This is a genomic window from Micromonospora inositola, from assembly GCF_900090285.1.
In the GTDB taxonomy this organism is placed as follows: Bacteria; Actinomycetota; Actinomycetes; order Mycobacteriales; family Micromonosporaceae; genus Micromonospora; species Micromonospora inositola.
In genome coordinates this window covers 4,938,812-4,994,342 of record NZ_LT607754.1, presented here as the reverse complement: position 1 = coordinate 4,994,342, position 55,531 = coordinate 4,938,812, and the positions used below count along the sequence as shown (strand labels likewise).

General features: G+C 72.4%; 53 protein-coding genes and 3 pseudogenes (2 of these 56 cut by a window edge). 12 read left to right on the top strand and 44 right to left on the bottom strand.

The genetic code is table 11. The features are described 5' to 3' along the window. Both GA0070613_RS23775 and GA0070613_RS23770 read left to right on the top strand, forming a co-directional pair. Nucleotides 1–684: the 3' portion of a polysaccharide deacetylase family protein gene (locus GA0070613_RS23775; protein WP_269459009.1), read on the top strand. 102 nt of this gene lie to the left of the window's left edge; 684 of the gene's 786 nt are visible here — the last part of the coding sequence; the start codon falls outside the window, past its left edge; the stop codon is at nt 682–684. Between the two features lie 89 nt (nt 685–773). Next, on the top strand, nt 774–1,544 hold the full coding sequence (locus tag GA0070613_RS23770) for an SGNH/GDSL hydrolase family protein (RefSeq protein ID WP_089014319.1): 771 nt from the start codon (nt 774–776) through the stop codon (nt 1,542–1,544). 64 nt (nt 1,545–1,608) lie between these two features. Here GA0070613_RS23770 and GA0070613_RS23765 read toward each other — a convergent pair whose 3' ends face one another. The 3 genes and pseudogenes from GA0070613_RS23765 to GA0070613_RS33680 form a co-directional block, all read right to left on the bottom strand. Then, nucleotides 1,609–2,226 carry a mycothiol-dependent nitroreductase Rv2466c family protein gene (locus tag GA0070613_RS23765; RefSeq protein ID WP_089014318.1) on the bottom strand — a complete coding sequence of 206 codons (618 nt, stop codon included), beginning with the start codon at nt 2,224–2,226 and terminating at the stop codon, nt 1,609–1,611. 270 nt (nt 2,227–2,496) lie between these two features. Then, nucleotides 2,497–3,225, bottom strand: a pseudogene (locus GA0070613_RS33095) (M20/M25/M40 family metallo-hydrolase); the annotation flags it as partial. Nucleotides 3,226–3,309: 84 nt separating this feature from the next. Then, a pseudogene (locus GA0070613_RS33680) lies at nt 3,310–3,627 on the bottom strand (PA domain-containing protein); the annotation flags it as partial. Nucleotides 3,628–4,234: 607 nt separating this feature from the next. Here GA0070613_RS33680 and GA0070613_RS23755 point away from each other — a divergent pair. Further along, nucleotides 4,235–5,560, top strand: a complete 1,326-nt coding sequence (locus GA0070613_RS23755) for an LVIVD repeat-containing protein (protein ID WP_172875885.1) — start codon at nt 4,235–4,237, stop codon at nt 5,558–5,560. 57 nt (nt 5,561–5,617) lie between these two features. Here the strand turns inward: GA0070613_RS23755 and GA0070613_RS23750 are convergent, their stop codons facing one another. Further along, nucleotides 5,618–5,941, bottom strand: a complete 324-nt coding sequence (locus GA0070613_RS23750; RefSeq protein WP_089014315.1) for a hypothetical protein — start codon at nt 5,939–5,941, stop codon at nt 5,618–5,620. 607 nt (nt 5,942–6,548) lie between these two features. Between GA0070613_RS23750 and GA0070613_RS32825 the strand changes: the two genes are divergently transcribed. The 3 genes from GA0070613_RS32825 (at nt 6,549) to GA0070613_RS23740 (ending at nt 7,982) form a co-directional block, all read left to right on the top strand. Then, a complete protein-coding gene (locus GA0070613_RS32825) occupies nt 6,549–6,722 on the top strand; it encodes a hypothetical protein (RefSeq protein ID WP_172875884.1) in 174 nt (57 codons plus the stop codon). A gap of 209 nt (nt 6,723–6,931) precedes the next feature. Further along, nucleotides 6,932–7,540 carry a hypothetical protein gene (locus GA0070613_RS23745; protein ID WP_197698968.1) on the top strand — a complete coding sequence of 203 codons (609 nt, stop codon included), beginning with the start codon at nt 6,932–6,934 and terminating at the stop codon, nt 7,538–7,540. A 22-nt stretch (nt 7,541–7,562) separates the two neighbouring features. Next, nucleotides 7,563–7,982: a YchJ family protein gene (locus GA0070613_RS23740; protein ID WP_089016147.1), complete on the top strand. Its 420-nt coding sequence runs from the start codon at nt 7,563–7,565 to the stop codon at nt 7,980–7,982. Between the two features lie 37 nt (nt 7,983–8,019). Here the strand turns inward: GA0070613_RS23740 and GA0070613_RS23735 are convergent, their stop codons facing one another. The 8 genes from GA0070613_RS23735 to GA0070613_RS23700 form a co-directional block, all read right to left on the bottom strand. After that, entirely contained in the window at nt 8,020–8,565 is a 546-nt protein-coding gene (locus GA0070613_RS23735; protein ID WP_089014314.1) for a gluconokinase, read from the bottom strand. After that, the gene (manD, locus tag GA0070613_RS23730) at nt 8,555–9,784 is read right to left on the bottom strand and encodes a D-mannonate dehydratase ManD (protein WP_089014313.1); all 1,230 of its coding nucleotides are present in this window, start codon (nt 9,782–9,784) and stop codon (nt 8,555–8,557) included. Before manD ends, GA0070613_RS23735 begins: the two co-directional genes overlap by 11 nt. Before the next feature lie 23 nt (nt 9,785–9,807). Next, on the bottom strand, nt 9,808–10,761 hold the full coding sequence (locus GA0070613_RS23725; RefSeq protein ID WP_089014312.1) for a sugar kinase: 954 nt from the start codon (nt 10,759–10,761) through the stop codon (nt 9,808–9,810). Further along, complete coding sequence (locus GA0070613_RS23720) at nt 10,758–11,381, bottom strand: bifunctional 4-hydroxy-2-oxoglutarate aldolase/2-dehydro-3-deoxy-phosphogluconate aldolase (protein ID WP_231929416.1); 624 nt, start codon at nt 11,379–11,381, stop codon at nt 10,758–10,760. Before GA0070613_RS23720 ends, GA0070613_RS23725 begins: the two co-directional genes overlap by 4 nt. Before the next feature lie 2 nt (nt 11,382–11,383). After that, complete coding sequence (gene dgoD / locus GA0070613_RS23715) at nt 11,384–12,532, bottom strand: galactonate dehydratase (RefSeq protein ID WP_089014310.1); 1,149 nt, start codon at nt 12,530–12,532, stop codon at nt 11,384–11,386. A gap of 7 nt (nt 12,533–12,539) precedes the next feature. After that, nucleotides 12,540–13,355 carry a carbohydrate ABC transporter permease gene (locus tag GA0070613_RS23710; RefSeq protein ID WP_089014309.1) on the bottom strand — a complete coding sequence of 272 codons (816 nt, stop codon included), beginning with the start codon at nt 13,353–13,355 and terminating at the stop codon, nt 12,540–12,542. After that, complete coding sequence (locus tag GA0070613_RS23705; protein ID WP_231929415.1) at nt 13,352–14,299, bottom strand: carbohydrate ABC transporter permease; 948 nt, start codon at nt 14,297–14,299, stop codon at nt 13,352–13,354. Before GA0070613_RS23705 ends, GA0070613_RS23710 begins: the two co-directional genes overlap by 4 nt. Before the next feature lie 75 nt (nt 14,300–14,374). Then, the gene (locus GA0070613_RS23700; RefSeq protein ID WP_231929413.1) at nt 14,375–15,616 is read right to left on the bottom strand and encodes an ABC transporter substrate-binding protein; all 1,242 of its coding nucleotides are present in this window, start codon (nt 15,614–15,616) and stop codon (nt 14,375–14,377) included. Nucleotides 15,617–15,802: 186 nt separating this feature from the next. On the opposite strand from GA0070613_RS23700, the gene GA0070613_RS23695 reads away from it, so the two are divergent. Next, a complete protein-coding gene (locus GA0070613_RS23695) occupies nt 15,803–16,561 on the top strand; it encodes a FadR/GntR family transcriptional regulator (RefSeq protein WP_231929412.1) in 759 nt (252 codons plus the stop codon). A 184-nt stretch (nt 16,562–16,745) separates the two neighbouring features. Here the strand turns inward: GA0070613_RS23695 and GA0070613_RS23690 are convergent, their stop codons facing one another. Beyond that, on the bottom strand, nt 16,746–17,135 hold the full coding sequence (locus GA0070613_RS23690; protein ID WP_089014306.1) for a DUF2267 domain-containing protein: 390 nt from the start codon (nt 17,133–17,135) through the stop codon (nt 16,746–16,748). A gap of 137 nt (nt 17,136–17,272) precedes the next feature. Between GA0070613_RS23690 and ligD the strand changes: the two genes are divergently transcribed. Further along, nucleotides 17,273–18,226, top strand: a complete 954-nt coding sequence (gene ligD / locus GA0070613_RS23685; RefSeq protein ID WP_197698967.1) for a non-homologous end-joining DNA ligase — start codon at nt 17,273–17,275, stop codon at nt 18,224–18,226. Nucleotides 18,227–18,238: 12 nt separating this feature from the next. Here ligD and GA0070613_RS23680 read toward each other — a convergent pair whose 3' ends face one another. The 17 genes from GA0070613_RS23680 to GA0070613_RS23600 all read right to left on the bottom strand — a co-directional run bounded on the left by GA0070613_RS23680 (nt 18,239) and on the right by GA0070613_RS23600 (nt 36,581). Then, nucleotides 18,239–18,646: a DUF2267 domain-containing protein gene (locus GA0070613_RS23680; protein ID WP_231929411.1), complete on the bottom strand. Its 408-nt coding sequence runs from the start codon at nt 18,644–18,646 to the stop codon at nt 18,239–18,241. After that, nucleotides 18,643–20,586, bottom strand: a complete 1,944-nt coding sequence (locus GA0070613_RS23675; protein WP_231929866.1) for a transketolase — start codon at nt 20,584–20,586, stop codon at nt 18,643–18,645. Before GA0070613_RS23675 ends, GA0070613_RS23680 begins: the two co-directional genes overlap by 4 nt. 109 nt (nt 20,587–20,695) lie before the next feature. After that, the gene (locus GA0070613_RS23670) at nt 20,696–21,970 is read right to left on the bottom strand and encodes an MFS transporter (protein ID WP_089014304.1); all 1,275 of its coding nucleotides are present in this window, start codon (nt 21,968–21,970) and stop codon (nt 20,696–20,698) included. A gap of 337 nt (nt 21,971–22,307) precedes the next feature. Next, nucleotides 22,308–22,997: a hypothetical protein gene (locus GA0070613_RS23665; RefSeq protein WP_157746479.1), complete on the bottom strand. Its 690-nt coding sequence runs from the start codon at nt 22,995–22,997 to the stop codon at nt 22,308–22,310. A gap of 241 nt (nt 22,998–23,238) precedes the next feature. After that, entirely contained in the window at nt 23,239–24,294 is a 1,056-nt protein-coding gene (locus GA0070613_RS23660; RefSeq protein ID WP_157746478.1) for a hypothetical protein, read from the bottom strand. Between the two features lie 166 nt (nt 24,295–24,460). Beyond that, nucleotides 24,461–25,426 (bottom strand): mechanosensitive ion channel family protein, encoded by a 966-nt coding sequence (locus GA0070613_RS23655; protein ID WP_089014301.1) that lies wholly within the window; start codon nt 25,424–25,426, stop codon nt 24,461–24,463. A gap of 75 nt (nt 25,427–25,501) precedes the next feature. Further along, nucleotides 25,502–26,008 carry a hypothetical protein gene (locus GA0070613_RS23650; protein WP_089014300.1) on the bottom strand — a complete coding sequence of 169 codons (507 nt, stop codon included), beginning with the start codon at nt 26,006–26,008 and terminating at the stop codon, nt 25,502–25,504. Nucleotides 26,009–26,025: 17 nt separating this feature from the next. Then, entirely contained in the window at nt 26,026–26,805 is a 780-nt protein-coding gene (locus GA0070613_RS23645) for a hypothetical protein (protein ID WP_157746477.1), read from the bottom strand. Beyond that, a complete protein-coding gene (locus tag GA0070613_RS23640) occupies nt 26,802–28,043 on the bottom strand; it encodes an MlaD family protein (protein ID WP_157746476.1) in 1,242 nt (413 codons plus the stop codon). Before GA0070613_RS23640 ends, GA0070613_RS23645 begins: the two co-directional genes overlap by 4 nt. Continuing rightward, a complete protein-coding gene (locus tag GA0070613_RS23635; RefSeq protein ID WP_089014297.1) occupies nt 28,040–29,452 on the bottom strand; it encodes an MCE family protein in 1,413 nt (470 codons plus the stop codon). Before GA0070613_RS23635 ends, GA0070613_RS23640 begins: the two co-directional genes overlap by 4 nt. Beyond that, the gene (locus GA0070613_RS23630) at nt 29,449–30,693 is read right to left on the bottom strand and encodes an MCE family protein (protein WP_089014296.1); all 1,245 of its coding nucleotides are present in this window, start codon (nt 30,691–30,693) and stop codon (nt 29,449–29,451) included. The genes GA0070613_RS23635 and GA0070613_RS23630 overlap by 4 nt, the downstream gene beginning before the upstream one ends. After that, a complete protein-coding gene (locus tag GA0070613_RS23625; RefSeq protein WP_089014295.1) occupies nt 30,693–31,676 on the bottom strand; it encodes an MCE family protein in 984 nt (327 codons plus the stop codon). The genes GA0070613_RS23630 and GA0070613_RS23625 overlap by 1 nt, the downstream gene beginning before the upstream one ends. After that, nucleotides 31,673–32,707 carry an MCE family protein gene (locus GA0070613_RS23620; protein ID WP_089014294.1) on the bottom strand — a complete coding sequence of 345 codons (1,035 nt, stop codon included), beginning with the start codon at nt 32,705–32,707 and terminating at the stop codon, nt 31,673–31,675. Before GA0070613_RS23620 ends, GA0070613_RS23625 begins: the two co-directional genes overlap by 4 nt. Next, complete coding sequence (locus GA0070613_RS23615; protein ID WP_089014293.1) at nt 32,704–33,990, bottom strand: MCE family protein; 1,287 nt, start codon at nt 33,988–33,990, stop codon at nt 32,704–32,706. The genes GA0070613_RS23620 and GA0070613_RS23615 overlap by 4 nt, the downstream gene beginning before the upstream one ends. Nucleotides 33,991–33,992: 2 nt before the next feature. Beyond that, on the bottom strand, nt 33,993–34,796 hold the full coding sequence (locus GA0070613_RS23610) for an MlaE family ABC transporter permease (protein ID WP_089014292.1): 804 nt from the start codon (nt 34,794–34,796) through the stop codon (nt 33,993–33,995). A gap of 1 nt (nt 34,797) precedes the next feature. Next, on the bottom strand, nt 34,798–35,568 hold the full coding sequence (locus GA0070613_RS23605) for an MlaE family ABC transporter permease (protein ID WP_089014291.1): 771 nt from the start codon (nt 35,566–35,568) through the stop codon (nt 34,798–34,800). Then, complete coding sequence (locus GA0070613_RS23600) at nt 35,565–36,581, bottom strand: ABC transporter ATP-binding protein (RefSeq protein ID WP_089014290.1); 1,017 nt, start codon at nt 36,579–36,581, stop codon at nt 35,565–35,567. The genes GA0070613_RS23605 and GA0070613_RS23600 overlap by 4 nt, the downstream gene beginning before the upstream one ends. Nucleotides 36,582–36,754: 173 nt before the next feature. Here GA0070613_RS23600 and shbA point away from each other — a divergent pair, with 173 nt between their 5' ends. Both shbA and GA0070613_RS23590 read left to right on the top strand, forming a co-directional pair. Beyond that, nucleotides 36,755–37,324 carry an RNA polymerase sigma factor ShbA gene (shbA, locus tag GA0070613_RS23595; RefSeq protein ID WP_456299191.1) on the top strand — a complete coding sequence of 190 codons (570 nt, stop codon included), beginning with the start codon at nt 36,755–36,757 and terminating at the stop codon, nt 37,322–37,324. Then, nucleotides 37,321–38,181, top strand: a complete 861-nt coding sequence (locus tag GA0070613_RS23590; RefSeq protein WP_089014288.1) for an anti-sigma-D factor RsdA — start codon at nt 37,321–37,323, stop codon at nt 38,179–38,181. The genes shbA and GA0070613_RS23590 overlap by 4 nt, the downstream gene beginning before the upstream one ends. A 158-nt stretch (nt 38,182–38,339) precedes the next feature. On the opposite strand, the gene GA0070613_RS23585 is transcribed toward GA0070613_RS23590, so the two are convergent. The 5 genes and pseudogenes from GA0070613_RS23585 to GA0070613_RS23565 all read right to left on the bottom strand — a co-directional run bounded on the left by GA0070613_RS23585 (nt 38,340) and on the right by GA0070613_RS23565 (nt 43,246). After that, nucleotides 38,340–39,428, bottom strand: coding sequence for a hypothetical protein (locus GA0070613_RS23585; RefSeq protein ID WP_089014287.1), 1,089 nt, complete (start codon nt 39,426–39,428; stop codon nt 38,340–38,342). Then, a complete protein-coding gene (locus GA0070613_RS23580) occupies nt 39,425–39,772 on the bottom strand; it encodes a PadR family transcriptional regulator (RefSeq protein WP_089014286.1) in 348 nt (115 codons plus the stop codon). Before GA0070613_RS23580 ends, GA0070613_RS23585 begins: the two co-directional genes overlap by 4 nt. A 141-nt stretch (nt 39,773–39,913) precedes the next feature. Further along, nucleotides 39,914–40,753, bottom strand: a pseudogene (locus tag GA0070613_RS23575) (SPFH domain-containing protein); the annotation flags it as partial. 82 nt (nt 40,754–40,835) lie between these two features. After that, a complete protein-coding gene (locus GA0070613_RS23570; RefSeq protein WP_089014284.1) occupies nt 40,836–42,872 on the bottom strand; it encodes an amylo-alpha-1,6-glucosidase in 2,037 nt (678 codons plus the stop codon). Continuing rightward, entirely contained in the window at nt 42,869–43,246 is a 378-nt protein-coding gene (locus tag GA0070613_RS23565) for an SCP2 sterol-binding domain-containing protein (RefSeq protein WP_157746474.1), read from the bottom strand. The genes GA0070613_RS23570 and GA0070613_RS23565 overlap by 4 nt, the downstream gene beginning before the upstream one ends. A 192-nt stretch (nt 43,247–43,438) precedes the next feature. On the opposite strand from GA0070613_RS23565, the gene GA0070613_RS23560 reads away from it, so the two are divergent. After that, nucleotides 43,439–43,816: an SCP2 sterol-binding domain-containing protein gene (locus GA0070613_RS23560; RefSeq protein WP_157746473.1), complete on the top strand. Its 378-nt coding sequence runs from the start codon at nt 43,439–43,441 to the stop codon at nt 43,814–43,816. Then, nucleotides 43,813–45,843, top strand: coding sequence for an amylo-alpha-1,6-glucosidase (locus GA0070613_RS23555; protein WP_089014281.1), 2,031 nt, complete (start codon nt 43,813–43,815; stop codon nt 45,841–45,843). The genes GA0070613_RS23560 and GA0070613_RS23555 overlap by 4 nt, the downstream gene beginning before the upstream one ends. 12 nt (nt 45,844–45,855) lie before the next feature. Here GA0070613_RS23555 and GA0070613_RS23550 read toward each other — a convergent pair whose 3' ends face one another. The 9 genes in view from GA0070613_RS23550 to GA0070613_RS23510 are tightly spaced (at most 36 nt apart) and all read right to left on the bottom strand, a layout consistent with a single transcriptional unit that may run on beyond the window. Continuing rightward, nucleotides 45,856–46,677, bottom strand: coding sequence for an HpcH/HpaI aldolase/citrate lyase family protein (locus tag GA0070613_RS23550; RefSeq protein WP_089014280.1), 822 nt, complete (start codon nt 46,675–46,677; stop codon nt 45,856–45,858). Beyond that, nucleotides 46,677–47,864, bottom strand: coding sequence for a CaiB/BaiF CoA transferase family protein (locus tag GA0070613_RS23545; RefSeq protein WP_089014279.1), 1,188 nt, complete (start codon nt 47,862–47,864; stop codon nt 46,677–46,679). The genes GA0070613_RS23550 and GA0070613_RS23545 overlap by 1 nt, the downstream gene beginning before the upstream one ends. Continuing rightward, entirely contained in the window at nt 47,861–49,810 is a 1,950-nt protein-coding gene (locus GA0070613_RS33675) for an SUMF1/EgtB/PvdO family nonheme iron enzyme (protein WP_089014278.1), read from the bottom strand. Before GA0070613_RS33675 ends, GA0070613_RS23545 begins: the two co-directional genes overlap by 4 nt. Next, the gene (locus GA0070613_RS23535) at nt 49,807–50,745 is read right to left on the bottom strand and encodes a ribokinase (RefSeq protein ID WP_089014277.1); all 939 of its coding nucleotides are present in this window, start codon (nt 50,743–50,745) and stop codon (nt 49,807–49,809) included. The genes GA0070613_RS33675 and GA0070613_RS23535 overlap by 4 nt, the downstream gene beginning before the upstream one ends. Continuing rightward, the gene (locus tag GA0070613_RS23530) at nt 50,742–52,127 is read right to left on the bottom strand and encodes an ADP-ribosylglycohydrolase family protein (protein ID WP_089014276.1); all 1,386 of its coding nucleotides are present in this window, start codon (nt 52,125–52,127) and stop codon (nt 50,742–50,744) included. The genes GA0070613_RS23535 and GA0070613_RS23530 overlap by 4 nt, the downstream gene beginning before the upstream one ends. Then, nucleotides 52,124–53,257 carry an ADP-ribosylglycohydrolase family protein gene (locus GA0070613_RS23525; protein WP_089014275.1) on the bottom strand — a complete coding sequence of 378 codons (1,134 nt, stop codon included), beginning with the start codon at nt 53,255–53,257 and terminating at the stop codon, nt 52,124–52,126. Before GA0070613_RS23525 ends, GA0070613_RS23530 begins: the two co-directional genes overlap by 4 nt. Before the next feature lie 2 nt (nt 53,258–53,259). After that, on the bottom strand, nt 53,260–54,555 hold the full coding sequence (locus tag GA0070613_RS23520; RefSeq protein WP_089014274.1) for an ABC transporter substrate-binding protein: 1,296 nt from the start codon (nt 54,553–54,555) through the stop codon (nt 53,260–53,262). Nucleotides 54,556–54,591: 36 nt separating this feature from the next. After that, nucleotides 54,592–55,431, bottom strand: coding sequence for a carbohydrate ABC transporter permease (locus tag GA0070613_RS23515; RefSeq protein WP_089014273.1), 840 nt, complete (start codon nt 55,429–55,431; stop codon nt 54,592–54,594). A 1-nt stretch (nt 55,432) separates the two neighbouring features. Next, nucleotides 55,433–55,531, bottom strand: partial view of a carbohydrate ABC transporter permease gene (locus GA0070613_RS23510; RefSeq protein WP_089014272.1) — the 3' portion only. Its footprint extends 837 nt past the window's final position; only the last 99 of its 936 coding nucleotides appear in the window; its start codon lies beyond the right edge, outside the window; the stop codon is at nt 55,433–55,435.

Below are 55,531 nucleotides of genomic sequence, written 5' to 3'. Positions count from 1 at the left end.
CGGTCGGCGACGCCGGGCGGCGGCTCCGCATCGCCATTCCCGTCCCCTGCCAGGTCGACCGGAGCTGCCCCCGGCCACGCCTCCCTACCGGGGGAGATCAACAATGCTCCACGGGACCGGCCGGACGTGGCGCTGACCTTTCATGGCCAGGGGGATGCCACCCTGGCCCGCCAACTGCTGGCTGAGCTGGAACGTGGCGGCGCCCGGGTCACCGTCTTCGCCGTGGGAACCTGGCTCGCCGAGCAGCCCGCGATGGCCCGGCGGGTCCTCGACGCAGGTCATGACCTGGGCAACCACACCGAAAACCACCGCGACATCAGCCGGATGACCCCGACCGAGGCGTTCGGTGAGATCGACGCGTGCGCCCAGCGGATCAGAAAGCTCACCGGCGCGATCGGCGCCTGGTTCCGGCCGTCCCAGACCCAGCACGCCAACGCGCTGATCCGCGCCCAAGCCAATCGGGTGGGATACCCGACCTGTGTGTCCTACGACGTGGACTCGCTGGACTACACCGATCCCGGCTCGCCCGCGGTGGTGCGGACGACGCTGAGCCAGGTGCGGCCCGGTTCGATCGTCAGCCTGCATTTCGGCCACCGCGGCACGGTGGCCGCCATCGGACCGATCCTCGACGGGCTCCGCCAGCGAGGTCTGCACGCCGTGACGATGAAGGAACTGATGAGCTGATGCTCGTCGCGGGTGCCGAAGGAAGCGTGCCGTGTCCGTGCGGCTGGGTTGAAGAACTGCGCTCGAGGGGCGGCCCTAAGCTGGCGACCATGTTGTGGCAGCGGTACGTGGCGATCGGCGACAGCACCACCGAGGGGCTGGACGACCCGGACGACGCCGGCGGCTACCGGGGCTGGGCGGACCGGTTCGCCCTGGCGGTGGCCCGCGCACAGGGCGGCCTGGAGTACGCCAACCTGGCCATCCGCGGTCGGACCACCGGGCGGATCCGGGCCGAGCAGCTGCCGGTGGCGCTGGAGCTGGCGCCGGACCTGGCCACCGTGGTGGCCGGGATGAACGACGTGCTGCGGCCGTCGTTCGACGCCGACCGGATCGCCGAGGACGTCGGCGCGATGCAGCGGGCGCTGGTCGGCCAGGGCGGCACCGTGCTCACCTTCACCCTGCCCGACCCGGCGCCGGTGATGCCGCTGGCCCGGCCGCTGCGCGGCCGGGTGGTCGCGCTCAACGCGGCGGTCCGGGCGGTCACCACCGAGACCGGCGCCACCCTGCTGGACCTGGGGGCGCACCCGGTGGCCTCGGACCTGCGCCTGTGGAGCGACGACCGGCTGCACGCCAACAGCGCCGGGCACGAACGGATCGCCGCCGCGCTGGCACACACCGCCGGCCTGCCCGGGTACGACGACTCGTGGTCGCACCCGCTGCCGGTGGCCGTCCGCCGGCCCCGCCACGAGGTGGTTCGCGCCGAGCTGGCCTGGACCCGGCGGCACCTGCTGCCCTGGCTGGCCCGGCACCTGCGCGGCCGGTCCTCCGGGGACGACCGGGTGGCCAAGCGCCCGGTGCCGCTGCCGGTCGAGCTGCCCTGAGCCGTCGCGCCGGTTACGTCGCCGCCCCGGCTGAGCCCGGTCGCGCTCGTGCCAGGGTCAGGGTTCACCGCTCGATCGGCCGACGGGTACGCGCCCGCTTCAGCTCGAAGAACCCGTCGGTGCCGGAGACCAGCAGCACCCCGTCCCAGAGCCGGCCGGCCGCCTCGCCGCGCGGGATCGGGGCCACCACCGGCCCGAAGAAGGCGGTGCGCCGTCCGGCCTGGTCGGTGACGTGGATGGTGGGGGTGCCCAGGTCCTCGCCGACCGGCTCCAGGCCGACGTGGTGGCTGGCCAGCAGCGCCTCGTCGTGGTCGGTGGAGTCGGCCGCGTCGGCCAGCTCGACGGGGAGGCCGACCTCGGTCAACGCCGCGACGTACAGGTCCCGGTCCAGCACTGCCCGATCGTGATGGATCCGGTTGCCGAGCGCGGTGTACAGGTCGCGCAGCACCTCGTTGCCGAACTTCTGCTCGGCCGCCACCGCGACCCGGACCGGGCCCATACCGGGCTTCAGCCACTCCCGGTACCACTCTTCCAGCCCGTCGCGCCCCTCGTTGAGCACGGACAGGCTCATCACGTGGAACCGGACCCGCACGTCGCGGACCCGCTCCACCTCCAGCAGCCAGCGGGAGGCGTTCCAGGCCCACGGGCAGCGCGGGTCGAACCACATGTCGGCGGTCGTCATCGTCGTCTCGATCCTTTCCGGGGAGCGCGTCTGGCCCACGGTAGGCGGACGGATCGGCCCGGTCAGAGAGCCGATCCGCAGGGGATTCAGTGGGCCAATCTCCCGCCGGACGACCAGGCGACGACGGGCCGGGACTCCGGTCACGGAGCCCCGGCCCGTCGGCGGAACGTCGGGTCACATGGTCTGGTGCCCGTGCGCGTCTTCGCTGTTCCCGGCGGCGTGCGACTTGCCGGGGGCGCGGGGCGCGCCGTTGACGGTTGAGGTGTCGTAGGCGAACGTCATGACCGCGGTGGCGATGGCGTCGCTGTTGACGTCCAGGGCCGTGGTGCTCACGTTGCCGTACAGGTTGGCGAGCTGGCCGTAGACCGCCGCGTCGGCGCCGTCGGCGACCGGCGTACGGCTGTCGCAGGCCTGGTGGTAGCAGGGGTCGTACGCCTTCCCGGCCACGCCGCCGAAGAGCGCCGCCTCGGCAGCCGTCTTCACGCCCTCCGCGCCGGTGAAGAGCCCGCCGGCCGGGATCCCGATCCCAGCGGCGATGAACGGCCCGTAGTCCGACCGGCCGGTGAAGTCCGCCGGCACGGTGGGCAGGCCCCGGGAGGCGAAGAACGCCTCGAACACGTCCTCGATCTGCGCGGAGCCGGCCGGGCCGGGACCCGAACCCGAGGCCGCGGAGTCGTCACCGTCGTAGATGCCGTAGACGTAGTTCGGCGAGCCGACCATGTCGAAGTTCAGGTACAGGGCGATGTCGGCCCGCTGAGCCGGCGACAACGAGTTCACGTAGTGGTTGGAGCCGAGCAGGCCCCCCTCCTCCGCGCCCCACCAGGCGAACCGGACCGCGTTGTTCGGCTTCACCTTCGCCATCTGCAACGCGACCTCCAGGATCGCCGCGCTGCCGGTGCCGTTGTCGTTGAACCCCGGGCCGTCCGGCACCGAGTCCAGGTGCGCCCCGGCCATCACCACGTTGTCGGTGCGGCCCTCGCGGGACTGCGCGATCACGTTCTCCGTGTTGCGCACCTCGGAGGTGGCGTCGGCGGTGATCCGGACGGTCAGGCCGGCGGTCGACGCGAACTCGACCCCCTTGGCGAACGAGACCGACACGACCGGGATGCCCACCGGCCCGCCGAGCGTGCCGGCAAACAGCGAGAACCGGTCCGGGTTGGTCGCCGGCGTGCCGTTGCCCTGGTTCATGATGATCGCCCCGACCGCGCCGGCGGCCCTGGCGTTGGTCGCCTTCTGACCGAACGAGCACTCGCCGCGCTGCATGAGCGCGACCTTGCCGGTCAGGCTGAGCCCGGTGAAGTCCCCGGGCTGGCATCCCGAGCTGGAGGTGGCCGGATTGGCCAGGGCGAGGTCGACTGGTACAACGCCGCCCGTCACGTCCCCCGCCGCCGAGTAGTCCATGAGGTCGTAGTCGACCCCGTCGGCGTAGGTGGTCGGGTTCGGCGCCACCTGGGCGAAGGACGAGCCGAACTCCTCGTAGAACGGGAACTGGAAGGGCTGTCGGGTGACCTGGTAGCCCGCCTGCTCCAGCATCCCGGCCACGTAGTCGGCGCTGGCCGCGAAGCCGGGGGTGCCGGAGGCGCGGGTGCCGCCGTGGGCGTCGGCGATCGCCTGGAAGGCGTCGAGGTGCCGGAGCACGCCCTGCACCGTGACCGCCTTGGTGAGTTTGTCGACGGAGTTGTTGTTGGGATCGGCCTGAACGGGACCGACGAGGGTCATCGACCCGACGACGGCGCCGACGGCCGCGCCGGCGAGGGCCTTTCGGGGAGACACCACGATGTGCCGCACCTCCTTGGTGACGAGGGACCCCGGTGCACCGGCCTCGCACGCCAGTTCTCAGCAATGTAGACGCAGGCTGCGGGCATGGGAACCGTCCACCCGGGTTGAACAGCGGATAGCCATGTTGCTTTCCGCCATGGGTCTAGCGATACACGGAAATATTTGGCAGCGTGACGCCCACGTACGCGGACGTGACACAGCACGACACAGCCGATCTCAGGGGAAGTACATGCGCAGACCATCCCGGATCCGATCACTCGTCGTCGCGGGAGCGGCCCTCCTGCTCGCCACGATCTCCTCCCCCGCCCAGGCCCACGAGCCATGGGACGACGGGTCCGTTCCGCCGCCTCCGCCGAGCAGCCCCGCCGACGGCTACAGCCGCAACATGCACCTGCTCTCGACCGCCGAGCACACCGGCGGCGTCAACTCCGACCTCGCCTTCTCCGGCAACCTCGTCTTCGCCGGCCACTACGGCGGCTTCCGGATCATCGACATCGCCGAGCCGGGCACGCCGGTCGAGCTGGCCGACGTGCACTGCAACGGGCCTCAGGGCGACGTCTCGGTCTGGGGCGACCTGCTGTTCCTGTCCGTGGACACCCCGCAGAGCACGCCGGGCTGCGAGGGGTCCCGCAACGTCACCGCGTCCACCCCGGGCGCCTGGGAGGGCGTACGGGTCTTCGACGTCAGCGACCCGAGCGCGCCGCGGTTCCTCCAGGCGATCCGGACCGACTGCGGCTCGCACACCCACACGCTGGTACCCCGCGAGGAGGGCGGCACCTACATCTACGTAGCGTCGTACCCGCTGAGCGCCAGCAACATCGGCCCGGACTGCCAGGCCCCGTTCGAGCGGATCTCGGTGATCGACGTGCCGGGTGGCGACGCCATCGCCGGCCTCGCCGCGAAGGTCGTGGCCGAGCCCACGATCAAGGGAATCGACCACTTCTCCGGCGCGTCCGGCGACTTCTTCGCCTGCCACGACATTCAGGTGCTGACCCCGCGCAAGCTCGCCGCCGCGGCCTGCCTGTCGCAGGGGCAGCTCTGGGACATCAGCAACCCGCTGGCGCCGCGGGTGACCGCGAACATCGACACGGCGGACGTGGACATCTGGCACAGCGCGGCGTTCACCCACGACGGGAAGCACGTCACCTTCGGCGACGAGTACTTCGGACCGGCGAAGGAGCCGTTCGGGGCGATCTGGACGTACGCGGTCGACAACCCGAGCACGCCGCTCAGCCACCTGCGCATCCCGCGCGCCGAGCCGAGCACGTACCACAACTTCAACTACGTGCCGGTGGCCGGCCGCAACATCCTCGTCTCCTCCGCGTACGGCTCTGGGACCTCGGTGGTCGACCTGACCGACCCGAGCAACCCGAAGGAGATCGGCCACTACGACATGCGGTCCAACCAGTGGTCGACGTACTGGTACAACGGGCTGATCGTCGCCAACGACATCTCCCGGGGCGTCGACGTGCTCCGCTTCAGCGGGCCGGAGACGGCCGGCGCGCGGCACCTGCCGATGCTCAACCCGCAGACCCAGACCTTCCTGCTCAACTGAATCTCCTCCGCGGAGCGGGCGGCGCCGGTGGGTGCCCGCCCGCCCGTTTGTGGTGCGTCACCGGCGCGAGGCGCGGGCCGCTACGCCGGAAGTTTGGCTGCCGCCTGGAGGGAGACACCTGGCCCGCCGAGCGTGCCGATCGGCACGTGCCTGCCGGATCCGGCCCCGCACCGCGAGGTCGATGAAGATGTTGTCGAGAAAGATGTCCGCGAACCGGGTCAGGCCGTTGACGTGCAGCTCCGGGGCGAGCCAGACCCCCGGCAGGTCGGCCAGCTCGGTCCGGAGCGCGGCGGCGGCCCGGCTCGCCGCCTCGACCTGGCCGGCCTGCCCGACGAGCCGGTCCCGCTCGGCGGCGAGCCGGGACGCGCCGCGGATCCCCACCGGCGCCCAGCCGGTCGACGTCGCGGCGCGGGCGGGCGTGTTCCCGTCCGACCGCGGCGAGCAGCCGCTCGGCGTCGTCGATGCGCCGGCGCAGGTCCTCGGTACGCCAGCCGACCGCCTCGTACTCGCGGAGCGGGTCCACAGCCTCGGCGAGCCGTCGCTCCCTCCTCCTCTACGTCGCCATGGCACAAGCCCGGCGCAACGCCCGACCCGGGCCCCGGCCCGGCCTCCTGATCGTCGCGCGGCGGCGCCCGGCTGACGGGGCGTAGGCTGGGATCATCCCGGAATCGACGACATCCCACTCGCGAGGTGGCCGCCACGCCGGATCCACCCAGGGGACGTCATGTCCGTACCGCACCTCGCCCGGACCGCAGCCGCCGACCTGACCGACGCGTCCCCGCCCCTCGCGGAGCTTCCGGTGCCCCAACGCTCCCCGGCGGCTGCTGGGTGGCCCCCGGTCGACGGGGCCCGGCGGCGGAGTCGCCCGGCCCCGTCCTCGCCGTCGACTTGCCCGCGACTGCGCCGTGCCCTGCTCGCGGCTCCACGTCTCTGACCCGACCCCGGGCGACGCCCGGGACCTTCGCAACAGCCTCATGAGGGAGCAACGATGAAGATCGCCAGACACCGGATCATCGATGTGCTGCGGGCCCGCGGCCAGCACGTCCGGGCCGACTGGATCAGGCGGGAGCTGCCCGACGAGGTCGACGTCGTCAAGCACGCGGGCCTGCTCGCGACGCTGCACGTCGATCCGGCCGAACTGACCGAAACGCCGACGCCGTGAGGGCGACGCCGCCGGTTCCGCTCGCGTAGCGGGGCACCGCGCCTACCACGAACCGGGTGAGCGCGCCTCCGCCCGGGAGTTTGGGGGTCGGGGGCGGGGGAAGACAGCAGCCCGCCGAGTCGGGGCCGGTCCGACGCGGCTGGCCAGCGCCCTGCCCGTCGGCGGCACTGCCGACCGGGGTCGGGGCAGATCCCCGAGGAGGAGCGACGATGGCGGACGCGGCGAGGGGCACCCGGACGGCCACCAGGCCCACCGGCGCGCGAAAGGCGACCGGGGCCCGCAAGGCGCCGATGAACCGGAAAGCGGCGGCGAAGAAGGTCGCGACCGCCACGAAACGGGCCACCGGGGCGAGCGCGGCCAAGACCCCGGGCGAGAAGCCCACCCCGACGACGACCCGGGTGGCCCGGAAGAAGGCCGTCGCCGCGACGGCGGCGCCCGCCCGGCGGCCGACCGCCAAGGCGGCCGCCGCCAAGAAGGCACCGGCCAAGAAGGCCGCCGCGAAGAAGGCGCCCACGACGAAGGCCGCCGCGAAGAAGGCACCGGCCAAGAAGGCGCCAGCCAAGAAGACCATGGCGAAGAAGGCACCCGCCAAGAAGGCACCCGCGAAGAAGGCCACGGCGAAGAAGGCGCCGGCCACGAGGGTCCCGGCGAAGAAGGCGCCGGCCAAGAAGGCGACGGCGACGGCCCTGGCCCGGGCCACCGCGGAAACCCGGGCGCCGGCGAAGAAGACGACGACCATGGAGTCGTCCGGCAGGCGGAACACGGCCCGCCGGCCGAGCCGCGGGCCGGTTGGCGGGGCTGGTCGCCCGCCGCGCTGAGCCCCTCGGCGAGAATGAGCACGTGGCGAAACGCGGTGCCCGCCGAAGCGCGGCCGACCAGACGACCGGAGCCTGCCCGTGCGGTTCCGGGCTGCCCTACGCCGACTGCTGTGCGCCGGTGCACCGGGGCGAGTCGACGGCGGCGACCGCCGAGGCGCTGATGCGTTCCCGGTTCAGCGCCTTCGCCGTCGGCGACGTCGACTACCTGGTACGCAGTTGGCACTCCGCCACCCGGCCCGCGCGGCTGCGGCTCGACCCGGGGCAGCGCTGGACCAGGCTGGAGATTCTCGGCACCGACCGGGGCGGCCTGTTCGACTCCGAGGGCACGGTCGAGTTCCGGGCCCACTACCGGGAGGCGGGGCGTCCGGGCAGGCTGGACGAGCGCAGCCGCTTCGTCCGCGAGGACGGCCGCTGGGTCTACCTGGACGCCCTGCCCGGGTGAGGACCACCGGCCCGGACGGACGCCCGGGCCGGTGGCGCTATCGCCCGCTCACCGGGATCCCGGCGGGCAGCCCGAGCCGGGCGACGGCCGCGCCGGCCAGCTCGTCCGGCGCCAGCGCCACGTCCAGCACGACACCGGCCTCCTCCGGCGTCAGCGGCTCCAGGATCGCCCGCTGCGAGTCGAGCAGGCTGGCCGGCATGTAGTGGTCGGCGCGGCGGCTCATCCGGTCCCGGATGAGCTCCGCCGCCCCGGCCAGGTGGACGAACTCCACGTCCGGCGGACCCTGCCGCAGCACGTCCCGGTAGGACCGCTTCAGCGCCGAGCAGGCCAGCACGGTGGACACCCCCTCGGCGTGCCGGGCGGCCATCCACGCGGCGAGGTCGCGCAGCCACGGCCAGCGGTCGGCGTCGTCCAGCGGTACGCCGGAGCGCATCCGCGCCACGTTGGACTCGGAGTGGAACTCGTCCGCCTCGGCGAACCGGAGCCCGGTCAGCTCGCTGATCCCCCGGGCCACCGTCGTCTTGCCCGCCCCGGACACCCCCATCACCACGACGTGCCGGGTGAGCGGTCGGTCACCAGTCATGGACGGTGCCGTCCTGGAGCCGGTTGAACGGCAGGTACGCCGGCTGGTACGGGAACCGGGCCGCGGCCTCCTCGTCGAGTTCCACGCCGAGACCGGGCCGCTCCCCGGGGTGCAGGTAGCCGTCGGTGAAGTTGAACGACTGCCGGAAGACCTCGTTGGTCAGCGCGCCGTGCTGCATGTACTCCTGGATGCCGAAGTTGTGGATGGCCAGGTCGAGGTGGAGCGCGGCGGCCATGCCGACCGGTGAGATGTCGGTCGGGCCGTGGATGCCGGACTTGATCTGGTACTGGGCGGCGAAGTCGAGCAGCTTCCGCATCGCCGTGATGCCCCCGGTGTGGGTGACGGCGGACCGGACGTAGTCGATGAGCTGTTCGCGGATCAGCGTCTGGTAGTCCCAGACGGTGTTGAAGACCTCGCCGATGGCCAGCGGGGTGGTGGTGTGCTGGCGGACCAGGCGCAGCGCCTCCTGGTTCTCCGCCGGGGTGCAGTCCTCCAGCCAGAACAGGTCGTACGGCTCCAGGGCCTTGCCGAGCTTGGCCGCCTGGATCGGGGTCATCCGGTGGTGCCCGTCGTGCAGCAGCGGCAGCTCGGGGCCGAACTCGTTGCGGACGGCCTCGAAGACACCGGGGAGGTGGCGCAGGTAGGCCCGGGTGTCCCAGTCCTCCTCGGCGGGCAGCGGGGTGCGCTGCGCCGGCTCGTAGTCGTACCGCTTGCCGTCGACGCCGGGCTGGGCGGCGACGCCGTAGACGGCGTTGATGCCGGGCACCGACGTCTGCACCCGGATCGACCGGTAGCCGAGGTCGAGGTGCTGGCGGATGGAGTCGAACAGCTCCGGCAGGTCCCGCCCGGAGGCGTGGCCGTACGCCATGATCCCGGTCCGCGACGCGCCGCCGAGCAGCTGGTAGAGCGGCATCCCGGCGGCCTTGGCCTTGATGTCCCAGAGGGCGACGTCCACGGCCGCGATGGCGGCCATGGTGACCGGTCCCCGCCGCCAGTACGCCGAGCGGTAGAGGAACTGCCAGGTGTCCTCGACGCGGTGCGGGTCCCGCCCGATCAGCAGGGGCACGACGTGGTCCGCCAGGTAGGAGGCGACAGACAGTTCCCGCCCGTTGAGGGTGCCGTCGCCCAGCCCGGTGAGCCCCTCGTCGGTGGTGATCTTGAGGGTGACGAAGTTGCGGTCGGGGCTGGAGACGATGACGTCCGCTGCGACGATCTTCACGCGGGTGCCTTTCTCGGGGTGATTCAGCGAAGGGTGCTGCCGGGCTGGAGGTCGTCCAGCAGGGACAGTTCGTCGCGGCGCGGCAGGCCCTCCCAGTCGCCGTCTCCGGCGACGGCGAAGGCGCCGAGGGTGACGGCGCGGCGCAGCCGCCCGGCCAGGTCGAGGCCGTCCAGGTGACCGGAGAGGTAGCCGGCGGTGAAGGCGTCGCCGGCGCCCACGGTGTCCACCGCGGTGACGGGCAGCGCCGCCGCGTGCCGGACGCCCTCGCGGGTGTACGCGCGGGCGCCGTCGCCGCCGAGCTTGACCAGCACGGTCGTCACGCCCCGCGCCAGCAGCCCGGCCACCACGGTCTCCTCCGCCGCGCCCGGTTCGCCGACGAGGTCCAGCTCGTCGGCGGAGGCGACGACGACCGAGGCGTATCCGGCGAGGGGGGTCAGCACCGCGCCGGCGTCGTCACGGCTCCACAGCTTCGCCCGGTGGTTGACGTCGAGGCAGACCAGCGTCCCGGCGCGGGACGCCGTCTCGGCCGCCCAGCGGGTGGCCGCGCGGGCGCTGTCGGACAGCGCCGGGGTGATGCCGGTCAGGTGCAGCACGCGGGTGCCGGCGGCCAGGGCCGGGCGCAGGTCCTCGACGCCCAGGGCGGACCCGGCCGAACCGGCCCGGTGGTAGCGCACCCGGGTCAGGTCGGCGGTACGCCGTTCCAGGAACATCAGCCCGGCCGGGCGCTGCGGGTCCCGGGTGACGTGGTCGACGGCGACGCCCTCGGCGCGCAGTTGCCGCAGCACGTAGCCGCCGAGCTCGTCGTCGCTGACGCGGCCGGCCCAGGCCGCCCGGTGGCCGAGCCGGGCCAGCCCGATGGCCACGTTGGACTCGGCCCCGGCGAGGTGCATGGTCAGGGCCCCACCGGTGGCCAGCGGCCCGGCCGACCGCAGCGAGACGAGCGCCTCGCCGAAGGTGAGCAGGTCGACGGCGGTCATGACGTGGCGGCGACGTACGCCCGGGCCCGCTCCCGCAGCGCGTCCAGGTCACCGCCGGAGGCGGCGTCGCCGACCAGTGGGCCGCCGACGCCGACGGCGATCGCGCCGACGGAGAGGTAGCCGGGCAGCTCGGCGAGACCCACCCCGCCGACCGCGACGAACGGGATGTCCGGGAACGGGTCGCGCAGCGCCTTCAGGTACGCCGGCCCGCCCACCGACGCCGGGAAGAGCTTGACGACGGCGGCCCCCGCCCGGACGGCGGCGTACGCCTCCGTCGGGGTGAGCGCCCCGGCGGCGACCGGGAGGCCCCGGCGGACCGCCTCGGGGATGGAGTCGACGACGGCCGGGGTGACCACGAACTGGGCCCCGGCGGCGGCCACGTCGGCGACGGCGGCCGGGGTGAGCACCGTGCCGGCGCCGACCAGCGACCCGGCCGGGGCCGCCGCCCGGATCGCCGCGATGGCGTCGAGCGCGCCCGGCGTGGTCAGGGCCACCTCCACCACCCGTACGCCCTCGGCCAGCAGGGCGGTGCCGGTGGCGATGGCGGCGGCGGTGTCGGTGCCGCGGATGACCGCCAGCAGGCGGGTCGCGGCGAGTTCGGTGGTGAGGTCGAGGGGCATGGTCACCATTCCGCGTAGGAGCCGTCGAGGTGCCGGAACATCGGGCTGCGCCAGGCGTGACCGCGCTTGTCCGCCGCGCGGACCGCCGCCTCGTCGATCTCGATGCCCAGCCCGGGCGCGGTGAGCCGCTCGACGTACCCGTCGACGAAGGTCAGCGGGGTCTTGTCGAGGCAGTAGTCGAGCACCTCGGCGCCGAGGTTGTAGTGGATGCCGATGCTCTGCTCCTGGATCAGGTAGTTCGGCGTGGCGAAGCCGACCTGGAGGCAGGCCGCGAGGGCGATCGGCCCGAGCGGGCAGTGCGGGGCGAGCTGCACGTCGTACACCTCGGCGAGCGCGGCGATCTTGCGTACCTCGGTGATGCCGCCGGCGTGCGAGAGGTCCGGCTGCGCGACCGCGATGCCGGCCTGGAACACGGGCAGGAACTCCTGCCGGCTGTAGAGCCGCTCCCCCGTGGAGACCGGGGTGGTGGTCGACCGGACGAAGTCGCCGATCAGGTGGGAGTTCTCCGGGACGACCGGCTCCTCCAGGAACAGCGGTCGGTACGGCTCCAGCAGCGGCGCCACCCGGCGGGCGTTGGCCAGGGTGAACCGGCCGTGGAAGTCGACGGCCACGTCGCGGTCGTCGCCGAGCACCTCGCGGGCCGCGGCCACCCGGGCGATCACGCCGTCGAGCTCGGCCACCGAGGCGATCGGGCTCATCCGGCCGGAGGCGTTCATCTTGACCGCGGTCAACCCCGCCTCGACCTGGGCGGCGATGTGGTCGCGGACCTCGCTCGGCTCGTCGCCGCCGACCCAGCCGTACACCCGGATCCGGTCCCGGACCGGGCCGCCGAGCAGCTGGTGCACCGGCGCCCCGAAGTGCTTGCCGGCGATGTCCCACAACGCCTGGTCGAGGCCGGACACGGCGCTGGCCAGGATCGGGCCGCCCCGGTAGAACGAGCCCTTCGTCATGACCTGCCAGTGGTCCTCGATCCGCAGCGCGTCCCGGCCGACCAGCAGCTCGCCGAGCTGCTCGACGGCGGTCCGGACGGTCTCGGAGCGCCCCTCGCAGGTGGCCTCGCCCCAGCCGACGATCCCGGAGGAGGTCTCCACGCGGACGAAGAGCCACCGGGGTGCGACGAGGAAGGTCTCGATGCGTGCGATTGTCGTCATGGTGTTGTCAGCCCTTCGTCGCGCCGGCGGTGAGCCCGGAGACCACGTACTTCTGCACGAACAGGGCGATCAGCATGATCGGCAGGGTGACCACGGTGGCCGCGGCCATCAGCCCGCCCCAGTCGATGCTGGCGTAGCCGACGAAGTCGAAGATCGCCACGGGCAGCGTCTTGGTGTCGGCGCCGGAGAGCACCAGGGCGAACATGAAGTTGTTCCAGGAGAAGATGAAGGAGAGGATGCCGGCGGTGGCGATGCCCGGCACGGACAGCGGCAGGGTGATCCGGCGGAACGCGCCGATGTGGGTCAGCCCGTCGACCAGCGCCGCCTCCTCGAGCTCCTCCGGCAGGCCGTCGAAGTAGCCCATCATGATGTAGACGACCAGCGGCAGCGAGACGAACATGTGGCTGAGGATCAGCACGCCGAAGCCGCCGACCATCTTCAGGTTGGAGAAGACGTAGTACCAGGGCACCAGCAGCGAGACGCCGGGGATGACCCGGGCCATCAGCACCACCAGCGCGGACTTGCGCATGCTGAACCGGCTCATCGAGTACGCGGCCGGCACGCCGAGGATCAGCGACGCCACGGTCGCGGCGAAGGCCACCCAGAGGCTGTTGCCGATGAACTGGACGTAGTTCGCCTGCTTGAGCACCGTGGCGTAGTTGTCCATGGTGGGCGAGAAGACCAGCGCCTTGCCGGTGTCGTAGATGTCGACGTTGGTCTTGAACGAGGCGGCGATCATCCAGAGCAGCGGCGCCAGCAGCGACAGCACCACGACGGCGAGCGCCACCACCCGGAACACCCGGTACGCGGGACGGGGCTTCATCGCTGCGCCTCCTTGCGGCGGGCGGTCAGCGCCCACATCGACCCGATGATGATCAGGAAGAAGATGATGAGGACGGTCGAGGAGACGCCGTACTCGTTGTAGTCGAAACTGAGGCCGTAGGCGTACACGTTGAGGGTCTCCACCTCGTGGAACGACCCGCCGCCGCGCCCCTTGGTGGCGTAGAGGATGTCGAAGGTCTTCAGCGCGTCGATGCCGCGCAGCAGGATCGCCACGATCACCGTGGGCATCAGCAGCGGCAGGGTGACGTGCCGGAAGCGCTGCCAGGTGCTGGCGCCGTCGATCCGGGCCGCCTCCTGCGGCTCCTCCGACAGCGAGGTCAGCCCGGCGAGCAGGATCAGCACCACCATCGGCGTCCACTGCCAGACGTCGATGAAGATGGTGGTGGGCAGCGCCGAGTGCTGGCCGGCGAGCCACGGCTGCGGTCCGATGCCGACCCAGCCGAGCACCTGGTTGGCCAGGCCGATGTTCGGGTCGAAGATGAGCCGCCACATCATGCCGACGGCGACCGGGGTGGCGACCAGCGGCATCAGGATGGCCACCCGGACCCACTTCTGCCCCTTGAACGGCCGCCACAGCAGCAGCGCGATCGCCATCCCGAGGACCACCTCGAAGAGCAGCGCTACGACGGTGAACGCGGCGGTCCGCCCGACGGCGGGCCAGAACCGGTCGGTGTCCGACAGGACGTCGAGGTAGTTCTGGAAGCCGACGAACTCGCTCTCGGCGCGGACGGAACCCTCGGCGTCGGTGAGGCTGAGGTAGCCGGTCCAGGCCAGCGGGAAGACGATCAGCGCGGCGACGAAGGCCATCGCCGGCGCCGCGAAGAGCCACTTGCGATGCTCGTTGGCCCAGCGCGCCCAGCCGGGCGTGTCGGACATGGCCGGGGCGCCGCCGGGCGCTCGGGCGGGGGTGGTGACGGTTGCCATGGGATCTCCGGGGGTGGGCTGGCCGAAGGGGTACGCGGGTGGTGGGACCGGCCGGCCCCACCACCCGCGCGCGGCTTACTTGGCCTCGTCGTCCAGGAACTTCTGGAACGCGGTGTTCGCCGTGTCGGCCGCGGCCGCGGCATCCTTGCCGGCGATCGAGTCGACGATCGGCTGGCCGACGATCTCGCGGGCCTGGGCGACCTTCACGACCAGCGGCCGGTCGTGGCCCACGCCGTCCTTGGTGCTGGCGGCGATGGCCTCGACGAGGTCCTTCGGGTAGGTCGCGGTGCCCTCCGGGTTGGCCCAGACAGAGGAACGGGCGCTCGGCACGCCGGACTTCTGCTGGGCGAGCGTCTGCTGCTTGCCGGTGGCCCACTCGATGAACTTCCAGGCGTTGCTCTTGTTCTGCGAGCTGTCGTTGACGCCGAGCGCCCAGGAGGGGATGTTGTACGGCTTGGAGCCGGCCGGGCCGGCCGGGAACGGCGCGAAGCCCACATTGTCGGCGACCTTGGACTTCGCCGGGTCGGTGGCGTTCTTGTAGAGCGAGTCGGCCTCGGTGTAGAAGGCCGCCTTGCCCTGGGTGAAGATGGCCATCGCCTCGGGCCAGCTCATGTCGGTGCTGACGTTGGCGGGGCCGGAGTCCTTGATGAGCCCGCCGTAGTAGGCGTACGCCTGCTTGGCGGCGTCGCTGTTGACGGTGGCCTTGCCACTGCCGTCGACGAAGTCACCGCCGAAGCTGTAGAGGAAGCTGGAGAACTGGGTGACCGCCGGCGACTTGCCGGTCCGGGCCACGAAGCCCGCGGTGCCCGGGGTGGCAGCCTTGATCTTGGCGGCCGCGACCTTGAGCTCGTCGAGGGTCTTCGGCGGAGCGCTCAGGCCCGCCTTGGCGAGCAGGTCCTTACGGTAGTAGAGGACCTCCTGCTCGGTGATGATCGGGACGCCGACCGGCTTGCCCTGGTAGGAGGTTGCCTCCACCGGGCCGGCCTGGAAGTCGCTGAAGTCCCAGTCCTTGTTGGACTTCACCTGGTCCGACAGGTCGGCGAGGTACTTGTTCTTGGCGAACAGCTTCCCCTCCTGGAGGGGCCGGTACATCATCACGTCGATGTCGGACGAGCCGGCGTTCAGCTTCACGTTGTACTGGTCGGAGAGCTGGTCCTCGCCGAGTTGGGTGATCTCGACCTTGAGCCCGGTCTGCTTCTCGAACTCGGGCAGGGCCTGCTTGATGTTCTCCGTCCAGACGTGGTTCGCCAGGGTCACCCGGACGGTCTTGGACTCGCCGCTGTCGTCGCCACCGCCGCCGCAGGCGGACAGGCCCATGGCGACAACCACAGCCAGAGAAGTGCCGATTATCGATCGACGCCGCACGTCCATCTCTCCTTCTGTCGTGGCCGCCGCCCCGGGGGAAGAGCGCCACACCGTTGTAACGTCTGCTTAACGCCAGGATGCTAGGACTAATAAGCTGACTTATTCAAGAGCTGATCTCTAACTGATATGCTCCGACCCGTGGATCAGTCCTCTCCAGGGGTCGCACCCGCCCAGCACGCCCCTGCCGAGGCCGGGCTGCACGCCCGCGTGCTCGACCACCTCGGCACCGCCATCTGCGGCGGCGAGGTGGCCGCCGGCTCCGTCCTCAACATCGACGACCTGGTCGAGCGGTACGCCGTCTCCCGCTCGGTGATCCGCGAGGTCCTGCGGGTGCTCGCGTCCATGGGATTCATCGAGACCCGGCGCCGGGTCGGCGTGTTGATCCGACCGGCCGAGGCGTGGAACGTCTTCGACCCGCAGGTGATCCGCTGGCGGCTCGCCTCCGCGGGCCGGATGGGGCAGCTCCGCTCGATCACCGAGCTGCGGACCGCGATCGAGCCGCACGCCGCCTGGCTGGCCGCCGGCCGGGTCGACCACGACGAGGCCAGCGAGCTGGTCGGGCTCGCCGCCAAGATGTGGGCCGCCGGGAAAGCCGGCGACGAGGAGCGCTTCCTCAGCCTGGACATCGAGTTCCACCGGCGGGTGCTCGCCGCCTCCGGCAACGAGATGTTCGGAAAGCTCCAGGAACTGGTCGCCGAGGTGCTCACCGGCCGGCACCACTACAACCTGATGCCGCACTACCCCGACGAGCAGGCCCTGCAACTGCACGCCGACGTCGCCCAGGCGATCCAGCGGCGGGACGGCGAGCGGGCCCGGGAGGCCATGGTGCGGATCATGGAGCAGGCGTTCGACGAGATGAAGTCGATGTGGGACCAGACCGGCGAGCCCGGCCGCTGAGCTGACCTCCCCCACCCCGGGCGATCGAAGGCATCACCGAGGTCATCGAGGCCCGCGTCTGGGGCGGCATCCACACCCGCACAGCCGACATCGAGGGCGCAAAGATCGGGGCGCAGGTCACCGCATACGCGATCAAGAACTACTTCCGCCCGCGGCGATGACGCGCCGGGCGGGTACTTCCCGGTCAGGGCCCGCGCGGCACGGGCTGGGCCAGAGCCCCGATCTCCGCGGGCAGCTCCGACATCGCGTCCTCGAACTCCTTGTGTCCGACCACCCGGTGCAGGGTCTGCAGGACGGCCCGGCCGCCCCGCTCGGCGACGTCGTCCGCCACCCCCGCGCGCTCCGCGACCCGGCGCAGGAACTCGTCGTACCCGAACACCTGCGGTTCCTCCGGGCGGGCCCTGGCCAGGCACGGGCGTAGCTCGTGTGCGACGTGGTCGGCCAGGTCCGCCGCCTGGCCGCCGCTGATCCGCTCCGCGAGGGTGCGCAGGGTGGCCTCGGTCAGGGATTGGGCCGTCTCCGGCGGAACGCCCGCCCGGGCCGCCACTTTTTCGTAGAACTCCAGCTCAGCCATGCTCCGTCCTTCCCGTCCCGGAGACAACGTGGCTACCCGCAGCTAACGGCCGCAAACGAGCGGCCGTCCGAGCGGAATGACCGGAAACCGGCGTTTCCGGGCGCGGAAACGGCCATGATCGAGGTGTGGGTGCCAGGATGCCGGGGCTCGTGCCGCCGATGCTCGCCTCCAGCGGCGCGCTGCCCACCGGATCCGGGTGGGGATACGAGTTCAAGTGGGACGGCGTCCGCGCGATCGCCTACGTCGACGACGGGTTGCGGCTGCTCAGCCGCAACGACCGCGACGTCACCCGGGCGTATCCGGAGCTGGACGAGCTCGCACAGCTGCTGGCCGGGCGGCGGGCAGTGCTCGACGGAGAGATCGTGGCGCTCGACGCCAAGGGCCGGCCCAGCTTCTCCGCGCTGCAGCACCGGATGCACGTTCGCGCGCCGAGCGCCGCGCTGGTCGCCAGCACTCCGGTACGGCTGTACCTGTTCGACCTGCTGCACCTCGACGGGCGGGACCTCACCGCCCTGCCGTACGCCGAACGCCGCACGGCGCTGCAGGAGCTGGGGCTCAGCGGGCAGAGCATCGACACGCCGCCCCACTGGACCGGCGACGCCGGTCGGGACCTGTCCACCGCGGCCGCCGACCTCGGCCTCGAAGGGGTGGTGGCCAAGCAGCTCCGCTCGCCGTACGAGCCCGGCCGCCGCTCACCGGCCTGGGTCAAGGTGCCACTCAACGACACCGTCGAGGTCATCGTGGGCGGCTACAAACCCGGGGCCGGCCGGCGGGCCGGCACCATCGGCTCCCTGCTGCTCGGCATGTACGACGAGCAGGACAGGTTGACCTACATCGGACACGTCGGCACCGGCTTCACCCAGACCGTGCTGCGCGACCTGCAGCAACGCCTGGAGCCACGGAGCCGGCCGGACTCGCCGTTCGCCTCGCCGGTGCCGCGCGAGCACGCCCGCCACGCCGTCTGGGTGGACCCGGTCCTGGTCGGGGACGTCGCCTTCCGGTCCTGGACCCCCGATCGCCGGCTGCGCCACCCCTCCTGGAAGGGGCTGCGCAGCGACCGCGAGCCGGCCGAAATCCGGCTGCGAGCGTGACCCAGGCCGGGCCTACGTGCCGACCCGGCGTGTGTCGAGCCGGGTCGCCGCCGGCCCCGCCAGCTGCCAGAACTCCTTCGGCAACTGGGCGACGGAATCCTCGTACTCCTTCGCGCTGACCGCGTCCCGCAGCGTGTCCAGCACGGCGCACACCCCGTCGGTCGCCGTCTGGAGATCCACCGCGGCGCGTTGCTGCACCCGCTCGAAGAATTCGGCGAGCTCGAACGGTTCGGCATTCTCATCGGGCTTGCGTAGGTCTCCCCGCAGCTCCTGCGGAAGCTGCGCGGCGAGATCCCGTGCCTGGCCGCCACTGAGCCGCTCCGCCAACGTCGCGAGCGTGGCACGGGTGATCGGCTCGGCCAGCGTCGGTGACATCTTCGGTCGCGTCGCCACCGACTGGATGAACTCCGCGTACTTCACCTCGGACCCCCTCCTGCCGCGGATGCTGCGTCTACCCGCGCACCCGCGGGTGAAACGGCGCCCGCCGCGTCAGTGGCGGGGGCCTCCGCGGCGCGTGCCGCCGCGACGATGGCGCTCACCCCGATGCCGGCCTGGTCCATCAGCTGGATCGGGGTACCGGAGGTGGGTAGGCCGCGTACCGCCAGGTGCGTCACCCGCACCGGCTCGGCGAGGTCGGCCAGGGACTCGAGGACCGCCGACCCCACGCCACCCTCCGGGTAGTGGTCCTCGACCACCAGCAGCCGACCGCCGGTGGCCCGGACGGCGTCGACCAACCGGTCCCGGTCCAGCGGCTTGATCGAATACAGGTCGATGACCCGGGCCTTGATCCCCTCGCGCGCCAGCTCGTCGGCGGCGGCGAGGCAGTTGTGCACCGTCACCCCGGCGCCGATCAACGCGATGTCGTCGTCGCCGCCGCCGCGGAGCAGTTTGCTGCCACCGACCGGGAAGGCGTCCTCGTTGGCATAGAGCACCGGGTACTTGCCTCGGGTGGTGCGCAGGTAGTTGACGCCCTTCCGGTCGACCATCTGCGCGACGAGGGCTGCGCAGGACACGGCGTCGCTGGGATACAGCACCGTCGACCCCTGCACGGCACGCATGGCCGCCAGGTCCTCCAGCCCCATCTGCGAGGGACCGTCCGCCCCGATCTCCACCCCGGAGTGCGACCCGGACAGGGCGATGTCCGCCCGGGAGATGCCGGCCATCCGCACGAAGTCGTAGGCGCGGGAGAAGAACGCCGCAAAGGTCGCGGCGAAGGGCCGATAGCCGCGTACCTGCAGCCCGACCGCGGCGGCGACCAGTTGCTGTTCGGAGATGAACATCTCGAAGAACCGGTCCGGGTACGCCTCGCCGAACTTGTCGGCGCGGGTGGAGTCGCTGACCTCGCCGTCCAGGGCGACCACGTCCGGCCGCGAGCCCAGCGCGCGCAACGCGTCGCCGTACGCGTTCCGGGTGGCCACCTCGGCTCCCTTGTCGTACCGGGGCATGGTGGGCGGCTCCGCGGCGGGGGCGCTGGCGGGCGGGGCGGGCTCGGGCCGCGGCGCCGCGACGCGGATCTGGCGGACTCCGCCGAGAGCGGCGACGGCGCGTTCGGCCAGGTCCGGCTTGAACGGCTTGCCGTGCCATCCCGGCTGGTTCTCGACCTCCGGCACTCCCTTGCCCTTGACCGTGCGGGCGAGCACCACCGTGGGACCCGTCGCCTGCCGGGCCCGGCCCAGGGCCTCGTCGATGGCGGCCAGGTCGTGGCCGTCGATGACGAGCGCCTGGCAGCCGAACGCCTCGACCCGGCGGCGGTAGGTGTCCAGGTCCCATTCCAGCTCGGTCGGGCCCCGCTGCCCGAACCGGTTGATGTCGACGATCGCGGTGAGGTTGCGCAGGCCGTAGTGGCCGGCCTTGTCCAGCGCCTCCCAGATGGAGCCCTCGGCCATCTCGCTGTCGCCGCACAGCACCCACACATGGAACGGCAGGTGATCGAGGTACCGGCCGGCGAGCGCGATCCCGACGCCGGCGGGCAGTCCCTGACCGAGCGACCCGGTGGCCACGTCGACCCAGGGCAGGGCCGGCGTGGGGTGTCCCTGCAGGCGCGACCCGAACTGGCGGTAGGTCTCGACCAACTCCTGATCGGTGATCGCGCCCACCGCCTTGAAGACCGCGTACAGCAGCGGCGAGGCGTGCCCCTTGGAGAAGATCAGGTGGTCGTTGGTGCGACCGCGCGGGTCCGTCCAGTGGTAACGCAGGTGCCGGGAGATCAGCACCGCGAGCAGGTCGGCGGCGGACAGACTGGAGGTCGGGTGCCCGGACCCGGCCCTGGTGCTGCACCGGATCGCGTCCACCCGTAGCTGGGCGGCAAGCTCCGCCAGACCGGCGAGTTCCTCCTCGCGCAGGGTGCGCTCTGCTTCCATCGTCACCGGCATCGCCTCCGCACATACCGTAGTCAGAAGGGAGGCGGATTCTCCGGTAACCACCGAATTGTCAGACCCGGGTCACCGCGACCTGGATCTTGGGCCGTCGTCACGGCGCGCCGCCTCGATGGCGGGTGGCCGACGCGGTTCGGGCCCGCCACGCCGGGGAGCCGGCCAGCCAGGCCGCCACCGCCAGGTACGGCAGGGCGGCCACCGCGAAGGCGACCGCGTTGCCGGCCGCGCCCGCCACCACGGCGTACCCGCCGTAGAACGCGATGATGGTCAGGTCGGTCGCCATCCCGGCGACCGAGGTGACCGTCGCCCGACCCGGGCCGCTGATCCGGCCCTGCAGGCGCACGTCGGCCAGGACCGTGGCGAGCTGGAACGCGGCGAAGGCGACCGCGAGCAGCAGGAAGCCCGCCAGGCGCCCGACCAGGGCACCCGCCGCCAGCGCCGCGGCGGCGAACACCAGCAGGCCCGCGTACCCGCGGGTGGTCAGCCGCTCCCCCGCCGGGGCGAGCAGCCCGCCGGCGGTCATCCCGGCCCAGAGCAGCAGGAGCAGCAGCGGCACCGTCGCGTCAGCCACGCCGGTTTCCCGGGCCAGCAGCCCGGTGTACTCGTCGAGCCCGCCCCAGATGGCGGTCACCGCCGGGACGAGCAACAGGGCGGCGCGAACCGCGCGGTCGGCGCCGGCCTCGGCCAGCCCGCTGCGCAGGGTGGCCAGCCACCCCAGCTCGTCGCCGTCCGCCCGACGCTCGGCCGCGGTCGGGCCGGGGATCGCCGGGGACTCGACGGGCCGAGCCGGTCGGTGCTCGGGGAACCGGGTCGCCACGGCGGCGGCGAGCAGGCAGGCGAGGACGCTGGCCGCGCCCACCGCCGGATAGCCGCCGACGGCGAGGACCGGCCCGGCCAGCGCCCCGGAGCCGGCGGCACCCAGCACCCCGGCGGTGTGCGCCCGGCCCATCAGGCGGGCGTACCGGTCGGTGGCGTCGAGCCGGTCGAGTTCGGTGAAGACCAGCGCCTCCAGCGCCCCGGAGCGCAGCGCCCCGCCGGCGCCCCAGAGCAGGAAACCCACGGCGAACGCCGGGGTGGACGGGGCGAGCACCCAGCAGGCGAAGCCGGCGGCGGGCAGCAGCGGCGCCAGGACGAGCAGCAGCCGCCGGGAGACCGCGTCGGCCCACGCGCCGGACGGCACCTCCAGGACGATGCCGGTCGCCGACCAGAGCACGAAGAGCGAGGAGATCTGCCCGACCGACAGGCCGGTGTCGCTGAACAGCAGCACGTACACCGGGTAGAGCAGAACGAGGTCGGTGAGGAACGCGTAGCCGTAGAGTGTGACCGCCAGCCGGCGGGTCGTGGGCACGCGCGCAGGAGAGATGATCATGAGGCCTTCCCACGGGGGCGGAACGGACACCGGACGTACGGCGTCCGCGGCGGCCCGCGGCAGCGGCTCTCAGGGCAGGATCAACATCGCCAGGTCATGGCGTCGATGCTAGTGCGGTGTCCACAAACGTTCACCGGATTTCCGGTGGGTGTTGCGGATCCTCGCCGTGGAGCGAGCGACTGTCCGAGGTGGCATCCACCTGATCGCGAACCGACAACCGAGTCGGTGCAGCAGGGTGCGGGGTGCGTCGCGGTGCGGGCAGATTTCGCGTAGGACGATCTGTCGGACGACCATGTAGATCAGCATGTCGAGCAGGGCGGCGGCTCAGGCGCCACGGTCACCGGACCGGTGGATGACTCGGGACGTGGGTCTTCGCGCACTCGGTACCGTTCGTACGGCAGTCCAACCGGACGAGGACGCCATGGCTGTTCCAGACGTACTGCACCTGGTAGTCGGCGGGGCGGGCGGCTCCAGCGGTCGTCTGGAACGGTGCTTTGTCCGGGGCGGGCAACAACAGGATGTGGTCCGCGCCCCGGTAGTGGTAGGTCATCCGGAGCCGCCAGCTGCAGAAGCACTCGTTGGTCCACGACCTGATCCGGATCACGCGCAGCTCACCCTTGGCCAGTTCGAGGTGATGGGCAACGAAGTACGGCGCGCCGTCCCTACCCAGTGGCACGCCCTGCGGATCGTCGAGCCGCACCTCCAGAATGGTGTTTTCCTGTTCACCCTGGGCAGGGATACCGAAGAACGTGCCGGTCATCGGTGGGCGGCGCTCGACCATCTCGGCGACCAGGCCGGTGATCGCGACGGTGCCGGAGCGCCGGCCCTCCAGGATCAGCACCTGCTCCGAGTCGCCGAGCGGCACCCAACCCGGTCCACCGGGATTGCGGAGGGCCCCGGCGGGTTCGCTCCGGGCCGTGTCGGACGCCAGGTACAGACCAGCGGTGGATCCGTTGGACCTGACATCGACCCGCAGCGGCGGGTTGTCGACGAGATCGAGGGCGCCGTCGGAGACGTACGGAATCACGCCGGGTATGGCAGCGGCGAGGGCGGTGGTGGCGAGTAGGGTGACGAGCGCCTGCGTCCCGCGTGACAGTCGGAGCCACACTGTACGGAGAGCGGCCGCGAGAGTCGGTGTCGCCGGCGATGCGGGGGCGGATCCGTCCTCCGTCGGCCGCTGAGCCGGGGTGGGCTCGGCCGTCGCCGGCTTGGTGCGGGGTCGAGGCGTCCGTGGGCTGTTGGGCGACCGGGTCCGCCCCGAGCGGCGCCTACTGATCATCCGCATCCACCGGTGACGTCGCCACCTCGGCGGGGGCCGCCGGTCGCTGCGGAATCACGGGGCCGACCAGGGCGATGCCGACCAGCAGCGCGATCATCGCCGCGAGTGCGAAGAAATAGCCCGGGCCTACGTGCAGCGCGTTGTTCACGTATTCTGCCCGTCCCTGACGTACGGCGGAGCCACGCCACAGCGCGGCGAGGCCGACCGACAGGACCGCCACCACCGCGGCGGACGCCATCATGCCGATGGCACGCAACGCCGCGGTGGTGCGGGCCGTGGCGCTCTGGGACGCCACCAACGCGCCGGCGTACAGCAGGATGCAGGCGATCAGCCCGATCCGGTACGTTCCCAGCCACACGTGCAGATCGTGCACCGTCACCATGATCGGCGCCGTCTCCGACTCATTGAGCGGGGCAAACTGCCTGTACCACGGCAATGCGATAGAGGTAACCGCCAGCCCGAAGGCGAGCACGGTCATCACCCAGCGCAGCCTCGCCCTCGTGGCGGCGAGCTGGGCCGCGAACCGCGGCATGGACGGATGCTGAATGGGCAGGCCGGGCGGGCCGGGCAGCCGGACGGCTGCGACGGCACCGCCGACCAGCAGCATCGTCCCGAAGTCGTAGAGGATCGCTCCGGTCGACGGCGTGGTGCTCTGCACGGTCACCGTCAGCGCCACGCCCGTCAACGGATCGACCAGGTTCATGGTCAGTCCGCGCGCCAGATACGTGGTCGCGGCCAGCACCAGGAAGATCCAGAGCGTCGAGATCACCACGTTGACCATGCGTAGTATCGCGCCGAGCCGGCTTCGCGACGCGAAGCACACCCCGGCGCACATCGCCGACGTCACCAGGAGTGCGGCCGTCGCGGGTGCCAGCGCGGGGCCGAAGTCGGTCAGGTACACCGGGACGGCCCCGGACCGACTGTTCGATCTGACCAGCCCCCAGGGCAGGGCCAACCCGACCACTGCCAGAGCCGTCCCGGTGCAAGCGGCGACCAGACCACCGATCCAGACGACGTCGATCCCGGAAAGGGCGGAGGGCAGCATGCCGTCACCCCCGCGGAGGTAGGTTTCCGGGCTCACCATGGTGTCGCCCTGCTCGGGGTCGGACAGCTCCGTCCCGCTCGGACTCTGCTCCGGCACATCGGAAGCCTAGCCGGGAACGCGCACCGGGTGGGACCCGCTGGGTCCCACCCGGTGTGCGTGCGGACGGTCAGCGGCGGAACTTCTCCGCGTCCGCCTGCGGGATGACCATCGTGGACTCGTTGTCCACCGCCTGCTCGGCGGTGGGCTGCCGCGGCGTCGTCGGCTGGGTACGCTCCGAGTCGCCGTACGGCGGGACCGGCTGGGTGGGCTCCGCCGCGCCGTACGGCGGGACCACCTGGGTGCGGTCGGCGTCGGCGTCCCGGGCGACCGGCTGGGTCAGCTCGGCCTCGGCGTACGGGCTGACCGGCTGGCTCAGCCGGGCCTCGACGTCGCGCCGGCCGGCCTGGTACGCCCGGGCGTGCGTGGCGATGGTCTGCGACTCCTGCTCGGCACGGCTCAGCCAGTTCTCCCAGCGGCTCTGCATCGGCCGGACCAGCCCGCCGCCGACCCCCACGACGAGGATGCCGCCGAGGGTCGCGAGCACCGCGATCAGCACCGGGGTGGTGACCGTGGTGGCCACGCCGATCTGGTTCAGGGCGGCGATGACGCCCAGGCCCAGGATGAACACCGACGCGATGTTGGCCAGCACCCGGCCGTACGACAGGCCGCCGAGGGCGCTGGAGATGATGTCCTTGACCGCCCTGGCGATCGCGGCGGCCACCACCACGATGACGATGGCGACGAACGCGCGGGGCAGCCAGGCGATGACCCCGGCGATCAGGTCGGAGATCGGGTTCGGGCCCCAGATGCCGAAGGCGAGCTGGAGGGTCACCAGCAGCACCCCGTAGTAGGCCAGCTTCGCGACGATGTCGCTGGCGTCGTACCTGGACCGGGCCAGGGCGGTCTTGATGCCGCCGCGCTCGACGGCCCGGTCGAAGTGCACCCGCTCCAGGAGCTTGTCCACGATCTTCAGCACGGCCTTGGCGATCAGCCAGCCGACCACCAGGATCGCGATGAAGGCGACCGCCTTGGGCAGGAACAGCATCACCGAACGGAACGCGTCGCCCACCGCGTTCCCGAAGTTGTCTTTCATCGAATGGCCTCCATACACGTGTTCAGGTCGGTCAGCCGGGGACCTACCCGAATGCGGTTACCGGGAAACGCCGCGTCAGATCGCTGTCGCCTTGACGACCTTCCATTCCCCGCGGACCGGGACCATGGTGAGCACGACCCGGTTCTGGTCGACCTTCTCCCCCGCCGTGCTGACGTTGCGCCGGTACTGGTTCAGGTAGACGAGCAGCTCCACCCGGTCGGTGCCGGCGGTGACCACCCCGGTGGCGGACACCTCGGCCAGGACCACGGCCTGCTGCTTGGTCGCGGTCTCCTTGAGCGTCGCCGTGGTCTTGGCGTACTCGTCGGCGAAGTCGCCGGTGGCGAAGGTGCGTCCGTTGGCCACGCTGTCGTCGAAGGTGCGGTAGTCGTACGAGAAGATCGCCTTGGCGGCGGCGGGCGCGGTGGCCAGGGCCTGGCGTACGGCCCGGTCGCGCTGGCCGGCGCGGTGGTCGCCGTACCAGCCGGTGACGGCGACGGCCGCCGCGACCACGAGCGCGACGACGAGCGTCGGCAGCAGCGGGAGCCGCCCGGGCCGGCGACGCAGGACTGTGGGGACACGCATCGGACTCCTCCTCCGGGTCAGCCGACGAACTGCAGCTTGGACACCAGCCAGTCACCCGAGTCCCGGTCGCGGACCAGGTCCACCTGGATGCGGTAGTGCGAGGGGCGGCCGTCGGGGGCCTTGACGTTCTTGACGGTGGCGTCGACGGCCACCAGCACGACGGCGCGGCTGCGGTCCCCGGAGACCAGTCCGGCGCGCAGCACCGACCCCTGCGACTGGACCTTGTTCTCCACCACCGCCTTGCGCACCTGCGCCTGGCCGCGGGTGAACTCGTCCTTGAAGTCGCCGGTGGCCCTGGCGACGATGCGCTGCAGGTCCCGGTCGACGCTGGCGGCGCTGACCGAGACGAAGTTGACGCTGGCCTGCCGGGCGGCGGCGACGGCGTCCTGTCGGGCCTGGTCGGTGGCCCGGTCGACGTACCAGCGGTGCCCGTAGTACCCGGCTCCCGCCAGGGCCGCGGCCAGCAGAACGACGAGCAGGGCGAGCAGCGCTCGCCGCCGGCCGGGCGTACCGGCGTCCGTCGAGCCGTCGTCGGCGGCGGCGCGTGCCGGCAGGTCCTCGACCTCCGCCGGGTCGCCGATCACGGTGCGGTCCTCGGTCCCGGTCGGGTCCTCCACCGGCTCCCGGTCGAGACGTTCCAGCACCTCCTCGATCGGCTCGGCCGGCCGCGGCACGGCACGGGCGACGAGTCGGCGCTGCCGGGGACGGCCGGGCGCCCCCGGCTTCGCTCCGTTGATCACTCTGAGCTTGGGATCCTTGCGGTCCTGCACGGGCACCTCCTCAGGTACGCCGGTCACGGGGTCACCCCGGCGAGCAGCAACTGCTTCCACGACTGGTCACCGGCGGTCCGGTACTGCCCGCCCGTCCCGCCGAACTGCAGCGGTCGCCCGTCGGGCCCGAGTACCAGACCGGTCGCGGGGTCGTACCCGCCCGGGCCGCCCTGCTCCGACGGGGCGGGGGCAGGGGCCGGCTCGCGGCCGGACGGTCGCGGCGCGTTCTGCGCCCCCCGTACGCCGGCGCCGGCGGCCCGCTCCTGGGCGCTGCACCGGGTGCTGCCGCCGCGGTAGACGCAGGACGGCGGGTCGCTCAGATTGACGACGAGGCCGAGGTGGGCGGTGCCGTCGCCCGGGGTGACGGTGAAGCCGCCGGCCACCGCGACCGGGTAGGTCACCAGCAGCTGCTCGATGCCGGGCAGCCGGCGGGCGGCGATGCCGTTGACGGTGACCAGGTTGCCGAGCAGGGTGCCGATGCTGGGTTCGAGTCCGCGCAGCAGCGCCCGCAGTTCGGTGCCGGCCGGCGGGCCGGTGGCGAGCAGCCGGCGCAGGTCGGGGTCGGCGGCGCGGACGGTGGCGGCCAGCTCCGCCAGCCCGGCGGACCAGCGGCGCAGCGCCTCGGCGGACTCCGCCTGGGTGGTGAGCACGGTCCGCCCGTCGCGGATCAGCGTCAGCGTCTCGGGCAGCCGGGCGTTCGCGTCGGTGAGCAGCGCGTCCCCGGCGTCGAGGATCCGCGCGAGGGCCTGCTCGTTGCCCTCGAACGCGGTGCCCAGCTCGCTGATCAGCACGGTCAGGTCGTCCGGGTCGATCGAGCGGACCAGGGCGTCGAGGTTGGTCAGCAGCGTCTCGGGGGCGAGCGGGACGCCGGTCCGGTCGACCGGGATGACGGCGCCGTCGGCGAGGAAAGGCCCGCCGTCGCGGTCGGGCCGCAGGTCGAGGTACTGCTCGCCGACGGCGGAGCGCTGGGTCACCACGGCCCGCAGCGCGTCGGGCACCCGTACGCCCCGGTCGATCCGCAGGTCGGCGCGGACACCGTCGGCGCGCAGCTCGACGGCGGTGACCCGGCCGACAGGGACGCCACGGTAGGTGACCGGGGCGTTGGCGAAGATGCCGCCGGCCCGGGCCAGGTCGACGTGGACGAGGTAGCCGCCGCCGAACAGCCGGTCGCCGAGGCCGACGTAGCGGAACCCGACGTAGCCGATGCCCAGCACGCTCACCAGCACGAAGGCGAGGACCTGGAGCTTCGCGGTGCGTCCGATCACGGGATCAGCCCTCCTCCCAGGATGTCCGGCAGGCCGCCGAGCTGTCCGATGACCTCCCCGGTCACCGGCAGCACGCACTCGGCGGTCAGCACGGTGCCGGACGGCAGTTCGGTGCCGGCCGGGAAGGCGGTGCCCGGCGGCACGATCCCCTTGGGCAGCAGCAGCCCGCCGAGCGGCACCGTCGAGCCGGGCTTGAGCAGCACGCAGCCCGTCGGAAGCCCGCACTCCTTCGGCGGCGTCCACCGGGCCGGGAAGTTCTTCAGGTCGGGCAGGCACCTCGTCAGCGGCAGGTCGGGCAGCCCTGGGACGCCGGGCAGGCCGCCGGGCGACGGCTTCGCGCCGTCCGCGGCGGGCGGTCGGGGCGCGGCGGGGGCGTTCGGCCGGCCGGCCGACCGGACCGGGGCGGGCGCGGCGGCGACCAGGTTGGCCAGGATGTTGGCGGCGTCGAGGTCGGCGGTGACGGAGAGGTTGACGAAGTCGCCGACGATCGCGCCGGTGACGTTGGGCGGGAACGGGTACGACAGCATGAAGTCCAGCGACTTCGGCAGGTCGTCGCCGGCCCGGGCCAGCTGTTCCAGGATCGGTTGCAGCGCCCGTACGCTGGCCAGGGTGTCGTCGCGGCTGCGGTCGACCACGCGGGTGCCGACCTGGCCGAGTTCACCGAGGGCGGTCAGCGCCCCGGTGAGCTGAGCCCGCTGCTGGGCCAGCACGGTCAGGCCGGGGCCGAGGGAGTCCAGCGCGTCGCCGACGACCTGCCGCTGCCGGGCGAGCCGGCCGGTCAGCCGGTCGAGCGCGTCGATGGCGCGGACGATGTCGGTCTTCTGCCGGTCGAGCCCGCCGATGAAGGTGTCGAGCTGCCGCAGGGTGTCCCGGACGTCGGACTCGCGACCGTCGAGGGCCTTGCCGAGTTCGGCGTTGATGGTCCGCAGCTGGGCCAAGCCGCCGCCGTTGAGCAGCAGCCCGAGGGCGGCGAGCACCTCCTCCACCTCGGCGCCCCGGGTGGTGCGGGACAGCGGGATGACGTCGCCGTCGGCGAGGCGCCCGCTGGCCGGCCCGGTGGGCGGCGCCGCCACCGTCACGTACTTCTCCCCGAGCAGACTGCTCTGGCGTACGGCGGCGGTGGCGTTCGCGGGCAGCCGCACCGCGCGGTCGATGCGCAGCCGGACCCGGGCGTGCCAGCCGGACAGGGAGATCTTCTCCACGGTGCCGACGGTCACGTCGTCGACCTTGACGGCGGCCCGGGGCACCAGGTCGAGCACGTCGCTGAACTCGGCGGTGACGGTGTAGCCGTCGCCGGCGGGCGCCCCGCCGGGCAGCGGCAGGTCGGCGACCTCGGGCAGGCCGCAGCCGGCCGGCAGTAGCGCCGCCAGGGCGACGCCGGCCAGCATCCGCAGCGCCCGGGCGGTCATGCCGGGCCCCGCAGGATGCCGCCGAGGGTCGGATCACTGGTGAGGGGGGAGCCGCCCGGCGCCTCGTCGGCGGTCGGCGCACCAGGGGAGCTGACGGAGCCTGGTGAGGACCCGCCGGCCGCCGGGGCGCCGGGCGGCAGCTTGAGCAGCTTGCGCAGCTGGTCGGTCAGGGGCAGGCCGCGGGCGCGCAGGGTCTGCGCCAGCGCGGTGCACTTCACCGGCACCTGGCCGGCGGGGAGCTGGTCCACCATCAGCGAGCAGACGAAGGTGGCCGGATCGTAGGGGCCGAGGGCGTTGTCGCGGGTGTCGAGGGTGCCCGAGCGCGGGTTGTAGGCGAGGCTGAGGTTGTTCACGGCCAGCGGCGTCACGTCGAGGATGTCGATGACCGCCTGCTGCTGGCGGACCAGCACGTTGGTGATGTCGGTCAGCGCGGCCACGTTCGAGGCCAGCGCGGTGCGGTTCTGCTTCACGAAGGTGGTCACCTCGGCCAGCGCGGCGGAGAGGTTGCGCAGCGCGGCGGCCAGCTCCTCCTTCTCGCCGGCGAGCTGCTCGGCGACGTCGGCGAGCTGCTGGTTGAAGCCGCGTACCTGCTGGTCGCTGCGGGCCAGCGCGGTGGTGAAGCGTTGCAGGTTGGCCACCGAGCCGAACAGGTCCTGCCGCCCGTCGGCGAGGGTGGTCAGCGCGCGGGACAACCCGTCGAGGGTGCCGTGCAGGTTGCCGCCGTTGCCCTCCAGGTTGGCCCGGCCGGTGGCGACCAGGTCGGACAGGGCGCCGTCGGCGTTGGCGCCCTGCGGGCCGAGGGTGCGGTTGAACTCGTCGAGCGCCTGGTAGATGTCGTCGATCTCCATCGGCGCGGCGGTGCGTTCCAGCGGGATCTTCGCGCCGTCGGCCAGCGCCGGCCCGCCGGTGAACGCCGGGGTCAGCTGGACGTACCGGTCGCTGACCACGCTGGGCGGGACGATCAGCGCCTGGGCGTCGGCGGGGACGTCCACCGCGGGGTCGTAGCGCATCTCAACGCGTACGGTGCGGCCCTGCGGGGTGACCGCCTCGACCTCGCCGACCCGGACGCCGAGCACCCGTACGTCGGAGCCGGGGTACACCCCGACCGCCTTGGTGAAGTACGCGACCACCCGCCGCTGGGGTGGCTCGTGGCGCCACAGCACCACCCCGGCGGCCACGGCGGTCAGCAGCACGGTCGCGGCGGCCAGGGGGCGTCGCCAGCGCTGGATCGGGCCGGGCATCAGCGTCCTCCCGTCGCGGGCAGGTACGGCTGGAGCAGGCCGTCGACGTACGAGTCGAACCAGCGGCCGTTGCCGACCACGTTGGCGAACGCGGTGACGAACGGGCCCATCCGCCGGATGGTCTGCTCCAGGTCGTCGCGGTTGCGTTGCAGGATCGCCACCACGTCGCGCAGCTTGCGCAGGGCCGGTTCGAGCTGGGCGCGGTTGTCGGCGACCAGTCCGGACAGTTGGATGCTGAGGTCGTTGGTGCCGACGAGCAGCCGGTGGATGGCGTCGCGGCGGCGGCTGACCTCGGCGAGCAGCTGCTCGCCGTCGGTGACGAGCTTGCGGAACTCGTCGTCGCGTTCGGCGAGCACGCCGGTGACGTCCCGGGTCCGGGCGAGCAGCGTACGCAGCTCGGCGTCGCGGCTGGCGACGGTCCGGGACAGCCGGGACAGTCCGGTCAGCGAGGTGGTGACGCTGGCCGGGGTGTCGGCGAAGGTCTCCGAGAGGGTGTCGAACGCCTGGGCGAGCTGGTCGGTGTCGACCCTGTCGAGGGTGTCGGCGAGGCCGGTGACCGCCTGCACCACGTCGAACGGGGCGGCGGTGCGGGCGAGCGGGATCTGCCCGTCCTCGGGCAGCTTTCCCGGTCCGGCCGGCGACAGGGCGAGGTACTTCTGCCCGAGCACGGTCTTGATCCGGATGGTGGCGCCGGTGTCGCGGCCGAGCCGTACGCCGTCGTCGTCGACCCGGAACCGGACCCGCACGTACGGCTGGGCGCCGTGGGCCAGTTCCACCCCGGTCACCGCGCCGACCCGGACCCCGGCCACCCGGACCTCGTTGCCGGTGGCGAGGCCGCTGGCGTCGTGGAACGCGGCCTGGTACGTGCGGCCGGTGAGGGCGGCCAGCCGGTCGAGCTGGAAGGCGCCGAGCAGGGCGGCGAGGATCAGGGTCAGCGCAGTGGCGCCGACGACGACCGGATTGCGTTCGCGGAAGGGCTTCACTGGCTGCCTCCGGTGGCGCAGCGGGCGGCGGGGGCGCTGAAGGTGGCCGGGTTCAGCGGCGCCCGGCCGGCGACGGCCACCCGCCCGTCGAAGTCGCAGAGGTAGAAGTTGAACCAGGAGCCGTAGGAGGCGACCCGGGTCAGCGATTCGTAGCGCTCCGGCAGCCGGCCCAGGGTGCCGTCGATGACGGCGAAGTTGCGGTTCAGGGTGCCGGCGAGGTCGTCGAGGGCGCGGACGTCGGCGGCCAGCGGCGGCCGCACCTGCCCCAGCAGCGAGGAGGTCGTGGTGGTCAGCTCCCCCAGGTTGGCCAGGGCGTCGCCGATGGCGGTGCGATCGGCGGCCAGCCCGGAGACGAACTGCTGCAGCTGGGCGATGCTCTGGTCGAGCTCGCGGTCCCGGGTGGCCAGGGTGGCCAGGACGCTGTTGAGGTTGGTGACCACCCGGCCGATGACGGCGTCGCGGTCGGCGAGGGTGTTGGTCAGCGAGGCGGTGCGCTGCAGCAGGCTGGCGACCGTGCCGCCCTCGCCCTGCAGGACCTGGATGATCTCGTACGCGAGCTTGTTGACGTCGTTCGGGTTCAGCGCGGTGAACAGCGGTCGGAACCCGTTGAACAGCACGGTCAGGTCCAGCGCGGGCGTGGTCTGGGCGAGCGGGATCAGCCCGTCGGCGCGCAGCGGCCGGCCCTCCCCCGGGCCCTCGCTCAGCGCCACGTACCGCTGGCCGACCAGGTTGCGGTAGCGAATCTTGGCGTGGACGCTGATGGCCACGGGCACGTCGCGGTCCACGGTGAAGGCCACCTCGGCGACCGTGTCGTCGACCACCGCGATGTCGCTGACCTTGCCCACCCGCACCCCGGCGATCCGGACGTCGTCGCCCGGCAGCAGCCCGGTCACGTCGGTGAACCGGGCCCGGTAGGTGACGCCGTCGGGCGGGAACGCGCCGAGGGTCTGGGCGAGCAGGGCGGTGGCGAGCAGGGTCACCGCGGCGAAGATCACGAGCTTGACCAGGGGTCCGGTCGTCTTTCCGGTCATCGGGCGTTCACCACCGCTCCGCGCAGCAGCGGCCCCCAGAGCAGGACCGCGATGTCGGGCACCTCCGCCGGGGGCGTGCCGGTGAGCCCGCCGACGAGCGGCTTGATCAGGCCGCTCTCCTCGCCGGTGCCGGCCCGCCCCATCGCGGGGCCGGCGGCGGGGGCGGCCGCGCCGGAGGGCGTGCCGACCGGCAGGGACGGCCGGGTACGGGTGCCACCGTGGTCGTAGCCGTCGGCGACGGGCACCTCGGGCGCCGGCACGTGCGGGTCGGGCAGCCCCCGGCAGTTCGGGCCGTCGTGCGCGGCGTAGACCGGCTCGTCGCGGCCCCGCTCGTACGGGCCCCCGTCGCGGGTCACCTCCAGGGTGATGTGCATCCGCCCGCCGGCGAAGACCTGCTCGACCCGGGGTTGCAGGGCGACCAGCCCATGGACCAGGCACGGGTACTCGGGGGCGTAGGTGGCCAGCAGTTCCAGCACCGGGCGGCTGACGTCGCCGAGCCGGATGAGCTGGTCGCCGTGCCGGTCGAGGAAGCCGCGGGTGGTGTCGGCGGTGTCCGTGGTGTCGGCGAGAAACGCGGCGAGCTGCGTGCGCTGGTCGGTGACCGTGGCGGCGGTGACGGTGACGTCGCGGAGCAGGGCGAGCAGGTCCGGCAGCGCGGCGTCGTAGCCGTCCAGCACGACGGCGAGCTGGCGGACGTCCTCCGCGATGGTGGGCAGCGCCGGGTTGAGCTGCCGCAGGTACGCGTCGAGCCGGGTCAGGTTCGCCCCGAGCTGGTCGCCGCGCCCCTCCAGGGCGGTGGAGATGGCGCCGAGGGTGGCGGCGAGCTGGTCGGGCCGGATGGACTGCAGCAGCGGCAGCGCCTGGTCGAGGACCCGCTCCAGCTCGACGGCCGTGCGGCTGCGGTCCTGGGTGATAACCGCGCCGTCGCGGATCGGCCCGGCGGTGCTGGCCGGCGGCGGGACCAGCTCCACGTACCGCTCGCCGAACAGGGTCTTGGGCAGCAGTCGGGCGGTCACGTCGGCGGGGATCCGGCCGGTGGTGGCGGGGTCGAGCGCCAGCCCGATGACGGCCCCGCCGCCGTCGCTGCGTACCGATCGGACGTCGCCGACGACGACGCCGCGGACCTTGACGTCGGCGCCGTCGAGCAGTTGCAGGCCGGCGCGGTCGGCGCGCAGGGTGACCCGCTCGACCGGGGTGAACGCCTTGCGGTACTGCAGCACGGAGGCGGTCAGCGCCGCGGTCAGCACGGCGATGAAGACGATGCCGAGGACGCGATGTCTCATGTTCACCCCGCGATCCGGACGGTGGTCGTGGCGCCCCAGATGGCCAGCGACAGGAAGAAGTCGACGACGTTGACCGCGACGATGGCGGTGCGGACGGCCCGTCCGACGGCGACGCCCACCCCGGCCGGCCCGCCCTTGGCGGTGTAGCCGTACCAGCAGTGCACCAGCACCACGATCACGCTGAAGACCAGCACCTTGCCGAAGGACCAGAGCACGTCCCCGGGCGGCAGGAAGAGGTGGAAGTAGTAGTCGTAGGTGCCGGCGGACTGTCCGAAGTAGCCGACGGCGATGGTCCGGGTGGCCAGGTAGCTGGCGAGCAGGCCCACCACGTACAGCGGGACGACCGCGATGAACCCGGCGATCATCCGGGTGGTGACCAGGAACGGCAGCGACGGCACGCCCATCACCTCGAGCGCGTCGACCTCCTCGGAGATCCGCATCGCGCCGAGCTGGGCGGTGAACCCGCACCCGACGGTGGCGGACAGCGCCAGCGCCGCCACCAGCGGCGAGATCTCCCGGGTGTTGAAGTACGCCGAGACGAAGCCGGTGAAGGCGCTGCTGCCGATCTGGTCGAGCGCCTGGTAGCCCTGCAGGCCGACCTCGGTGCCGGTGAAGAAGGTCAGGAAGCAGATCACGCCGACGGTGCCGCCGAGCACGGCGAGCGCGCCGCTGCCGAAGCTGACCTCGGCCAGCAGCCGGATCACCTCCCGCTTGTAGCGGCGCAGGGTGCGCGGCGTCCAGGCGAAGGCGCGCAGGTAGAAGGCGAGCTGTCCGCCCAGGTCGTCGAGGTAGCGCAGCACGGCCACGTCAGCTCCCCTTCTGCGGTACGACCTGGAAGTACACGGCCGTGACGACGAAGTTCAGCGCGAACAACAGCATGAAGGTGATGACGACGCTCTGGTTGACGGCGTCGCCGACGCCCTTGGGGCCACCCTTGGCGTTCATCCCCTGGTAGGAGGCGACGAGCGCGGCGGTGGCGCCGAAGAGCGCCGCCTTGACCTCGCCGACCAGCAGGTCGGGCAGCTGCCCGAGGGCCTGGAAGCTGGCCAGGTACGCGCCGGGTGTGCCGCCCTGCATGACCACGTTGAAGGTGTAGCCACCGGTCACCCCGACCACGCTGACCAGGCCGTTGAGCAGCACGGCGACCAGCACCGACGCCAGCACCCGGGGCACCACGAGGCGCTGGACGGGGTCGATGCCCAGGACCTGCATCGCGTCCAGCTCCTCGCGGATCTTGCGGGAGCCGAGGTCGGCGCAGATCGCCGAGCCGCCGGCGCCGGCAATGATCAGCGCGGTGACGATCGGGCCCGCCTCGCGGACGACGGCGAGCACCGACGCGGCGCCGGTGAACGACTGCGCGCCGAGCTGCCGGACCAGGGAGCCGAGCTGCAGGGCGATGACCGCGCCGAACGGGATCGAGACCAGCGCGGCCGGCAGGATCGACACCGAGCTGATGAACCACGCCTGCTGGACGAACTCGCGGACCTGCACCGGCCGGCGGCCCAGGCCGCGCAGGGTGTCCAGGCAGAAGGCGAAGAAATCGCCGCTGCGGCGCAGCGCGGCCACCGGGGCGCTCATCCGGTCACCTCCCGCTGGTGCCGGCTGTCGGTGGCCAGGTGCTGGCCCAGCTCGATGGTGGGCCGCTCCGCGTCCAACCGACCCTCGAACGACCCCGGCGGCGGGGTGACGCCGTACTCCCGGCACCACTGGCCGGGTGGGCGCTCGGCCCGCCGGGGCAGCCCGTCGGTGGGCGGGAGCTGCAGCGGGATGGGCGGCAGCGGCGGCAGCTCGACGCCGGCCTGGGCCTCGGCCTGGAGTTCCTCGGCGTCCTTCTCCTCGGCCATGCCGATCGGCCCGATCCGTTGGGCGTTGAGGAACTGCCGCACCACCGGTTCGGTGCTGGACAGCAGCATCTCCCGGGGGCCGAACATGGCCAGGTGTCCGTGGTAGATCAGGCCGATGTTGTCCGGCACGGTCCGGGCGGTGTTGATGTCGTGGGTGACGATCAGGAACGTCGCCTCGGTGCGCTGGTTCAGGTCGATGATGAGCTGGTTGAGGTACGCGGTGCGCACCGGGTCCAGCCCGGAGTCGGGCTCGTCGAAGAGGATGATCTGCGGGTCGAGGACGAGGGCCCGGGCCAGCCCGGCCCGCTTGCGCATGCCGCCGGAGATCTCGCCGGGCAGCTTCTTCTCGGCGCCGACCAGGCCCACCATGTCGAGCTTCTCGTTGACCACGGCGCGGATCTGCGACTCGGACTTGCGGGTGTGCTCGCGCAGCGGGAACGCCACGTTGTCGTAGATGTTCATCGAGCCGAACAGCGCGCCGTCCTGGAACAGCACGCCGAACAGCTTGCGCACCTCGTACAGCGCCCGCTCGGACAGCCGGGGCAGGTCCCGGCCCTCGATCACGATGGAGCCCCGGTCGGGCCGGAGCAGGCCGACGAGCGTCTTGAGGAACACCGACTTGCCGGTGCCGGACGGTCCGAGCAGGACGGATATCTCCCCCGCCGGCAGGGTGAGGGAGACGTCCGACCACACGGGCTGCCCGCCGAAGGACTTGGTCAGCCCCTGCACGGTCACCTCGACACCCATCGGCCCCTCCCTCCGTCGTCATCTGGGACATCGTGGGAGCGACCGCCGGCGCAACACCTTTCTTTCCGTCAGCTCTCCGTCACCCTCGGCGAGCTAGGCAAAACGGGGTGGGGCTCGATAGCGTGCCGGTAACCGGCCGGTAATGAAGGTGCCTCGCAACAACCATGAGCAGTGTGATCGAGCCAGAGCTCGTCCATCGGGCCGCCGCGGGCGACCGGGCGGCCACGTCGGCGCTGCTCACCGAGGTACGCCCCGGCCTCGTCCGCTACTGCCGGGCCCGCCTGGGTCGCATCGGCGGCGCGTACGCCACCGCCGACGACGTGGCCCAGGAGGTCTGTCTCGCGGTGCTGCGGGCGCTGCCCCGCTACCGCGACCAGGGGTCGCCCTTCGCCGCCTTCGTCTACGGCATCGCCGCGCACAAGGTGGCCGACGCGCAACGCGCGGCGATCCGCGACTCCGCCGTGACCCCCACCGACGCTCCGCTGGAGCAGCCCGACGCCGCCCCCGGGCCGGAGCAGCAGGCGGTCGCCACCGACCTGGCCCGGCGACTGTCGGTGCTGCTGAAGAAGCTGCCGGAGGCGCAGCGGGAGATCATCCTGCTGCGGGTCGCGGTGGGGCTCTCCGCCGACGAGGTGGGGGCGATCGTCGGGATGACGGCGGCCGCGGTACGGGTGGCCCAGTCCCGCGCCCTGGCCCGGCTCCGTACGCTTGCCGGGGACGCACTGGACGAGGTGGCGGCATGACGGAGCGTACGCCCGGCGGGGAGGAGGCGATGGCCCTCGAGGTCATCGCCCGCGACGACCTGCTGCTCGACGCGCTCGGCCGGGGCGAGGAGGCGTCGACCGACGACGGCATCGCGGCCATGCTCGCCGCGTGGCGCGCCGACGTCGCCGCCGAAGTACCCGAGCCGGCGGAGCTGCGGCCCCCCACCCCGACCGGTGACGGCGGGGCGACGGAGCCGCCGGTGCCCCTGGCGGCCGCCCGCTCCCGCCGGTCCCGTCCCTGGGCGCTGCGCCTGGCCGCCGCGGTCGTCGCGGTGCTCGCCCTGGTGTCCGGGCTCGGCATCAGCAGCCGCAACGCCGGGCCGAGCAGCCCGCTGTGGACCCTGACCAAGCTGCTGTATCCGCAGCAGGCCGAGGTGCGCGGCGTCGAGGAGACCATCGCGCGGGCCCGCGCGGCGCTGACCGCCGGCCGCTTCGACGAGGCCCAGCGGCTCGTCGACCAGGCGCGCCGGGAGCTGACGGGCATCACCGATCCGGCGACCGTGGACCGGCTCCGCGAGCAACTCGACGCGCTGACCCGCCAGCTCGTCGCCGAGCGGGCCGACGCCGCGCCCCCGGCCACTCCTCCGGTCACGCCCGCGCCGTCGTCGGCGCCGCTGCCGGGCCCCACCGCCCGCGCGACGCAGGCGCCGGTGCCGGCGCCGAAGCCGACGAAGCCGGGCACCGGATCGACGCCGGGCGGCTCGGCGACCGGTGGCGGTGGCGACCCCTTGCTGCCGTTGCCCCGGCTGCCGCTGCCGCCCCTGCCCAGCCCGTCGCTGCTGTCGCCGCTGCCGGGCCTGCCCCTGCCTCTGCCCACCAGCGGCCTGCTCGGCTGAGCGCTCGCGACCGGCCCGCCGACGTGGGCGAGCGCTCCGAGCACCCGTCGCCCGGTTCACCTTCAGGCTGCCGAAGCCGGCCGCCACCGCCGTACCGGGCCAGGCGGGCGAGCGGGCGCCGGCGGTCCCGGCCTGAATGCGGGACCACCGGCGGCGGCTCAGGCCGCGGGTCGCTCCCGGTCGGCGTCGCGGCCGAGCGCGACCATCCGCAACGTCTCCTCCCGACGGCGGACGAGCAGCACCCCGGCGAGGAACGTCACCGCCGGCACGAGCACCAGCATCGCCCACTGCGCCGGTACGAGCGGGATGGCGTGCCCCATGTGCACGGTGGACACGGCCCAACCGGCCAGCGCGCCGTCGATCACCAGCGCCAGCGCGGCCACCGGCGCCAGCATGACCACGACCCGCCGTCGGATCTCCGGGGCGAGGGTGGCCAGACTGACCAGAACTACCAGGGCGGCAACGGCGAGCCCGGCGACGTAGAGCCAGATCACCACCTCGCTGCGGGCCTCCAGGTCGTAGAGGACGTAAAAGGTGTAGCTGCCGCCGGAGCTCATGTCCGGGAAGGACGGCGCGGCCAGCCGGGCGGTCTCCAGCACCGACACCGCTGCCAGCGCCGCCAGCACGACCGCCGCCAGCCGGCGCGCCCCCAGCACCGCCACCGCCCGGCGGTGCGGCGCCGGAACGGTGAGGGCGGCGGCCGCCACCACGGCGAGGGCGAACTGCGGCAGGGTGTCCACCACGTACGTCGGCTGGTCGGCGACGCCCGGCCCGACCAGCACGACCCACGCGGCGACCCCGGCCCAGGCGAGCCCGGCGGCGACCCACCGCAGGCCGGCCAGGGCGGTGATGGTGACCCCCGCCCAGCCCGCCACCCGCAGCAGTTCCGCCGGACTGGGCCCTCCCATGGGTCGCGGCGGCGGTGGTGGCACGGACGGGTCGGGCAGAAGGTGGTCCAGCATTGGCTTCGCGGCCAGGGCGAGCAGGGCCAGCGCGACGATCACGCCGGTGACGGCGGCGGCGTCGACCCAGGCCGGCTCGGTGAACCCCCGTGCGCTCACCCGCAGCCGGGTCCGCAGGCCGGCGCCGATCAGGTTGGCCGCGTCCGCGGCGGTGGGCCGGCGCTGCCGCGGCCGGGCGTCGGCGAGGAGGACGGCGAGCATCTCCTCCTCGTACGCCCGGCGGTGTTCCCAGGGGTAGAAGGCGAGCAGCCGGCGGTAGTGGCGCTCGAGTTGTGCGTCGCTCACGCCGCTCCCCCCTCGGGGAGCAGGCCGGCGCGGCGCAGCCGGAGGCCGGCGGCCTCGGCGTTGCGGCGCAGCCGGGCGGCCTCGTCGGCGAGCCGGGTCGCGCCCAGCGCGGTGAGCCGGTAGTAGCGGCGCAGCCGGGACTGCACCACCTCCTCCCGCTCCACTTCGATCAGGCCGTCGGCGCGCAGCCGGTCCAGCACGGCGTAGAGGGTGCCGGCGCGCAGCCGCACCCGCCCTTCGGAGATGCGCAGGACGTCCTCCATGACGGCGTAGCCGTGCTGGGGTGTCTCGGCCAGCGCGGTGAGGACCAGGAACGTCGGTTCCCGGAGCGGACTGTCGGTCATGGGCGACAGTATATGCAGGCAACCGGTATATACGGTGTCCCGTCAGCGCGGGGATCGGCGGTGTCCGTCGCTTCCCTCCGCCGCGGCGGCGACGTTCTCGGTGACCGGGCCGAGCACCGGACCCACCGGAGTCGCCTGCTCCCGGGGGCCCTGCCCGCCGGACACCTCCGGCTCCCTGCTCCCGCCCCGACCGGCGGGCGTCGCCTGCTCCCGCGAACCGCGGGCGACCTCGTCGAAGAAGCGCAGCAGCTCCACCGGGAAGGGCATGACCAGGGTGCTGTTCTTCTCCGCCGCCACGTCGACCACCGTCTGCAACAGCCGCAGCTGGTACGCCCCCGGCGTGTTCGCCATCGCCCGGGACGCGTCGGCGAGCCGGCGGGACGCCTGGAACTCGCCGTCCGCGGCGATCACCCGGGCGCGCCGTTCCCGCTCCGCCTCGGCCTGGCGGGACATCGACCGCTTCATCCCCTCGGGCAGCGACACGTCCTTCACCTCGACCCGTTCGATGAGCAGGCCCCACGGCTTCTCGGTGGGCGCGTCGATCACCGACTTCAACTCGGCGTTGATCCGGTCCCGGTCACGCAGCAGCGTGTCGAGGTCGGCCTTGCCGATCACCGACCGCAGCGCCGTCTGGGCCACCTGGAGCACCGCGGACGGGTAGTCCCGCACGTTGACCAGCACCTTCACCGGGTCGACCACCCGGTAGTAGACGACCGCGTCCACGGTGAGGGTGACGTTGTCCCGGGTGATGACGCCCTGCGCGGGCACCCCGATCACCGTGGTCTGCATGCTGACCCGGACCATCCGGTCGGCGACCGGGATGATCAGGTGAAAACCGGGCTGCCGGACGCGGTCCAGCACCCGGCCGAAGCGGAACACGACGCCGCGCTGGTACTGCTGCACCAGCCGGATGCTGAGCGACAGCACGAGGACCACGATCGCGATGACGATGACAAGGCCGACGGCGATGGCGGCTCCCATTGTCCCCCTCGATCCCGGAGGCGCCCGCCTCCCGGCGCCGCGCCTACCCGTTCCGCCGCCGTTCACTCTTCCGAGCGCCGATCTAGACGTACCCGATGGCGTCGATCCGGCCCCAGCGGCCAGGAATGTCGAGCAGCTCGATCCGACCGAATCCCGCGGGCAACGCCGGCGCCACCACCAGGTCCTCTCCGTACGGCTCCAAGCCGAGCACGGTTCGCAACAACAGGAGTGGCGTACCGGTGGACAGGACCTGAGGGCTGTTCGCGGTGGGGTACTGCACGGGGTGCCGCGTCAGCTCGCGGTCGTATCCGGCGAACGCCTCCGGTAGTCGTCGACCGTCGAAGTACTCGGCGGCGTCGATGATGCCCTGGGCGATGTGGGCGGCTTCCTGGGTGAAGCCGTAGCGGCGTAGTCCCCAGGCGATGAAGGAGTTGTCGAAGGGCCAGACGGTGCCGACGTGGTAGCCGAGGGGGTTGTAGCGGGCTTCTCCCTCGGCGAGGGTGCGCACGCCCCAGCCGGAGAACAGTCGGGGGCCGAGGAGGTGTTCGGCGATCTTCGCGGCTCGGGGTTCGTCGACGATGCCGCTCCACAGCAGGTGGCCGATGTTGGAGGACAGGGCGTCGACCTGGCCGCCGTCGGCGTCGAGGGCGAGGGCGTAGTATTCGCCGTCTTCCACCCAGAAGTCCCGGTTGAAGCGTTCCTTGAGCTCGGCGGCTTCCCGTTCGAGGCGGTCGGCGTAGGCCGGGTCGTTCCAGAACTCGCGGGCCAGGCGGGCGCCGCGGATCTTGGCGTCGTAGGCGTAGCCCTGCAGCTCGCAGGTGGCGCGGGGCAGGCCGGGCAGCCGGCCGTCGCGGTAGGAGATCGCTTCCGGCGATTCCTTCCAGCACTGGTTGTCCAGGCCGGTCTGCTCGTTACGGCGTTGGTACCAGATGTAGCCGTTGCCCATGATGTCGCCGTACTCGTCGATCCAGTGCAGGGCCGCCCGGGCCTCCTCCTCGAACTCCCGCACCAGGGCGGCGTTCCCGGTCCACCGCTCGTACTCGTCCAGCAGGATCACGTAGAGCGGGGTGACGTCGGCACTGCCGTAGTACGGCGATTGCGGGCGTTGCTCGAACGCGACCAGCTCGCCGTAGCGAAACTCGCGCAGGATCTTTCCCGGTTCCTCGTCCCGGAAGTCGTCCAGCTCCGAGCCCTGGTCGATGCCGAGCATGCGCAACGTGGCCACGGCGAGCTCCGAGGCGAAGGGCAAGGCCTGCAGACTCGCGAAGAGGGGGTCACGCCCGGTGAGGGTCGCCGCCCATGGCAGGCCGGCGGCGGGCATTGCCTCCTTCGGGAGCGTCAGCGGCGAGTATCGCAACGCCGCGAGATCGACCAGGCTACGACGGTACGCCCTCCTCAGCGGCTCCGAGTCGGAGTTCAGTTGGGGTGCCTTGTCGAGCCACCGTTCAAGGTCCTGCTCGAGGTGCACCTTGTCTCGACTGCGGCGACCGGGATACACATGGTCGCGAACATCCTGGCCGTCCGGGCGCAGCACCTGTCCACGGACGTGCAGGGTCGTGGTCCACTGTTCGTGCCCGCCGACCTGGATGTGGTACGTCAGCCCGTGTTCGTCGACCTGCGCCGGCTCGGTCGTGGAGATGACCGTCTCGCGCCGGAACTTCTCGCGCTCGTAGCAGAGATGCAGGGACCCGTCCTCGACCCGCCGGTAGATCCGGCCCAATGCCTTTTCCGGCTGCGCGATCCCGAGCAGAGGAATGAAGTCAGAGTCCGCATCGAAGCGGACGGTGAACTCGGCTGGTTCGCTGGTGTGGTTGAAGACCGTCAACCGCTCCTCGAAGCTGCCGGCGACCGACCGTTCCCGCATGACCGACACCTTGGCGTCCAGGTAGTGGGTCGGCGCGCCCGGGACCAGGAAGAAACGCACGTCGAAGTACCGCGAGTCGTCCATGGCCAGCGCGTGCAGCCGTTCGCCGTTGATGCTCAGCCGCCACAGCGACAGGAATCGGGTGTCGAACGAGAAGAACCCGCACGGGACAGCGGGTGACGCTTCGATGTCGCCGCTGTCGAAGCTCAACACGAAGATGTTGCCGTCCAGGATCCTGACGAGCTCGCCATTCATCTGCGCACCCCATGTTCGCGGGCAAAGGTCCGCGGATGGCGCGCACCGGGCGCCTCGCCGAATAGCCGCTCCAGCAGGACGATGAACCGGTACTGGCCCTCGCTCGTGATCTCGTTCCGCAGCCACGCCGGCAGCGGTTTCTCCTCGCCGCGCGTCATCCGGTCGAAGAAGGCGTTGTCGGCCCGGATGACGCAGTCGGCGTCGCGCTCCTCCCTCGACACCTGGACATCACCATTGACGATGGTGACGAGCCAGTGGTCGATCCCGTGGTCGTGCTCAAGGTCGAAGCGTACGGTGCCGTTGGTCTTTCTCAGCAGGCGTTCGGACCCGCGGCGGTCGAGTTCGTCGAAGAACTCTCTGGTCGCATCCGACATCAGCGCCACCCCCCGCAAGTCGACCGGCTCACCAGGCAGCGTCGCTCACCCAGTGGTGCCGTGGCATCACCCGCGGCGGGTGAGATTGGCACACCGGAGTCGACCCGCAACCAATCTCATCCGGTACGGGTGATGCCGAGGTGCCCCGGCCCGGGTGAAGCTGTGCTGGTCAGAACTGACCAAGGGAGTGTGATGTCAGATCCCACGGCGGCGTTCTTCGACGGGCTCGGCCGCCGCGGCCACGAACCCCTGCTCGAGGAGGCCACCGGCACCATACGCTTCGATCTCGGGCACGATCACGAGGTCGACCGTTGGTTCGTGGTGATCCGACAGGGTGATGTCCGCGTTTCGAGAGATGAGCTCGAGGCCGACTCGATCGTCCGCGCCGACAAGGGGCTCTTCGACCGGATCGTCAGCGGCGGGGAGAACCTGTACGCGGCGTGGGTGCGTAACGAACTCAGGGTCGAGGGCGAGGTGCGGCTGGCCCGCCTCATTCAGCGAGTCTTTCCGGGGCCGCCCGGCGCCCACCACCCGCGGATGTTCGCCCGCGAGCGGAGACGGCAGGCATGACTGAGGACCTCGTCAGGCTTCTGGACGGCAACACGTTCGTGGTCAGTGAGGCGAACGGCGACATCGACGCGTCTCCCACCATTCCGACGGGGCTGTTCGCGTTCGACACCCGATTCCTGTCGAAGTGGCTACTGAGCATCGACGGTGAACGGCTCAACGCGCTCACCGTCGACGACCTCGAGTACTTCGAGACGCGGTTCTTCTGCGTCCCGACTGCTCCGACCGCTGTCGACCCCAGGGTTTCGGCCATGCGCGAACGATCGATCGGTGGCAGCTTCCACGAGCGGTTGAGGGTGGTCAACCACCGAAATGAGCCGGTCGACCTACGGATCCGGTTCGAGGTCGGCAGCGACTTCGCCGATCTGTTCGAGATCAAGGACGTGCGCCAAAAGAAGGGACAGTACTACGCGCGGGCCGAAGACGGGCGCTTGCGGCTTGGGTACCGGCGCGAGGCGTTCCAGCGGGAGACAGTCGTCTCCAGTACCGAGCCGGCCCGGATCGACGAGCACGGGCTGACGTACGACGTCCGGATCGGACCACAGGGCGAATGGGTGACCGAACTTCACGTGGCGACGCTGGGCGTGAACGGGCGTGATCTCCGGGAAAGCCTCCAGGGCAGACCCGGTCGGGTCAAAACGGAGATTCGGCGGGATCTGGACCTGTGGCTCGCCGAGACCCCCCGTCTGACGTGCGACTCCGAATCACTGATGACGACCTACCGGCGCAGCCTCGTCGACCTCGCCGCGCTGCGTTTCACGCCGCTGACGAGCGGCGGACGGACCCTTCCTGCCGCCGGTCTGCCGTGGTTCATGGCCATCTTCGGTCGGGACAGCATCTTCACCAGCCTGCAGGCGCTGCCGTTCACACCGGATCTCGCCGTTACGACCCTGCGCCTGCTGACGCTGTTGCAGGGCGTCGTGCTGGACGATTTCCGCGAGGAAGAGCCGGGAAAGATCATGCACGAGTTGCGCTACGGGGAGACGGTCGGGTTCGAGGAGCAGCCGCACTCACCGTATTTCGGCAGCGCCGACGCGACGCCCCTGTACGTGATCCTCATCGACGAATATGAGCGCTGGACCGGCGACGCCGATTCGGTGCGGCTTCTCGAGCGCCCTGCGCGGGCCGCCCTTGACTGGATCGACGAGTACGGCGACATCATGGGCAACGGCTACATCTGGTACCAACGCCGCAACGAGCAGACCGGCCTGGAGAACCAGTGCTGGAAGGACTCCTGGGACGCCATCTCCTACCGCGACGGCCGGCTGCCCGGCCTGCCCCGCGCCACCTGCGAGCTGCAGGGCTACGCCTACGACGCCAAGATCCGCGGCGCCCGCCTGGCCCGCGAGTTCTGGAACGACCCGGCCTACGCCGACCGCCTCGAACGGGAAGCCGCCGAGCTCAAGGAACGCTTCAACCGGGACTTCTGGGTGCAGGACGACGAATACTACGCCCTCGCCCTCGACGCCGACGGCGGCCAGGTCGACGCCCTGTCCTCCAACATCGGCCACCTGCTGTGGAGCGGCATCGTCGACGAACCCCGAGCCGCGAAGATCGCCGAACACCTCCTCGGCCCCCGACTGTTCTCCGGCTGGGGCGTCCGCACCCTCGCCGAGGGAGAAGCCCGCTACAACCCCCTCGGCTACCACGTCGGCACCGTCTGGCCCTTCGACAACTCCTTCATCGCCTGGGGACTACGCCGCTACGGCTTCACCCAGGAAGCCGCCCACATCGCCCAGGGCATCATCGACGCAGCCGAGTTCTTCGAGGGTCGACTGCCGGAGGCCTTCGCCGGACATGACCGGGAGCTGACCAGGTATCCCGTGCGATATCCGACGGCTTGCAGTCCGCAGGCGTGGTCGACGGGCACCCCCATGTTGCTGCTGCGGACCATGCTCGGCATGGAGCCGCGCGGGGAACACCTGGTGACCAGACCGGCGGTGCCCCGAGAAATCGGTCGGATCGAACTGCGGAACATCCCGGGGCGGTGGGGCCGCGCCGACGCCTTCGGACGTGGGCGCCTCGGCTGACAGCCGCGGCGTTCAGGCCGCGTACCGGGCGGCCAGGTCGACGACGCGGCGGGCGGCGGCCACCATCGCCCGGTCGGCGAACCGGCCGTCGGGCAGCACCACCGTGCCGGAGTCCCGGGTGTGCGCGTCGGCGACCGCGGCGAGGAGTTCCCGGGCGCGGGCCACCTCGCGCTCGGCCGGCCGGAACGCCTCGGCGATCACCGGGAGCTGGCGCGGGTGGATGGCCGCGCGGCCGAGGAAGCCGAGCCGCCGGCCGGCCGCGCAGGAGGCGGCCAGGCCGTCGAGGTCGGCGACGTTCGCGTGCACCGACATGGCGGGCGGCGGCAGGCCGGCCGCGCGGGCCGCGACCACGACGCGGCCGCGCGCCCAGAGCAGACCGTCGTCGTCGGCGAGGCCCAGGTCCGAGCGCAGGTCGGCCTCGCCGAGCCCGAGCGAGGCCACCGCCGGATGCGCGCCCGCGATGTCGTACGCGGCTTCCAGCCCGGCGGCGGACTCGATCAGCGGGTGCAGCGGCGTGTCGGTCCGGGCGGCGAGCGCGGCGACGGTCACCGGTGACTCCACCTTGGGCAGTCGCAGCCCGGCCAGCCCCGGCGCTCCGGCGACCGCGGCCAGGTCGGCGTCGACATCCGGGCCGGTCAGCTCGTTGACCCGGACCTGGATCGGCACCGGCTGCGGCTCGGTGAGGAACTCGGCCACCGCGTCCCGGGCGTACGCCTTGCGGCCGGCCACGACGGCGTCCTCCAGGTCGAGGATGACCGCGTCGGCGCCGGAGGCGACCGCCTTGGCGAACCGGTCCGGCCGGTCGCCGGGCACGTAGAGCCAGGTGAGCAGCATCAGATCGCCCCCCGCGCGCGCAGCGCGGCCAGTTCGTCGTCGGTGACGCCGAGCGCGCGGAACACTTCGTCGGTGTCCTGGCCGTGCCGCCGGCCGGCGTGCCGGATCTCCCCCGGGCTGGCGGACATCCGGAACGGCACGTTCTGCATCCGCACCTCGCCGAGATCCTCGTCGGGGACGGTGACGACGGTGCCGAGTGCCGCGTACTGCGGGTCGGCGAGGATGTCGCGGACGTCGTAGACGGGGGCGACGGCGGCCTGTGCGGCCTCGAACGCGGCGACGACCTCGTCCCGGTCGCGTTTCGCCACCCACGCGCCGACGGCGGCGTCGAGTTCGTCGGCGTGCGCGGCCCGGCCGCTGCCGGTGGCGAACCACGGTTCGTCGATCAGTTCGGGCCGGCCGACCAGCCGCAGCACCCGCTCGGCGATGCTCTGCGCGCTGGTCGACACGGCCACCCATCGCCCGTCGGCGCACCGGTAGGTGTTGCGCGGGGCGTTGTTGTTGGACCGGTTGCCCAGTCGGGGCTGGACGTAGCCGAGCTGGTCGTACCAGGTGATCTGCGGGCCGAGCATGGCCATGATGGGCTCGATGATGGCCAGGTCGACCACCTGCCCCCGGCCGGTGAGGTCGCGGCCGCGCAGGGCCAGCATCACCGCGTACGCGGCGGCGAGCGCGGTGACCGAGTCGGCGAGCCCGAACGGGGGCAGGGTGGGCGGCCCGTCGGGTTCGCCGGTGGCGGCGGCGAAGCCGCTCATCGCCTCGGCCAGGGTGCCGAACCCGGGCCGGGGCGCGTACGGGCCGAGCTGGCCGAAGCCGCTGATCCGGGCGATGACCAGTCGTGGGTTGACGGCGTGCAACTCGTCGGGGCCGAGCCCCCAGCGTTCCAGGGTGCCGGGGCGGAAGTTCTCCACCAGCACGTCGGCGTCGGCGATCAGCCGGCGCAGCAGCTCGGCGCCCTGGGGGTCGGAGAGGTTGCAGGTGACGGTCCGCTTGTTGCGGCCGAGCACCTTCCACCACAGGCCGACGCCGTCCCTGGCCGGGCCGTGCCCGCGCGACGGGTCGGGCTTGGCCGGATGCTCGACCTTGACCACGTCGGCGCCGAAGTCGCCGAGGAACGCGGCGGCGAGCGGACCGGCGAAGAGGGTGGCCAGGTCGACGACCTTGATCCCGTCCAGCGGCGCGGTCATCGGACCTCCCGGGGCAGATCGGCGGCGCAGCGGAAGCCGATCGAGTCGGAGCGGGTCAGTCCCGCGCCGGTGAGCAGCAGCTTCACCGACACGTCGGGCGGCTGCGGGCCGCCGTCGAGGTACCAGTCGGAGCCTTCCGCCCGGTACGCGCAGCCGCCCTTGAGGATCACGAACCGGGTACGCCCGTCGGAGTGTTCGCTCTCGGTCAGGTTCCAGACGAGGGGTTCCCGCCTGCCGAGCAACCCCGCCTCGGCGGCCACCTGCCACTCGTCCTCGGTGGGCAGCCGCAGTCCCGCCCAGTCGGCGTACGCGCCGGCGTCGGCGAGGTCGACGCCGGTGACCGGGGCTTCGGCGGGTCCCCGGCCGGCGGTGAACCGTTCCGGTCGGACGGGTCGGTAGCCGGTGGCGGCGAGGAACCGCGCGTACTGGCCGTGGGTGACCTCGTGGGTGTCGATGGCGAACCGGCCGAGCCGCACCGCGCGGTGCAGAGTGCCGGTGTGATGCAGCCGGGGCGGCAGCGGCTTCCACTCGTCGACGTAGGGCGCCTCCCCGTACAGGCCGGTCTCGCGGACCCGGTGCCGGACGGTCAGCTCGTGGTGGCCGCCCTCCACTGTCACCATGCCGTCGGGCAGGGCGGCGAGCGGCGCCCACGGGACGCGGGCGCGCACGGCGGCGCGGGCGGGGAAGGACGGGTCGCCGGTCGGCGGCTCGTGCCGGTCGACCGGGGCGTCGGTGGCGACCACGGCGGCGATCGCGCCGGCCGGGAGCGGGCCGCCGACGGCGACCCGGCCGTCACCGGTTTCGCTGACGGTCAACTCCGCCCCGGTGACCAGGTCGACGAAGCGCCGGCCCGGCCGAGCGTCGGTGAGCAGCCACGACCCGTCGTGGTCGTCACCCCGGTTGACCACCGTCCAGAGTGGTTGGTCGTCGTGCGACCAGCGGGACGCGTACACCCGGCCGGAGCCGGGGTGGTCGGCGAGCGGGACCCAGTCCTCGGCGCGCAACCAGGCGGCGTGGCTGGCCTGCACCCGGCGCATGGCCCGCAGCACGGCCTTGTCCCGGTCGTTCCAGCCGACCCAGACGCCGAAGACGCTCTCCCAGACCAGCACGCCGCAGCCGTTGAGCCAGGCGGAGTGCAGCTCGTCGAGGTGGCTGCGGTGCCAGCGTCGGGTGTGGTGCAGGACGTGCCGCCGCTCGAACCACTTGGCCCGCAGCACCCCGGGCACCTCGGAGTCGGCGAACCACTGTGCCCAGGACATGGCGTGGTCGGCGATCCGCGCCAATGGCACCCGGCTCTCCCCTTCGAGGACGAGGCCGGGGCGGACGGCGTCGAGGGCCTTGCGCAGCTCGCCGGCGCCCTGCTTGAGGGTGTCCAGGAAGACCCCGTCGACGCCGAGGGTGGCGGCCAGCGCGGCGACCTCCTCGGCGTCGGCGCCGGACTCCCGCTTCGTGCCGATGTCCCAGGGGTTGTAGTCGATGAACACCCGGACGCCGTGCGCCTGGAACGCGCGCACCACCTCGGGCAGCTCGGGCACGTCCCGGTACCAGTCGAACTGATTGCGCTCGTCCAGCCCGATCACCGGGTACGCGTGCCAGAGCACCACCCCGTCGAAGCCGCCGAAGTCGCGCCGCGCGGCCTCCAGGAACGCCTCGACCGTGAAGACGCCCCGCTCGTGGTCGTAGAGCGTCTCGTCCCAGAGCCAGGCGAGACAGACGGTGAAGCAGTCGCCGGTGATCTCGTCGTAATGCTCGCCGGTGTAGGCGAGGCGGGCCCGGGCGTCGGCCCGCCACCGGGTGAGCTGGTCCCGCCAGGCGGGCCAGTCGGCCGGGTCGGCGGGGGCGGCGAAGATCTTCGCCTCGTCGAGGGTGGTCAGGTCGGCGGGCGAGCCGAGCGGCACGTCGGTCGGCCGGTCGATCGGCCGCGGCACGTAGGGATTGAAGCTCACGCGGCATCTCCGTAGGTCGCGGCGTACAGGGCGTCGATCGCGTCCCGCCGCGGCAGGGCGGTGGACGCGCCGGGGCGCTGCGCGCAGGCCGCGCCGGCGGCGCACGCCCAGCGCAGCACGGCCGTCGCCGTGTCGGCGGTGAGGACGCCGCCGTGTTCGGCGAGGGCGACGGCGAGCGCACCGGTGAACGCGTCACCGGCCGCGGTGGTGTCGACCGCGTCGACCTTCGGCGGCGGGACCTCGATGCGGGCGCCGTGCCGGTCGGCGTACGCGGCGCCGCGCGCGCCGAGCGTCAGCACCACCCGGGGCACCAGGGTCACGAGCGCGTCGAGCAGCGCGCCGGGCTCTTCGGTGAAGACGCCGCCGACGATCGCCGCCTCGTGTTCGTTGACCACCAGCACGTCGACCAGGTCGAGCAGCTCGACCGGGAGCGGCCGGGCCGGGGCGGCGTTGAGCACCACCGTGGTGCCGTCGGCGCGGGCCCAGGCGGCGGCCTGCCGGACCGCCGTGAGCGGCACCTCCAACTGGAGCAGCAGCACGTCGGCGGCGGCCACCGCCGTCCGGTCGGCGGCGTCCAGGGTGGTGAGGGCGGCGTTGGCGCCGGGGGCGACGACGATGAAGTTCTCCGCCGCGCCGTCGACGGCGATGAGCGCGACGCCGGAGGGTCCCTCGACGGTGCGCAGCCCCCGTACGTCGATGCCGGCCGCGATCAGGTTGTCACTCAGCAGCATGCCGAAGTCGTCGGTGCCGACTGCGCCGACGAAGTCGCAGTTCGCGCCGGCCCGGGCGGCGGCCACCGCCTGGTTGGCGCCCTTGCCTCCGGGCACGGTGCGGAAGTCGCCGCCGAGCACCGTCTCACCGGGCTTGGGCAGCTGCGGCGTGGTCACCACCAGGTCCAGGTTGGCGCTGCCGACCACGATCACCCGGGCGCTCACGCCGCACCCCCGTCCGCCGGTACCCGGGCGTCGGCCAGGGCGAGGGTACGGTCGGCGAGGGTGTCGAAGCCGGTCCCGCCGAAGCCGGTGATGCTGCTGGCCAGCCGGTTGCGCAGGGGGGCGACCCAGCGCTCGGGCAGCCCGGAAGCGCCGGTCAGCGCGCCGGTGACCGCGCCGACGGTCGCGCCGGTCGAGTCCGTGTCCCAGCCGCCACTGACCACGGCGCAGATGGATCGCTCCAGGTCGCCGCGTCCGTAGGCGAGCGCCGCCGCGACCAGCGCGGCGTTGTTGCGCACGTGCACCCAGTGCAGGTGCCCGTGCCGCTGGTAGAGGGTGTCCACGATGCTCTCCCAGTCGTCGCTGTCGGCGCCGATGGCGCGCGCCTCCCGGACGGCGGCGGTGAACCGGCTCCCCGGGGGCAGCACCGACTCGCCCGCGTCCAGCACCTCGTCGACGCTCCCCGCGACCGGTGCCGCCGCGGCGAGCGCGGCCACCCAGATCGCCCCGTACGCCCCGGCCCGGACGTGACTGACGGCGGCGTCCCGCCAGGCCGCCTCGGCAGCCCGGTCCGGGCGGCCGGGGTTGGTCCAGCCGTACACGTCGGTGCGGATCTGCGCGCCGATCCACTCCCGGAACGGGTTGTGCCGGCGGGCGGTCTCCGGCGGGGCGTAGCCGAGCAGCAGGTTGCGGTAGGCGACCCGCTCGGCGGTGAAGACCCGCCCGGCGGGCAGCCAGTCCAGCCAGGCCTGGGCGACGTCGGCACTGGTGAAGCCCGGCCCGTGGGTCTCCAGGATCCGCAGGGCCAGCAGCGCGAAGTTGAGGTCGTCGTCCTCCGGCATGCCGGCGATGTTCTCGGCCAGGCTGGTGGGGGCGCTGCGCCGGTTCCACGGCCAGCGGGCCGCGACCTCGGCGGGCAGCCCCTCGGCGGTGAAGTACCCGCGCAGCGGCCACCGGCCGGCGGCGGTGAGGATTTCCCGGATCCCGTGACGGGGGATTTTCTCCACCGGCTTGCCGAGCAGGCAGCCGACGGCCCGGCCGAGCCAGGCGCCGCGCAGCCGGTCCCGCGTGGTGGTGGTCGGCAGTTCCCAGGCCGTGGGCCAGGTGGCCCGGACGGCGGCGAGGTCGTCCGGCTCGTCCGCGGCGTGCGGCATGGGAAGCGCGTCGGCGGCGTCGAGCAGCTCGATCGCGAGGGCGCGCAGCTCGGGCGACGCGGGCACGGCCGAGGCCCCGCCGACCGGGGCGGTCACGTCGCCGCCGGCCGCCGTCCAGCGGTCGGCGAGGGCGGTGACGTCGCGGCCCTCGTCCCGGCCGGCCGCCAGCTCGTGCGGCAGCAGGTCCTCCGGCTGCACCCAGGTCAGCCGCGGCCCGCCCGCAGCGCTCATGCCAGGCCGCCGAAACGCTCGGCGCGCCGGGCGAAGCGCTCCCGGTCCCGGTCGAAGACCTCGGTGGCGATCTCGGCGAGGACCCGCGCCGGCTCGACCAGGTCGGTGCGGGACGCCTCGGCCACCACCTGGGACCACTCGACGGGCACCCCCGCCGAGCCGCCGAGCGCCCCGGCGATCGCGCCGGCCATGGTGGCGGTGGAGTCCGCGTCGCGGCCGTAGTTGACCGACCCGAGCACCGCCGCCCGGTAGTCGCCGCCGGCCACCACCAGCATGCCCAGCGCCACCGGCAGCTCCTCGATGGCGTGCAGCCGGCTGGGCCGGCGGGCGCCCAGCCCGGGGCTGCGGTACTCCTCCCCCACCGTGTCGTAGGGGGCGACCGCGGCGCGCAGCGCCGGGATGGCGGCCTTCCAGTCGTCGTACCCCCGGGCCTCCTTGACCACCGCGTCGATGGCGGCCCGGGTGCCGTCGCGGGCCAGGTCGAGCGCCGCGGCGAGCACGTCGTCGACGCCCGCGCCGGGGGCCGCGGCGGCGGCGACCGCGGCGGCGAAGACCGCCGCGGCCTCCCGCCCGTAACTGTGCTGGTGCGCCCCGGCGATCTCCACCGCCTCCGCGTACGCCCCGGCCGGGTCGCCGGCGTTGACGATGCCGACCGGCGCCATGTACATGGCGGCGCCGCAGTTGACGATGTTGCCCACGCCGGCCTCGCGGGGGTCGGCGTGCGCGTGGTGCAGGCGGGTGACCAACCATCGTTCGGCCGCGGCCAGTCGGTGGAAGGTCACCCCCTCCCGCTCCAGGTCCGGGATGTAGACCACCCGCTCGATCAGGTCGGGGACGAGCAGTTCCACCACGTCGTACGCGTCGAGGTGGTCCCGCTTGGCCGCGTACGCCCGGACCAGGGCGTGGGTCATCAACGTGTCGTCGGTGATGTGCCCGTCGCCCTTGTGGTACGGCGCGAGTGGCCGCGCGGTGGCCCAGTCGGCGTGGTACGGGGGCACGATGCCCTCGACCCAGCCGCCGAAGCGGGCGCGGATCTGCTCCGGTAGTGCCGTCTCGGTGGCGCCGCCGAGGGCGTCGCCCACCGCGGCGCCGACCAGGCAGCCGACCGACGTGTCGAGCAAGAGTGACATGGTTACCTCAGAACCTGCTTGCCACCGTCGACCAACTGCGTGCCGAGCTGGTCCAGGGTGATCTTGTTGGCGAAGTACTGCTGAAGGGCCGGGGTGGCGTACTTGGTCTTCCACTCCGGGTAGCCGTCGACCTTCTGGAACGGGGCGACGGTCAGGTCGGCGGCGCTGTCCGCGGCGACGTCCCAGCCCTGCTTGCCGCCGGTCAGCTTGACCAGCTCCTGGTTGGCCTGCTTGCCGGTCGGCACCAGCCAGTCACCCTTGGCGAGGGTGGCCATGTTGGTCGGGTTGAGGAACCACTCGAGGAACTGCGCGGCCTGCTTCTTGTGCTTGCTGTCCTCGGAGATGGACAGCGTCTGCGGGTTGGCGGCCTGCTTGGTGGACATGCCCTTGATCGGGGGCAGGGTCACCCAGTCGAAGCCGGCGGGGGCCTGCTCGACCATCTGCTGACGCAGCGACACCGAGCCGGGCAGCATCGCGTACTTGCCGCCGAAGAAGCCGGGCAGGGTGTCGGCGCCGCTCATGCCCAGCGCCTCCGGGGAGGCCGACTTGCTGGTGTAGAGCATGTCGTGGATCCGCTTCGGCACCTCCTTCTCCGCGTCGCCGACCTTCACCTCGGTCTTGCCGCCGTCGGTGTAGAAGAACTTGCCGTCGTAGTTCAGCGCCAGGTTCAGCACCCGGTTGGTGGGCGACTTCAGCGCCCAGGCCGCGCCGTACTGGCCGGGCTTGGTGAGCTTCTGCGCGTTGGCCTGGAACTCGTCCCAGGTCCAGCCGCCGTCGGCCGGCGGCACGGCGACGCCGGCGGCGTCGAGCAGCTTCTTGTTGGCGATGACGACCTGCGACTCCAGCAGGAACGGCACACCGGTGACCTTGCCGTCGAAGGTGGCGGTGTCCCAGACGCCCGGGTCGATCTGGCCCTTGAAGTCGTCGCTGAGCAGCTTCGAGACGTCGGCCAGGTAGCCCTGCTTGCTGAACTCGCCGATGGCGGCCGCCTCGTAGTGCACGATGTCGGCGGCGTCGCCGCCCTCGAACGAGGTGAGCAACTGGTCGTGGACGGAGTTCCAGTCGCCCTGGACGTACTCGACCTGGATGTCGGGGTGTTCGCTGTTCCACTTGGCGACCAGGTCCTTGTTGGCCTGCAGCGACTCCTTCTGCCAGGCAAGGCTGAGGAAGCGCAGCTTGACCGGGCCGGATGACGCCTCGTCGGAGCCGCCGCCGTCACCGCACGCGGTGAGGGCGCCGAGGCCGACGACCGCGACCGCGGTGGCCGCGGCGAGCCGACGGAATCTGCTACGGAGCATGGGGGTTTCCTCCTTGGTGGTGGGTGGGGGACGGTGTCAGCCCTTGACCGCGCCGGCGAGCGACCCGGACGAGAGCCGGCGTTGCATGAACGCGAAGAAGATCAGGCTGGGCAGGGTGGCCAGCAGGGATCCGGCGGCGAGGGGGCCGAGCCGGGCGGTGCCCTCGATGCCGACGAACCGGGCCAGGGTGACCGGCAGGGTGGCCAGCTCGGGGGTCTTGAGCAGGACGAGGGCGAAGAAGAACTCGTTCCACGCGGAGATGAAGGAGAACAGCGCGGTGGCGACGAGGCCCGGCGCGAGCAGCGGGAAGACCACCCGGCGCAGGATCTGCAGGCGGCTGGCGCCGTCGACGCTGGCCGCCTCCTCCAGCTCGCGCGGGATGTTGCGGACGAAGCCCTGCAGCATCCACAGCGCGAACGGCAGCGCCCAGACCACGTAGATCAGCACCAGCCCGGCGTGGCTGTTGGCCAGCCCGACCTCGCGCAGGATCAGGAAGATCGGAATGATCAGCAGCACGAACGGGAACAGCTGGGACAGCAGCACCCAGCCCAGCGCCGCGGTGCCGAGCTTCGTCTTGAACCGGGCCAGCGCGTACGAGGCGGGCAGCGCGATCAGCACGGTGAGCACCGCCGAGGCGAGCGAGACCTGGAGGCTGTTCAGCGCGGCCCGGCCGAGTTCCTGCTCGGTGAAGGCCTGCACGAAGTTCTGCACCGTCGGGTTGGTGGGGATCAGCGTGGGGTGCAGCTGGACCAGTTCCCGGGGCGGCTTGAAGGCGGTGGAGACCAGCCAGACCAGCGGGAACCCCAGGAAGATCAGGTAGCCGGTCAGGGCGACGTACTGCAGTGTCCGCCCGGTGCGGCTCGGCTTTCCGAACATGTCAGTTCGCCTCCCGGAGTCGGCGCCGCAGGTAGATCGCGAGCAGCGCGACGATGATCACGACCATGACGTTGCCGAGCGCGGCGGCGTAGCCGTAGTT

Excerpts from the sequence above, each read along its gene's own strand:
- GA0070613_RS23770 (WP_089014319.1), top strand. The coding sequence starts at position 774 with ATGTTGTGGCAGCGGTACGTGGCGATCGGCGACAGCACCACCGAGGGG.
- GA0070613_RS23765 (WP_089014318.1), bottom strand. The coding sequence starts at position 2,226 with ATGACGACCGCCGACATGTGGTTCGACCCGCGCTGCCCGTGGGCCTGG.
- GA0070613_RS23755 (WP_172875885.1), top strand. The coding sequence starts at position 4,235 with ATGCGCAGACCATCCCGGATCCGATCACTCGTCGTCGCGGGAGCGGCC.
- GA0070613_RS32825 (WP_172875884.1), top strand. The coding sequence starts at position 6,549 with ATGAAGATCGCCAGACACCGGATCATCGATGTGCTGCGGGCCCGCGGC.
- GA0070613_RS23745 (WP_197698968.1), top strand. The coding sequence starts at position 6,932 with ATGGCGGACGCGGCGAGGGGCACCCGGACGGCCACCAGGCCCACCGGC.
- GA0070613_RS23735 (WP_089014314.1), bottom strand. The coding sequence starts at position 8,565 with ATGACTGGTGACCGACCGCTCACCCGGCACGTCGTGGTGATGGGGGTG.
- GA0070613_RS23725 (WP_089014312.1), bottom strand. The coding sequence starts at position 10,761 with ATGACCGCCGTCGACCTGCTCACCTTCGGCGAGGCGCTCGTCTCGCTG.
- GA0070613_RS23720 (WP_231929416.1), bottom strand. The coding sequence starts at position 11,381 with ATGCCCCTCGACCTCACCACCGAACTCGCCGCGACCCGCCTGCTGGCG.
- dgoD (WP_089014310.1), bottom strand. The coding sequence starts at position 12,532 with ATGACGACAATCGCACGCATCGAGACCTTCCTCGTCGCACCCCGGTGG.
- GA0070613_RS23710 (WP_089014309.1), bottom strand. The coding sequence starts at position 13,355 with ATGAAGCCCCGTCCCGCGTACCGGGTGTTCCGGGTGGTGGCGCTCGCC.
- GA0070613_RS23705 (WP_231929415.1), bottom strand. The coding sequence starts at position 14,299 with ATGGCAACCGTCACCACCCCCGCCCGAGCGCCCGGCGGCGCCCCGGCC.
- GA0070613_RS23700 (WP_231929413.1), bottom strand. The coding sequence starts at position 15,616 with ATGGGCCTGTCCGCCTGCGGCGGCGGTGGCGACGACAGCGGCGAGTCC.
- GA0070613_RS23690 (WP_089014306.1), bottom strand. The coding sequence starts at position 17,135 with ATGGCTGAGCTGGAGTTCTACGAAAAAGTGGCGGCCCGGGCGGGCGTT.
- ligD (WP_197698967.1), top strand. The coding sequence starts at position 17,273 with ATGCCGGGGCTCGTGCCGCCGATGCTCGCCTCCAGCGGCGCGCTGCCC.
- GA0070613_RS23675 (WP_231929866.1), bottom strand. The coding sequence starts at position 20,586 with ATGGAAGCAGAGCGCACCCTGCGCGAGGAGGAACTCGCCGGTCTGGCG.
- GA0070613_RS23670 (WP_089014304.1), bottom strand. The coding sequence starts at position 21,970 with ATGATCATCTCTCCTGCGCGCGTGCCCACGACCCGCCGGCTGGCGGTC.
- GA0070613_RS23660 (WP_157746478.1), bottom strand. The coding sequence starts at position 24,294 with ATGCTGCCCTCCGCCCTTTCCGGGATCGACGTCGTCTGGATCGGTGGT.
- GA0070613_RS23655 (WP_089014301.1), bottom strand. The coding sequence starts at position 25,426 with ATGAAAGACAACTTCGGGAACGCGGTGGGCGACGCGTTCCGTTCGGTG.
- GA0070613_RS23650 (WP_089014300.1), bottom strand. The coding sequence starts at position 26,008 with ATGCGTGTCCCCACAGTCCTGCGTCGCCGGCCCGGGCGGCTCCCGCTG.
- GA0070613_RS23635 (WP_089014297.1), bottom strand. The coding sequence starts at position 29,452 with ATGACCGCCCGGGCGCTGCGGATGCTGGCCGGCGTCGCCCTGGCGGCG.
- GA0070613_RS23630 (WP_089014296.1), bottom strand. The coding sequence starts at position 30,693 with ATGCCCGGCCCGATCCAGCGCTGGCGACGCCCCCTGGCCGCCGCGACC.
- GA0070613_RS23620 (WP_089014294.1), bottom strand. The coding sequence starts at position 32,707 with ATGACCGGAAAGACGACCGGACCCCTGGTCAAGCTCGTGATCTTCGCC.
- GA0070613_RS23615 (WP_089014293.1), bottom strand. The coding sequence starts at position 33,990 with ATGAGACATCGCGTCCTCGGCATCGTCTTCATCGCCGTGCTGACCGCG.
- GA0070613_RS23605 (WP_089014291.1), bottom strand. The coding sequence starts at position 35,568 with ATGAGCGCCCCGGTGGCCGCGCTGCGCCGCAGCGGCGATTTCTTCGCC.
- GA0070613_RS23600 (WP_089014290.1), bottom strand. The coding sequence starts at position 36,581 with ATGGGTGTCGAGGTGACCGTGCAGGGGCTGACCAAGTCCTTCGGCGGG.
- GA0070613_RS23590 (WP_089014288.1), top strand. The coding sequence starts at position 37,321 with ATGACGGAGCGTACGCCCGGCGGGGAGGAGGCGATGGCCCTCGAGGTC.
- GA0070613_RS23580 (WP_089014286.1), bottom strand. The coding sequence starts at position 39,772 with ATGACCGACAGTCCGCTCCGGGAACCGACGTTCCTGGTCCTCACCGCG.
- GA0070613_RS23570 (WP_089014284.1), bottom strand. The coding sequence starts at position 42,872 with ATGAATGGCGAGCTCGTCAGGATCCTGGACGGCAACATCTTCGTGTTG.
- GA0070613_RS23565 (WP_157746474.1), bottom strand. The coding sequence starts at position 43,246 with ATGTCGGATGCGACCAGAGAGTTCTTCGACGAACTCGACCGCCGCGGG.
- GA0070613_RS23560 (WP_157746473.1), top strand. The coding sequence starts at position 43,439 with ATGTCAGATCCCACGGCGGCGTTCTTCGACGGGCTCGGCCGCCGCGGC.
- GA0070613_RS23555 (WP_089014281.1), top strand. The coding sequence starts at position 43,813 with ATGACTGAGGACCTCGTCAGGCTTCTGGACGGCAACACGTTCGTGGTC.
- GA0070613_RS23550 (WP_089014280.1), bottom strand. The coding sequence starts at position 46,677 with ATGCTGCTCACCTGGCTCTACGTGCCCGGCGACCGGCCGGACCGGTTC.
- GA0070613_RS23545 (WP_089014279.1), bottom strand. The coding sequence starts at position 47,864 with ATGACCGCGCCGCTGGACGGGATCAAGGTCGTCGACCTGGCCACCCTC.
- GA0070613_RS23530 (WP_089014276.1), bottom strand. The coding sequence starts at position 52,127 with ATGAGCGCTGCGGGCGGGCCGCGGCTGACCTGGGTGCAGCCGGAGGAC.
- GA0070613_RS23525 (WP_089014275.1), bottom strand. The coding sequence starts at position 53,257 with ATGTCACTCTTGCTCGACACGTCGGTCGGCTGCCTGGTCGGCGCCGCG.
- GA0070613_RS23520 (WP_089014274.1), bottom strand. The coding sequence starts at position 54,555 with ATGCTCCGTAGCAGATTCCGTCGGCTCGCCGCGGCCACCGCGGTCGCG.
- GA0070613_RS23515 (WP_089014273.1), bottom strand. The coding sequence starts at position 55,431 with ATGTTCGGAAAGCCGAGCCGCACCGGGCGGACACTGCAGTACGTCGCC.